Below are 52,487 nucleotides of genomic sequence, written 5' to 3'. Positions count from 1 at the left end.
ACCGGTGGACCACCTCTGTGGGGCAGAGCACTTTGGCATCCGCAGTTCTGGCAATTCAGATTGAACCACTCGCTCGCATCTTGCACTTGTCTCCCCTGCAGCCTGATGATTGGTTAATTATAACACTAAGTGGCATATTGACTGGTGCAGGCGCCGCCTTCGTAAGACCAAGATGATCTGTAACCTCCACATTTCATGGTGAGTTCGGAAATGTGTTGTGGTTCTGATTGTCCGATTTGGACCAGGACGCGTCACTCGAAACGTAGCCGCACGATGGCCAGTTCTCGCCGAAAATGGTCACTGAGTTCCGGATCCAGCTTAACAGCTTTCGTCACTTGCTTTTTCGAGTTGAATGCACATTGCTTCAGCGCCTGCGGGATCACCGAAACTGTTGAGCAGATCCGCAAGCCCGCGCACGGCGTCCGGGTTCAGGGGATCAAACGCAAGCACCCGGCGATACCAGAGTTCGGCATCCTCGAACGCACCTGCATCGGTCTTTGCCTGCGCGACCTGAATACCGACATTGCTATGCCAGGGGCGGATCGCAACCGGGTCCTCATCATATTTGCGCTCCATCGCCAGCCAGGCTTGTTCAAGATATGGCACGCTCCGTTCGGGGTGGTCTGACAGATTCGAAAGCTCAGCAAGATTGAGCATCGAGCCCCAATCGTCCGGATCAATGACCAGAGCGCGCTCGTACGCGCGTTCTGCTTTCTGGAACTCGCCCCTTGTCGACAAGGCCAGTCCCAAAGCGCGCCAGGCCCGCGCATGAGAGGGCGCTGCTTCGGTGGCAAGGCGTGCAAGCGAGATCGCGCGGTCTATGTTCGCACGTGCCTGTGGCCTATCCAGCCAGCCGCTCTCCAGTGCCTCTGTGACCGACTTGCGTTCCGCTCCTTCATTGGCGGTCCCCTCGTACCGGATCACTCTCTGGGTCAGGGCGTTGGCATAGCCTGCGAGTGCGGCTGTATTGTCGGGGTCGGCCTCTAGAATGTTTTCGTAGAGCCGTAAGGCTGCTTCATTGTCGGTTCGATTGAACTGGTTGTAGAAGCCATCGGCGCGCGCAATCCGTTCGGCTTGCAGGTCGCGCGAGGATTCAGGACCTGACCACGGCTGACCCCAGAACAATGCTGTGAGACCGACGCACACGATACTGATGGCAGCGGCGAACCAGACGGCCCGCCAATATCCTGCGCGCGGAGCAGCGTTATCTCCCGGAACCGCGACATCTGCGATCAGGCGGTAGCCACGTTTGGGAACGGTAGCGATATAGCGAGCGTCACGCGCGTCGTCGCCCAGCGCTTTGCGCAATTTGAACACGCTGCGGGTCAGGGCATCATCGTTGACGTGAACATCCGCCCATAGGGCAGAAGCGATCTCGTCCTTGGAAAAAACCCGGCCGGGCTGCTTCGCAAACAGCATCAGCAAATCCATGACCCGGGGTTCCAGCTCAACCTCGCCAGCCGGGCCGGCTATGCGGTTCGACGCTGCATCAACTTGCCATTCTCCAACGATCATATGCCTGCCTGATGTCGCATTTCCCTTTTCCGGAAACCCGGAAATAAAAAGGTCAGAACTTGAGGAGCCCTCGGTCATGGCCTCGCCAGAGAGGTTCCTACAGGAGGCAGCGCAATCATGAAACCGTTCCCTGCACGCAAGGAACTGAGACCCCTGAAAGGATACTTTATGCGCGCATTTCTCTGTTCCGCCCTGCTGGCCGGCTCCAGCCTGTTCTCAACCGTCAGCCCCGCTGCGGCCCAACCTGTAGAGGCCCCCAAAACCCTTTCCGCGGAGGAGGCGGCTGCCGATCTGGACCAACTCTATGCCGGGCTGCGCTCCGCCGAAGCAGATCTCTTTAAGTCCACTCCGCGTTCGGTTTTCGATGCCCGGTTCGATGAATTGAAGGATAGTTTTAGCGGCCCTGTATCGCTGACGAGACTGCATGCGGTTTTCCAGAAATTCGCGGCGCTGGCGCGTCACTCCCATACTCGCATCGACTCCCTGAACCCCGGTTGGACAGATCATGTCTCAGCCGGTGGCCTGATTTTCCCACTCACTTTCCTTGTTGAAAACGGAGAAGTGATCGTATCCGGCGCGCCAGAGGGCAGTGGTGTCGAGCCCGGAGACCGCATCCTTTCCATAGACGGAGAGCCCAATCCGATCTGGCTGTCGCGAGTGAAGGCCTTCGTCTCAGCTGAAACGCCCGAATTTGCCTATGCACAAATGGTGGGTGGCGAACCTTACTTCATGTGGCTGGCATATGGTTCGAAAAACCAGTTCTCTGTCGGAATTGAGCGCGGCAGCGCGTCCAGCACGATGGTGCTCGACGCCATTCCGATTGAAGCATTTTCAGATCTTGTGACTCACGTGCCTGGTTTTTCGCTGGAGGGACGCGATGCCCGCATGCTGAACGATTCTGTCGCTTACTTGCGGCCTGGTCCTTCCTTCAATCTGGACGCGGCCACGCCCGAAGATTCCTATGCGCCGGAAGCGCTGGCCATCTACACGGCATTCATTGATGCGGCGTTTGAAGACTTCATCGCCCGCGGCGCAGATCATCTGGTTCTTGACCTGAGAGACAATCCGGGGGGCGACAACTCCTACACCGATCCGGTGATTGCCTGGTTTGCGGATAAGCCGTTTCGCTTTGCGTCGGATTTCCTTATACGCGTCAGCCCGGAGACGATTGCGTCCAATCAGAGCCGGCTCGATGCCCAGCAAGGCGATGCGGACAACTTGTCTGCCAAACTGGCTGAGCTTTATGTTGACTCAGAACCAGGAAGCCTGGTGTCGTTTGACGTGCCCTGTGTACAGCCGCACGCGGAACCTCGCTTTCACGGGCAAGTGCATGTCCTCGTGAACAGGTACTCCTATTCCAATGCGGTCACGACCACAGCCCTGATCCAGGACTATGGGTTTGGGACAATTTATGGCGAAACCACACGGGACATGGCGACGACATTTGGTGCCATGGAGCATTTCACACTGTCTCATTCCGGCTTCTCGGTGGGTTACCCCAAAGCACGGATCATCAGGCCGAATGGCGAGAAACGCCTCCATCCGGTGACTCCCGATGTCACGCTGCAGGCTCCACTCTTTCGCGGTTCACAGGACGTCATGCTGGACGCTCTGCTTGAGCGATTAGAGGCGAGAAAGAAATAGAAGAACTTCTCTAGGGCTATTCTTAATCAGCTGTACGTCTGCAAAGGGCCAATGAACGACATTCCATGGCTTATGCTTGGATCCATCCCATACTACCAATCCTCGAAACAAATCTACCCACCTGCCGCGAGGTGAGACTTTGCGGTCCGTTGCCCGCTGAGCTGAAGCCGCGCAAAGTGGTTTCAGAGATCAAAGGCAATAGAGGAAACGGGCCATGACTGAGCTGAATACCGAGCTTTTCGACCTGACCATGTCGGAAAAGGCGAAGCCGCTCTTCGAGCGGGTGAAGAAGCACCTGCAGGAAAATGTCGCGCCCTGGCAGGAGGAGTTCGAGGCGCTGAACAAGGAGAAGGAAGACCGCTGGACCTGGCATCCGCGCCAGCTGGAGCTGCTGGATGCGGCGAAGGCCAAAGCGCGCGAAGCGGGGCTGTGGAACTTCTTCCTGCCGGACGCGGAGACCGGCGAAGGCCTCAGCAATCTCGACTATGCCTATATCGCGGCGGAGCTCGGCAAGTATCCGCAAGGCTCGGAAACGCTGAACTGTTCGGCGCCGGACACGGGCAATATGGAAGTGCTGGAGCGCGTCGGCACACCGGCGCAGAAGGAAAAATGGCTGGAGCCGCTGCTGAGAGGCGAAATCCGCTCCGCCTATGCGATGACCGAGCCGAATGTCGCCTCATCGGATGCAAAGAACATCTCCACCACCGCTGTTCTGGATGGCGATGAATGGGTCATCAATGGCGAGAAATTCTACATCTCCGGCGCAGGCGATCCGCGCTGCAAGATCATGATCGTGATGGTCAAGACAGACCCGAGTGCTCCGCCGTCGAAGCAGCAGTCCCAGATCCTCGTGCCGATGGACACACCCGGCGTGGAAATACTGGGCGCCATGGAAGTGATGGGCGAGGATCACGCCCCGCGCGGGCATATGCACCTCCGGTTCGACAATGTCCGTGTACCAAAGGACAATGTGTTGCTGGGCGTCGGGCGCGGCTTTGAGATTTCACAGGTACGCCTCGGGCCGGGCCGGATTCACCATTGCATGCGCTCCATCGGCAAGGCCGAGATTGCGCTGGAACTGATGATCAAGCGCGCTGGCACGCGCGAAGCCTTCGGCAAGCCGATCGCCAAACTCGGCAAGAACCTCGAAGTGATCTCGCGCGCGCGGATCGAGATCAACGCCATGCGGCTCGCCGTGCTGCAGGCGGCGAAAGCGATGGACGTGCTCGGCAACAAGGAAGCGCGCGTCTATGTCAGCGCCGTGAAGGCGATGGTGCCGGAGAAAGTCTGCCTGATCATCGACCAGGCCATGCAGATGCATGGCGCGGCGGGCATGTCGCAATGGTTCCCGCTGGCTGGCATGTATGCCGACATGCGCCACCTGCGTTATGCCGACGGCCCGGACGAAGTGCACCATATGGTGGTCGGCCGCGCCGAAGTGCAGAAGCACGGTCTCTGGTAAGCGGCGGAATTTCCGGTATCGGAGGCGGGCGGTACCTTAGTGGAACCGTTCGTCCTTCGATGTTGGGCTTACCTCGGCCCGGGTGGCTTCGCCGTCCGGGCCGATGATCCAGCCGGGATAAACCTCGGCGAATGTCCGGAACATGTCCGTCAACGGAAGGTCCAGATGGGACCCGCGTTCGCGGACATATTCCATGTGCCGCCGGCCGGACTGGTCGAAGGGGTGCATCAGGGCTCCATCGACTGGATCGAATTCCAGCGTCTTGACGCCGAACCGGTCGCAGAGCTCCTTGTTGAACGCGGTCGACAGTTTCACCCAGCAGCCGTTCAGCCAAAGCTCGCTATAGCCATGCCAGGCGAAGAGGTCGGTGCCCATCGTCTCGGTCAGTTTCTCGCTGGTCAGGTGATTACGCACGTCCGCAAAGCCGAGGCGGGCCGGGATGCCCGAAGCACGGGCCAGCGCCGTCAGGACGATGGATTTCGGCACGCACCAGGTCGCCGTTTCATTGAGGATATTGCTTGCCTTGAACGCCTCGCGCTCGGTGGCGAGATTGTAGGGGTCATAGCGGAAGCCATCGCGGACAGCGTAAAACAGGCGCTCGGCAATCTGCACGTCATCATTGGCGCCATCGGCGAGCGCGCGGGCTCTTGCGATGATCGCTGCGTCATCGCTGTCGACGAAGTAAGTTGCCTTCAGCGCGTCTTCCTGTTCCGACATCATCCTCGCTCCGATCCGTCATGGCTGGTTTCGAAGCAGATGGTAGCGATGCGGGGGCTCGCGTAAATTATGTCCTCGCGTCACCCTTGCGGGTCACTGCGCGCCGGTGATTTCCTTCACCTTTTCCAGCGGCAGGGCCTCGACCCGTCGGGGCGACTGGGTCGAGACATCGAACCCATCGACACTCTTTGCCATGAAGAGGGAGTTGTAGATCGCCTCTTCGGTCGCTTCGATTGTGGCCTGGAACAGGGGGGACATGTTGTCATTGTCTGTCTTTGCGACGGCTGGATCTGTCTGGCGGTAGGTCGAGAAAGCGATGACATAATCGCCGGACCCGTTGGTCATGGAGGCGCCGGTCCTGGCGAGCCCGGCAATGGCACGCTTTGACAGGCGTTCGAGGTTCCGGGAGGAGAGCGGGGCGTCCGTTGCGATCACGATCATGATGGACCCATCGGCCTTGTCCGATGCGATCTCGTCCTTCAGGTAATACTGGCCGAGTCGCTCACCGACCGGCGCGCCATCCACCTGCAGGATGCCGCCGAAATTGCTCTGCACAAGAACACCAATCGTGTAGCTGCCGAGGTTTTCCGGCAGATGCCGGGAACTGGACCCGATGCCGCCTTTCCAGCCGAATGCAATGGTTCCAGCTCCGGCACCGACCGCACCTTCCTCGACCGGGCCGGTCGAGGCGGATGTGATGGCCTGCCCGATCAGGTCCGGTGTGAGGATGCGCTTGCGGATATTGTTCAGCCCACTGTCATTGGTTTCCCCGACAACCGCATTCACCGAGCGCACGCGCTCATTTCCGGGCTGGCTCAACGTCCAGTCGATGACGGCTGACATTGCCCGGTCGACGGAGAGTGTGTTCGTCAGCACGATCGGCGTTTCGATCTCGCCCAGTTCGGCAATCTGCGAGATCCCAGCCAGCTTGCCATATCCGTTGCCGACGAAGATGGCCGCAGGGACGGGGCTTTGATACAGATTGCCGTCATGCGGCAGGATAGCCGTGGCACCGGTGCGGATGTCATCGCCTTCAATCAGGGTGACGTGGCCGACGCGCACGCCGGCGACATCGGTGATGTCATTCTTCTCTCCAGTCGGCAGGACGCCGGGCGTAATGCCCAGCTCCCTCGCGCGAACGCGTTCGGTGTCTGGCTCTGCCTGCATGGGCGTAAAGGTTCCCTGTGCGATGAGAAGCAGGACCAATGCCGAAATCGGTTTCACACCCGTTGCAAACTTCACCTGCGTCTCCGTTGTTTCATGGACGCCGGTCCGGCGCCGGGACCGCCTGTTGCAGACGGTCTGTGAAAGCTCAGAGTATCGGGCGTGCGTCCGGTTCGTCCAGTGTCTGGCGATTTGCTGCAAACTGCAGCCGTTGCTGGCTAGTAAGCGCGGCTGACGCAGAAATCGGCGAGGTCGATCAGGGCGTCGCGGTATGGCGAGTCCGGCAACTGGCGCAGCGCACCCTTGGCCATGGCCGCGTAGGCTTCGGCTTCCTGCACGGTCGCTTCGGCGGCGCCGGTCGCCCGGATAAGGTGCACGGCATGGGCGAGGTCTGCGTCTTCCTGCGTATCCGGGTTCATGGCCCGGTCCCAGAAGGCGCGGTCTTCGTCAGAGCCGCGTCGCTTCGCGATGATCACCGGCAGGGTGATCTTGCACTCGCGGAAATCGTCGCCGACCGACTTGCCGATGACGGAGGTCGTACCGCCATAGTCCAGAACATCGTCGATGATCTGGAAGGCGAGGCCGAGATTCTTGCCATAGGTCGCGAAGGCGTGGGCGTGCTCGTCACCGCCGGCGGACATGGCACCGGATTCGGCAGCTGCCTCGAACAGGGCGCCGGTCTTGGCCTCAACGATGGCCAGGTATTCCTCGGTCGGCAGGTCGCGCGCATTCATGGCGGCCAGTTGGCGGACTTCGCCTTCGGCAATCGTGGTGGAAGCCGTGGCCAGCTTATCCAGAATGTCCAGGCTGCGGGTTTCGACCAACAGGTTGAAGGCCCGGGCGAACAGGAAATCACCTACAAGAATGGAGGCGCTGTTGCCCCAGATCGCCTTGGCGGCAGGCTTGCCGCGGCGCAAATCGCTCTCGTCCACCACATCGTCGTGCAGCAGGGTGGCGGTGTGAATGAATTCCACAGCCGCGGCCAGGACGTGGGTCGCATTGTTCGGCTTGCCCACCGCGTGGGCGGCCATCAGGGTCAGCATCGGGCGCAGGCGCTTGCCGCCGGCCGAAACAATGTAACCCGAAAGGTCCGGAATGACGGCGACAGGGCTGGCCGCGCGGGAGGCGAGAATCTTCTCGACTTCGGCAAGGTCGTCAGCCACCAGCGCCTGCATGCGGTCCACCACCGAGCCGGAGGCAGCCTTGCCTTTCGGTTTGGGGGACAGGGTCAAGCGGAGCACTCCGGTTTAGTCGCAGACAGGTGCAATTAGGCTTAAGCGAGCGGAGAGGCAAGAACGACGTGGCACCGGGCCGCAGCAGCACCTGCACAATTTGCCGTGATCACGGAAACGCTGGCCGACCGGCAGGGTTGCAGGTTAGATTGTCGGCATGAAGCGCCTTCTGATGTGTTCCGCGTTCGTGTTGGTGGCAGCCTGCGCCAGCACGTCCGCCTACGGGCCCGCCGCCAAATCCGGCGCCATGGGCTATGAATCCCTGCAGATCGAGAATGACCGGTTCCAGGTCTCCTACACCGATACGGATGCCGCCCGGGCCCGCGACCGGGCCTTGCTGCGCGCGGCGGAAGTCACGCTGGAGCAGGGCAAGGAGTGGTTTGAAGTGACCAGTTCCTACTCGTCTGACGAATCGACACGGGACAGCGGCAGCCGGACCTCTGTCAGCATTGGCGGATCGACCGGTTCCTACGGCCGGTCCAGCGTCGGCGTGGGCGTCGGGATCGGATTTCCGATCGGCAGCTCCAGCAGCAGCGGCAAGGTCACCGAAGTTCTGGAAATCAAGGTCGGCTCCGGCGAAAAACCTGACCGCCCGAACGTCTATGACGCCCGCTCCGTGGACATAAATCTCCGGGGTTCGGCGACTTCCTGATGGAAGAGGTTTTCAGGACCAATGACCTCATCAAGCTGAGCTATGTGGAGCATCTGCTTCAGGAAGCGGGCATCGACTATTTCGTGGCCGACAAGCATATTTCTGCCGTTGAGGGCAATATCGGGGCCTTTCCGCGCCGGGTCATGGTGCAGGAAGCGGTGAAAGAGCATGCGCTGGCGGCGCTCGCCGGGGTCGAGAAGGGATGACGACCGAGGACACGGTCTATCAGGGTCGGGTACATCTGGTTCAGCCGGAGCAGGGCTTCCGGGCGGGCACGGATTCCCTGCTGTTGGCGGCGGCGCTGTCCTGCCGGCCGGGTGGGGAGGCGCTGGAAATCGGCTGCGGCTGCGGCGGGGCGCTGCTGCCTGCGGCGTATCGTATGGACGACGTTCGCCTGACCGGGCTGGACGTCGACATGACTATGACGGACTTAGCCCGGACTGGCGCGGACCGGAACGGATTTGCCGGACGGGTCACAATTGAGACGGGCGAAGCCTCCGAATGGGTCCGCGATCATGAGAACCGGTTCGACCTCGTTTTCGCCAATCCGCCCTTTTTTGAGCCGGGGCGAATCTCTGCGCCGGGTGAGGGCAAGGCGGACGCCTATATCGAGACGCTGGACCTTGCCGGCTGGATCAAGGCAATGGCTTTCGCTGCCAAGCCCCGCGCGCCGCTGGTAATGATCCACCGCGCGGCGGAGCTCGCCCGCATCCTTGCGACGTTCGACCGGCAGACCGGGGAGATCACCGTCCTGCCCATCGCGTCGAAACCTGGCGAGGAAGTGCGCCGGGTGCTGGTGCGCGGCCGCAAGGGGCTGAAACGCGGACCGGTGCGGCTGCTGGCACCAATGGTGACCCACCAGCCGGACGGGTCGGCCAGCCCGGCGCTGGAGGCCATCCGCCGGGGTGAACCAATCGACTGGTAGGGCCTCGTTGCGACTTGTGCTAACGTCCCCGGACCCCATCTCAGTTTGAAGGGGGCAGGAAGGAGCCCAGAAGTGTTCGGCGTCTTGTTCTGGATTTTCATGATCGGCGGCCTGATCGTTGCGGCGCTGGGTTTCACCAGCACGTACCGCCAGCGGGATGACCGTGACGGGCCCAACTGAGGAGACGCGAATTGTTTGCTGCGCTGTTCTGGCTGTTCCTTCTGACTGGCCTATTCGTCGCCATAATGGGCCATTCTGGTTTCTACCACCTCGTCACCGGCCGCGACGGCGGAAACATGGACCATCCGGACTCGCGGGGCAGTTTCTGAACGCACGCCCGCGCTTGCACCGCGGCGCCGGCAAGGCTAGTCCGGCAGGGAAATTCTCCAATGGAACAGAGCCATGTCCGCACCCAAGGCTGAAGCCAAGCCGAAATCCTTTCAGGATCTGATCCTGACGCTCCAGAATTACTGGGCGGAGCAGGGCTGTGCTGTCCTGCAGCCATATGACATGGAAGTCGGCGCCGGGACGCTGCACCCGGCCACCGTGCTGCGCGCGCTCGGTCCGAAGAACTGGCGGGCCGCTTATGTCCAGCCCTCGCGCCGCCCGAAGGATGCGCGCTATGGCGAGAACCCGAACCGGCTCGGCCACTATTACCAGTTCCAGGTGATCCTGAAGCCGAACCCGGAAAACCTTCAGGATCTGTACCTGACCAGCCTCTACAAGATCGGTATTGACCCGACGGTGCACGACATCCGCTTCGTCGAGGACGATTGGGAAAACCCCACCGTCGGCGCCTGGGGCCTTGGCTGGGAAGTCTGGTGCGACGGGATGGAAGTCAGCCAGTACACGTATTTCCAACAGGTCGGCGGCCTTGATGTGCGCCCGGTTTCGGGCGAGCTGACCTATGGGCTCGAACGTCTCGCCATGTATGTGTTCGGCGTCGATAATGTCTACGACTTGCCGTACAATGATCCGGACTCGGACGTTCCGCTGACCTATGGCGACGTGTTCCTCGAAAACGAGAAGCAGCAGTCTGCCTTCAATTTCGAATTCTCCGATGTCGAGATGCTGAAGCGCTGGTTTGCCGATTGCGAGAACCAGTCGAACGCCCTGCGCGCGGCGGGCAAGCCGCTGCCGGCCTATGACTACGCGCTGAAAGCGTCGCACACATTCAACCTGATCGACGCCCGCGGTGCGATCAGCCCAACCGAGCGGCAGGCCTATATTGGCCGCGTCCGCGACCTTGCCCGCGGCGCCGCCGAACAATGGGCGGAGCAGGAAGACGCGCGGGCCGGGGGATGAAGGCGCAGGCGCTCTTCGCGGCACTGGCCCTGATCGCTGCCTGCGGCGGGGAACGTGTTGCAGAAGACGGCCCGCCGCCGCTCTACAAATACAATGCGATGAAAGAGGCGGTTACGGACGCTCGCGACACGCTGCCTGTGTTCTGGGAAGCGCTCGAGTCCGGCAATGCCGCCTATTCGGATTTCGCGCTGAACGTCGCCACAAAGTCTGACCGGTACACGGAAGAACATGTCTGGCTGGTCGATATCCGGCATGTGGACGGCGAGCATTTTGCCGGCGCCGTTCCGAAGGATCATGAGATCCGGGACGGCCTTGCCCCCGGCGACAGGATCGCCTTTCTGCCTGAACAGATTTCAGACTGGCGGTTCCGGGAGGATGGCAAATTCCGCGGCGCCTATACGACCCGTGCCATGATGAATTTGGCGCCGGACGCCAAAATCGATAACATCCGGGCCATGTTCCACGACTCGCCGGTGCCGTGAACTCGCGTCCGGAAACGGTCTTCACCCTCTGGTCATGATTTTCTCCCAGGATTGTAATATCTGCAATCAAAGGAAGTCTCCGATGCGCCGCATTTTCGTCGCCGGACTAGCGCTGATCCCGATGGGTATGATCTTCCCGGCTGAGGCCCGGCAAGCGGTCGGGCCAGCGTTTCCATCCTATCTGGGCACGGTCGAACAGGTGCAGGATGTGATTGCGGCGCCCGGCAGGAAGATCGTCCGCCTTGATGCGGATGACATGTCAGCCGGAATCCTCACCCAGCTGATGAATGCCACACCCGGAACGCAGCTCGCCCAGGCCGTCATCGTCAGACTCGACTCCGGAGGCCGGAAGGAGATCATTGTTCCTCCGGGCACTCTGCTGGCTGTGGACGACCGCGTGAATTGCCTCGCAAGGCCGGGTGGCTGGGGCGTCGAACGGGTTGAACAAGCCGGTTAAATCGGGAACCATGAACGTTGGCGCGTAAGTCTGGGCCCATCCTGGACAGAACAGGAGGTGGATATGGCAGACCAACCTGAAATCGGCGGGCGCGAGCCCATCGCGGTCGAGGTCGAAGAAGGCAAGATGTACTGGTGGTGCGCGTGCGGGCGGTCGAAGAACCAGCCTTTCTGCGACGGCAGCCACAAGGGCAGCGAATTCGTGCCGCAGGGGTGGGAAGCGCCGAAAACCGGAAAGGTCTTCTTCTGTGCCTGCAAGCGCACCGGCAAGAGCCCGCTTTGCGACGGCAGCCATAACAAGCTTTGACTTGGTCTGATCCGGGCATCGGGGTAACCTCTCTTTCGTGGGAGGAATTCAGATGTTCCGGACGATCAGCCTGCTGTTGTTCCCGGTCTGCCTGTCTCTGGCGGCTGCTGCTGAAACCAACCGCGCCTTTATCGTCGGGGTGGGCGAATATGCCGAGCTGACAGACCTGCAGAAGACGGTTGGCGATGCGAACGGCTATGCTGGCGTTTTTGCCGAAGACCTGAATTTTGAAGTCACCCCCCTGATCAACCCGGACACGGATACGTTCCTGGAACAGTTCGATGCGTTCCTGCAGACGATCGAGCCGGGTGATCGGGTGGCTTTCATCTTCTCCGGCCATGGCTGGTCGGATGGTGGGCAGAATTATCTCGCCTTGTCGGATGCGCCGTATCACAGCTCCCTGCTGGGTTTGCGGAAGCGGACAATCTCGCTGAGCGAAGAAATCCTGGACGAAATCCGGGCCCGGCAGCCGGAAATGGTGTTCGCAGTGGTCGATGCCTGCCGGGATAATCCCTTCGACACTGGCACGCGCAGCATGACCAAGGGCATGGCCCGCACAGGGATCACGAGCGACACGCTGGTCGTGTATGCCGCCGGCGCAAACCAGATGGCGCTCGACCGGCTCGGTCCGGAAGATGAGGCGCCGTATTCCGTCTTTACCCGCAGCCTGTTGCCGAAACTGCGCGATCCGAATTTCCCGCTGTCTTTCGCCGTTGGCGAAGCCAGCGAGGAAGTTGCCGAACTCGCCGCCAGTGTCGAGCACTCCCAGAAGCCGGCGGTTTATTCCGATGTTGATCCCCGCTTCTGCTTCTCCGGCCAGTGCCAGTTCGGGGAGATGGACCAGGAAGAGAAAGACTGGATCTACATTTCCAGCGCCGGCTATGTGCAGATGGACGTCTGTTCCAAGTACAGCGAGCATCTGAAGAAATATCCGGACGGCAAGTTTGCCGCCGTGGCGAAGCGCTACCTGTCCAATCCGCCCTGCGCTGTGGAGCGTCTGAAGCTCAAATCGGCCTCCTGGTATGCCGACCTGCAGGGCCATACCGACGAGATATATGGCCTCGACTACAGCCCCAGCGGCCGGTTCCTGGCCAGCGCTTCGGCCGACAACACGGCGCGGATCTGGGTAGTGGGCATGTCGCCTTCCGAATTCGGGGGGCTGACCGTTCTGGAAGGTCATACCGAACCCCTCCTGTCGGTGCAGTTCAGCCCGGACGAGGAATATGTGGTCACGGCCTCTCAGGACGATACCGCCCGTATCTGGCGCGCGGTCGGCGGCTCGCCGGTGCAGGTACTGACCGGTCATACGGGCGATGTGTCTTTCGCGGATTTCAGTCCGGATGGCGAACGCGTGGTCACCGCCTCCTATGATGGCACTGTGCGGGTGTGGGAGGTGGCGACCGGCGAGGAAGCCTTCCGGATCGACACGCATTCCTCAGCCGTACGGTCCGTTCACTACAGCCCGCTGGGCAACCGCCTGCTGACCGCTTCGAACGACGGCACGGTGCGCCTCTTCAATTCCAGCAACGGATCGCTGGTGCGCACGATTGAGTCCGGCCCGGTGCCGGCGACCTATGCGGAATCCGATGATACGGCGGATCGGGTGCTGGTCGCCTCCGCCGATGGGTCGGCGCGCATCTGGAGCGATACGGGCGAGCCGATTGAGCTCGAAGGTCATGACGGCCCCTTGTGGAATGCCGCGTTCAGCCCGGATGGCGAAATGGTCGTCACCAGCGCGGATGACCTGTCGGCCCGGCTGTGGGACGCAAGGAACGGGGCCATGCTGGCCAAACTCCAGGACCTCGGCGCCTTCGGGGCGAACTGGGCGGTGTTCTCGCCGGACGGCAAGATGGTCGCCGCGGCGATGAAAGGCGCGCACCTCCAACTGTGGCAGCTGACCTTCGAGACGGAGTTCGCGCCGGAGGAAACCGGCGAGCCGGCGCCCTAGAAACCTCTCCTTATCCGGGCCCAACTACAGACCTGCCGCTTGACCCGTGTGCGGGCGCCTGTAAGCCGTGGCGGTCTTATCTTTCCTGAACACTGCAGGGCATTATGGCTGAGCTGCTTCTAGAACTCTTTTCCGAGGAAATTCCTGCGCGCATGCAGGCAAAGGCGGAGGCCGACCTGCGCGATGCCATGGAGAAGGCCCTGAAAGAGGCCGGTCTCAAATGGAAGCTGCTGGCCGCCTGTTCCGGCCCGCGCCGCCTGACCGTGTCGATCAACGGCCTCAGCGAGCGATCGGCCGATGTGAAGGAAGAGCGCAAGGGCCCGAAGGTCGGCGCGCCGGACAAGGCGGTCGAAGGCTTCCTACGCGGCGCCGGGCTCAGCGATATCAGCCAGGCCGAAGTGCACTCCGATCCGAAGAAAGGCGAATTCTATGTCGCCGTGATCGAGACGCCCGGCCGCGACGCGAAGGACATCATCGCCGAGACGGTGCCTGCGATCATCCGCGGCTTCCATTGGCCGAAGTCGATGCGCTGGGGCACCGGAGACCTGCGCTGGGTGCGCCCGCTGCAGCGGACCACCTGCGTGCTGGATGGCGAAGTCGTGCCGTTTGATGTGGACGGTATTACCAGCGGCAATGAAGTCGAGGGCCACCGAGTGCATGGCCGCGGGCCGTATAAGGTGACGGGCTGGGAGGATTATTCCAAGCAGCTGGAAGGCGCCGGCCATGTGAAGCTGACGCGGGCCGACCGCCGCGAAGTGATCCTCAAGGGGATCGAAGCCGTCTGCAAAAAGGCCGGACTCGAATGGATCGAGGACCAGGGCCTGCTGGAAGAAGTGACGGGCCTCGCCGAATGGCCGGTGGTCGTGCTGGGCGACATGGATCCGGATTTCCTGAGCCTGCCGCCGGAAGTGATCCAGCTCTCCATGCGCACGCACCAGAAATACTTCGCCGTTAACGATGCAAAGACCGGCAAGCTCGCGCCGTACTTCATAGTGGTGGCGAACATCGAGGCGACCGATGGCGGTAAGAAGCTGGCCGAGGGCAATTCCCGCGTCCTTGCCGCCCGCCTCGACGATGCCCGCTTCTTCTGGGACCTCGACAAGGCCAAGCCGCTGGAAGAGATGGCGAAGAAGCTGTCGACGATTGCGTTCAAGGCAGAGCTTGGCTCGCTGGGCGACAAGGTTGAGCGCGTCGCGGCGCTCGCCCGCGAACTCGCCCCGAAAGTGGGCGCCGATCCGGACCTCGCCGAGCGCGCCGCGCGCCTCGCTAAGGCGGACCTCGTATCAGAAATGGTCGGCGAGTTCCCGGAACTGCAGGGCGTGATGGGCCGCTACTATGCGATGGAAGCGGGTGAGCCTGCTGCTGTGGCTGACGCCATCCGCGACCATTACAAGCCGCAGGGCCCAAGTGATATCGTACCGACCGACCCGGTGGGCATCGCCGTCGCCCTCGCCGACAAGCTCGACACGCTGGTCGGCTTCTGGGCCATCGACGAGAAACCGACCGGCTCGAAAGACCCGTTTGCTCTCCGCCGTGCGGCGCTGGGCGTGGTTCGGATTGTTTTGGAAAACGGGACGCGGTTGAATCTTGCTGACATTTTGTTCTCGGCAAGAATGGCGTTCCCGAAGGGTTCGAAGAGCCCGGGGCCGTCAAAATCGGTTCGAGAGGCCGTCGAAGGTGCATTCAGAACTGAAGAAACGAATGACCTCCTCTCCTTTTTTGCTGACCGCCTGAAGCAATACCTCCGGGATCAGGGCCAGAGGCATGACCTGATCGATGCTGTTTTTGCGCTCGGCGAGGACGATCTGGTGCTCATCACCCGCAGGGTCGAGGCGCTCGGCGCCTTCCTCGGAACCGAAGACGGCGCGAACCTGCTGGCGGGCTACAAGCGCGCTGCGAACATCCTGAAGGCCGAGGAGAAGAAAGGCGCGCTGCCTGACAATCTCGTCGTCGACGGGGCGCTGATCGATGCCGGGGCGGATCAGGAGATCCACCTGCACCAGACGCTGGGCCAGGTACGCCACGACATCGAAGAGCCCCTCAAGAACGAGGATTTCGAGGCCGTCATGACCGAACTCGCCAAGCTGCGCGGGCCGGTCGATGCCTTCTTTGAGCATGTCATGGTCAATGATCAGGACGACGCCGTGCGGGCGAATCGCCTGGCGCTGCTGGCCGATATCCGTGACACGCTGCATCGCGTGGCCGATTTTTCCCAGATCGAAGGCTGAGCCGACGGGGCTGCCGTCCCGCATCGGAACAGATTTTCCCTGTCTGGTGCGGGCCAGAGCGATTTGATACAGCTATGTGACGAAAAACAACGTTGTCAGGGCATAAGCGACCTTTCGGCCGCTGGCAATTGGCGCTGCGATGCAGCATAGGGTTTGCAATCCCCTCGCGCGCGAGCGGGCATGCAGAGACGCGCGCAGATAATTGAAGAGGACACCATGGGTGAAGCAGCACTGAAGCACGCGGAAGAGACCTGGGTTTACGCATTCGGCGGGGGCACCGCCGATGGCGACGCTTCCATGAAGAATTTGCTGGGCGGCAAGGGTGCAAACCTTGCCGAAATGGCCAAGCTGGGCCTGCCGGTGCCGCCGGGCTTTACGATCTCCACCGCTGTCTGCACGGCCTATTACGAGCTTGAGCGGGAATATCCCTCCACGCTCGCCCCGCAGGTCGACCAGGCGCTGGCCGATCTGGAGAAGAAATCCGGCAAGGGCTTCGGCGATCCGGAAAATCCGCTACTCGTGTCTGTGCGCTCAGGCGCCCGCGCTTCGATGCCGGGCATGATGGACACGGTTCTGAACCTGGGCCTCAATGAAGCCTCGGCCGCCGGCCTCGCCAAGAAGGCCGGTGAACGCTTCGCTTATGACAGCTATCGCCGCTTCATCCAGATGTATTCCAACGTCGTGCTGGGCATCAGCCATGACGAGTTCGAGCACCTGCTCGACGAGTACAAGGACCGTCAGGGCATCGACCTCGATACCGACATGACCGCCGATGACTGGAAGAAGATCATCGTGCACTACAAGGAAGCCGTCGAGAAAGAGCTGGGCAAGCCTTTCCCGGAAGATCCGAAGGAACAGCTGTGGGGCGCCATCTCGGCCGTGTTCGGCTCGTGGATGAACGACCGCGCGATCACCTATCGCAAGCTGAACGACATCCCGGCCGAATGGGGCACGGCGGTGAACGTGCAGGCCATGGTGTTCGGCAATCTCGGCGAAACCTCCGCCACGGGCGTGGCCTTTACGCGCGACCCGTCGAACGGCGATCCGATCTTCTATGGCGAATACCTGATCAACGCACAGGGCGAGGACGTGGTGGCGGGCATCCGCACCCCGGCCCCGATCTCGCGCGAGCGGGCTGACACGCTGGGCTCCGAAGACGCCCCGCTGGAAGAGGCCATGCCGGAAGTCTATGCCCAGCTGCGCGATGTCGCGAACACGCTGGAGCGCCACTACAAAGACATGCAGGACCTCGAATTCACGGTCGAGGACGGCAATCTCTACATGCTGCAGACGCGGAGCGGAAAACGCACCGCCGCGGCTGCTCTCAAGATTGCTGTGGACATGGCCCGCGAAGGCCTGATCAGCGAAAATGACGCCGTGCTGCGCCTGCTGCCATCGCAGCTGGACCAGCTACTGCACCCGACGATCTCTGAAGACGCCGAGCGCGATGTGCTCGTGGTCGGCCTGCCGGCCAGCCCCGGCGCGGCTGTCGGCAAGGTCGTGTTCGATTCCGATGAAGCCTTCCAGTGGGCCGAGAAGGGCGAAGATGTCATTCTCGTCCGTATCGAGACGAGCCCGGAAGACATCAAGGGCATGCACGCTGCGCGCGGCATCGTCACCGCACGTGGCGGCATGACCAGCCACGCCGCTGTTGTGGCGCGCGGCATGGGACGTCCCTGCGTTTGTGGTGCCGGCGGCCTGCAGGTTGATGGCAAGGCGGGCGTGTTCCGCGTCATGGGGCGCGAAGTGAAGAAGGGCGATGTCATCACTGTGGACGGTGCAACCGGCCAGGTGATGCTGGGCGCTGTGGACATGGTGCAGCCGGACCTCTCGGGTGACTTCGGCACACTGATGGCTTGGGCCGATGCGGCCCGCCGCCTGAAAGTGCGGGCCAATGCCGAAACACCGCTCGATACCCGCACAGCGGTTGAGTTCGGCGCGGAAGGCATTGGCCTTTGCCGCACGGAGCACATGTTCTTCGAAGAAGACCGCATCCCCGAAGTGCGTGCGATGATCCTGTCGAACGATGTGGCCGGACGGCGCGCCTCGCTGGACAAGCTTCTGCCAATGCAGCGCGGCGACTTCGAGGAGATCTTCCGTATCCTGGAAGACCGCCCGGCGACTATCCGCCTGCTCGATCCGCCGCTGCACGAATTCCTTCCGCACACCGATGAGGACATGGAAGACGTTGCCAAGGCGTCCGGCGTCAGCGTTGAAGAGCTGAAGCGCCGTGCCTCCGATCTGCATGAAAGCAACCCGATGCTCGGCCACCGGGGGTGCCGCCTGGGTATTACATACCCGGAGATCTACGAAATGCAGGCCCGCGCCATCTTCGAGGCGGCTGTGAACATCGCCAATGAAACGGGCCGCAAGCCGGTGCCGGAAGTGATGATCCCGCTGGTCGCGACACACCGCGAACTGCAGATCCTGAAAGCCGTGGTCGATGAGCAGGCCAAGGCCGTGTTCGCGGAAACCGGTGTGACGCTGGACTACCTCGTCGGCACGATGATCGAGCTGCCGCGTGCAGCCCTGCGCGCCGGCGATATCGCCCAGTCGGCCGCCTTCTTCTCATTCGGTACGAATGACCTGACCCAAACCACGCTAGGCATCTCTCGCGACGATGCCGGCCGCTTCCTGAAAATCTATGAAGACAAGGGAATCTACGAAAAAGACCCCTTCGTCACGCTGGACCAGGAAGGCGTGGGCGAATTGGTGAAAACGGCCGCTGAACGGGGCCGGAACACCCGTCCAGGCATCAAACTGGGCATCTGCGGTGAGCATGGCGGCGATCCGGCTTCCGTGGCCTTCTGCCACCGTACGGGCCTCGATTATGTGTCCTGTTCGCCTTACCGGGTGCCGATTGCGCGTCTCGCAGCGGCACACGCTGCCCTCTCGGAATCAGACAGCTGACAGTTACGGTCCCGAATCGATTGCGAGCGGCTGTGGTAATCGTGCCACAGCCGCTTTTTCGCACCGCAACATGCCTCTTGTCACAAACGTAGAAATTTTACGAAAAATCAACAAGTTGAGGGTCCGGCGTAAATTACACCGAATTAATTCGCTTGTGAGGCGAATTTCACCTGACGGAATTGTCACTCCAAACTCTGGCGAGCTTCTTGCTAGGTAGCTGTTCGGCAGCATATTCCGCTTGTGAAAGGGCGGTAAAAGCCGCCGGAAACAGTCAAACCAAGCAGTCCCGGAACTGCACAACAGGGCGGAATTATATCGCCCACCGGGACCTGGGGAGAGCGGTGATGTTAAGGAATCTTCAACCACGTCAGGCGACCCTGTCGTCAATGCGTGGGCTCCAAGGGAAGCTCAAGCGTTGGTGGATGGCTATGACGAACGAAGAACAGCGCGATATTGTCATTCGCGGCGCGACCGTAGCGGTCTGCGCGGTGGCAGCGACTGTGACCCTGCCTGTGATCGGCTCGGTTCAGTCCGATATTCGCGCTCAAGCAGATTTCAGCGAGCAGGCTCAGCGGTTTGCGCAGATCGAAGATGGCGGCGCCAGCGTCCGCCTGGCCGACCATGCACCGTCGCTGCTGGACACGCCGTGGATTCGCACAGTCGAATATACTCTGGAGCGCGACACAGCCTCCTCGATGAGCCGTTACGCCAAGCGTGACCGGGATGGTGCGGCAATCGCCTCGCTCGTCTCGTTCAAGCCGGAGCACCTGAAGCGCGCTGAAGCGCTCGACTCCGAAGCGCACTGCATGGCGCAGGCGATCTATTACGAATCCCGCAACGAGCCGCTGGCTGGTCAGCTCGCTGTTGCTGAAGTGATTTCCAACCGGATGCGCGACCATCGCTATCCGGACACCGCGTGCGGCGTGGTCTTCCAGGGTGCGACCCGGACGACCGGCTGCCAGTTCACCTTCACCTGTGATGGCGCCCTTGGCCGCAAGCCGAAAGGCACAGCCTGGGAACAGGCACAGGAGATTGCGGCCCACGTCCTGATGAACCTCGCCGAGGATCGTACGGGCGGCGCAACCCATTATCACGCGACCTATGTCGATCCGGTGTGGAGCGCGGGCCTGATCAAGACCGACAAGATCGGCCTGCATGTGTTCTACCGTTTCCCGCGCGGCTCCGAGTGGGCGAAGGTCCGCAGTGCGAGCGCGTCGCGGTCCGCCCCGGCGCCTGTGGTCGCTACGGCGGAAACCAAGGACCTGAATGCGGAATCACTGTCCGTCCTGCGCGAAGCCACCGCGGATGAGATGAGAGTGGCTGCCAAGGTCGAAGCTTCTGCAGCTCCGGCCACGGTGACCACATCGACCCGCACCATCACCAATGGTGCCCCGCGCCTTACGACGGCCACCGAAGGATCGTTCGAGGTCGCCTCGAACGACATGGGCGTTGATTCCTACGCCGCTGCGCAGGCTGCGAAAGCTGTGGCCGCATCAGGCGGCATGCGCTGATCTGAAATCCAGACAATGAAAAAGCCGCCGGCATATCACTGGCGGCTTTTTTTGTTTGCCTTACAGGCCTGGAGGGATCAGTCGCGCGGTGGGACGGACTTTTTCACCTGATTGCGGATCAGGCCCGGCGCCCAGCGGCTGATGAACTTCGCCCGTTGTGCCGCTTTGCCCGCCATATAGTGGATGTCGTCACCATGCGCTGCGTCCCATGCCCGCTGAGCAGCCAGGGAGACCGGATAAACGTCTTGTCCATTCTCGCGGATCTCGTCTGCCATCTTCACATTGGCGCCTTCAGCGGTGCCCATGTCCAGGATCGGTGTATCGATAAACCAGGGCATCAGGCTGGTGACGCGGATGTCGAGATCCCGGAATTCCGCGTCGAGCGCTTCGGTCAATCCGCGGACGGCGAATTTCGTGGCTGAATATACGGCAAGGCGCGGCGAGCCGACTATCCCGGCTGTGGAGGCCGTGTTGACGATGCGCGCGCCTTCCGTTTCCTTCAGTAGCGGCAGGCAGGCCTGCACGCCATTGATGACGCCTTTGACGTTCACGTCGACAACGAGGTCGTTGTCTTCGCCCGAGATTTCCTCGAACCAGCCGTGCCGGCCGATACCGGCATTGTTAAACAGGACATGCATCTTGCCGCCGGTGGCTTCCGAGAAGCTCTTCACGCCCAGAGCCCAGTCATTGCGATCTCGCACATCCAGCTTCGCATAGACGGAATTGCCGGGGCCGAGTTCGCTGGCCACGTCTGCGAGGCCGGCGGTGTTCACGTCATAGAGACCGCAGAACCAACCCTTTTCGGAAAAGAAGCGCGCCGTTTCCGCGCCGATCCCGGAGGCGGCGCCGGTGATAAAAATGCTCTTGCGGCCGTTTGCGCTGGCCATGTCTGAAATCCCTCCTGCGCGGGCAGTTGCCCAATAAGCGCAGTGTCAGACCACATCCATTCCAAGGTCAAGGTTCGGCGCCGAATGGGTGAGCGCGCCAACCGAGATGAAATCAACGCCCGTCTCTGCAATTGCGGCGACTGTATCGAGGTTCACCCCGCCTGATGCTTCCAGCACGGTCTTGCCGCCGGCCATGGCGACGGCCTCGCGCAGCGTGTCGGGGCTCATATTGTCCAGCAGGACAGCATGTGGGCCGTGCGGAAGTGCTTCTTTTAGCTGGTCTAGCGAATCGACCTCGACTTCGATCATCCGCAAATGTCCGGCATAGGCTTTTGCGCGTTCCAGCGCAGTGGAGACCGAGCCGCAGGCCGCGATGTGATTGTCCTTGATGAGGACGGCGTCGTCGAGGCCATAGCGGTGAGCTGTGCCGCCGCCACAACGTACGGCGCGCTTTTCGAGAGCGCGGTGGCCTGGCGTAGTTTTCCGTGTACAGACAATTATCGCTTTTGTGTGCGCGATCTTGTCGGCGAAGGTGCGTGTCATGGTGGCCACGGCGGAGAGGCGGCCAAGGAAGTTCAGCATGGTCCGTTCAGCGATCAGGATGGACCGGGCAGAGCCTTCCAGGCGCGCGACCACGTCGCCCTTTTCCAGTACGGAGCCATCCGGCTTTTCAATGGTCAGCTTTACGGACGGGTCGATCAGCTTCAGCGCGTAGGCTGCTGCATCCAGTCCCGCGATCACGCCTTGCTGGCGCGCGGCGATGACGACTTTCAGCTGGGTGTCAGGCGCGATGGTCGCGTCGGTTGTCAGGTCACCTGCGCGGCCAAGGTCTTCCGCGAGCGCCAGGCGCACGATCGGATCAAGGATAATGTCGGGAAGAGGAGGCGGAACTGGAGTCATGAGGGAACGCTCTCTTTGAAGGGGCGTTGGAGGAACTGGCGATGCGGTTCGCCGGTTTCGGGAAAATCGGAACGGTAGTGGCCGCCGCGGCTTTCGTGCCGAGCCTGTGCGCTTTTTACGATCAGGCCTGCGGACGTGATTGCGCGGGCCGGACCATGTTGCTCACGCAGCTGGTCAATCAGCTCTGCCACTTCGGCGAGCCCGCTCGCATCACGGACCACACCGCAGTTTTGCGACATTGCTGAACGCAAGGCCTGCAGGGCTTCATGCGGCAGCGCGTCAGGCACATGCCCCTTGCTGGCTTTGATGTCCGGCAGTTTTGCCTCTCGCAGGCGCTCGGCAATGCGATGTGAGAAGACGACGGCTTCGAGCAGTGAATTCGAGGCGAGCCGGTTGGCGCCGTGTACGCCGGTGGACGTACATTCTCCGCAGACGGAGAGACCATCCAGGGAGGACTTGCCCCAGAAGTCCGGCACGATACCTCCCATGTGATAATGCGCTGCCGGGGCGATAGGGATCATGTCCACGCGCGGGTCTATGCCAGCCGATTTGCAGGCAGCAAAAACGGTTGGGAAGTGTTCGGGGAAATGTTCCCCGACGGCTTCTCGGCAATCGAGGAAAGCGCCGCGGCCGGATGTGCGCTCGGTATGGACCGCGCGTGCCACTTCATCGCGCGGGGCGAGTTCAGCCAGTTCATGATAGGATTCCATGAAGCGCTTGCCATCGCGGTTGCGCAGGATGGCGCCTTCGCCGCGCAGCGCCTCGGTGGCGAGCGGTGCCGGATCGCGGCCGATATCGATGGCTGTCGGGTGGAACTGAACGAACTCCAGATCTGCGACCAAAGCGCCGGCCTCCCAGGCCATGGCGATGGCATCGCCGCGCGCGGCAGGCGGATTGGTGGTGACCTGGAACAGGCCGCCTGAGCCGCCGGTGCACAGCACGGTTTCGCGGGCTGTCTGCGTCGACAGCCGCCCAGCGGCGTCGCGCAGGATGACGCCCGCAACATTCAGCTGATCGTCCTGCATCAAGCCGACAGCGCGCACGCCTTCAACAATACGGATGTGAGAGGCGGAATGAACGGCCGCGACGAGCGCGTCCATGATGGCCTTGCCTGCAAGATCTCCGGCCACGCGGGCAACGCGCGGATGGGAGTGGGCAGCTTCCAGTGACAGGGCGAGGGCGCCATCGGGCGTACGATCGAAAGGCACGCCAAGCGCGATCAGGTCGCGAACGCGGGCCGGGCCTTCCTCGGCGATCAGGCGGGCGATGATCGGATCCACAAGCCCGGCGCCCGCCGCGATCGTGTCGGCCGCGTGCTGTTCCGGGCTATCGTTCGGGTGAAGGGCTGCGGCAAGGCCGCCCTGTGCCCAGGCTGATGAAGCAGCCTGGCCGAGAGGTGCCGGCGAGATCACGATACAGGGACGCGGAGCGAGCTTCAGTGCCAGGAACAGGCCGGCGAGGCCCGCTCCCACGATCAGGACATCACTGCCGGCGTGTGCATCTGCCGTCAGGGTCTGAACATGCTGCCCGTCCGCCAAGTCAGGAAATACCGTTCGTTGCGCGCCGGAATTCCGCCGGAGCGGTCACCGCCGAGACAAGCGCGCCGAACATGCGGTCGGCCGACTCGATGGTGAGGGTGAAATTGTCGGGCACATAGATCAGACCCTCGACTTTGGATTCCAGCATTTCCTCGATCTCGGAACGAATGGAGAGCTGGTCCCCGAAGCGGCGTGCCTTGCAGGACTGGCGTACGACGGAGCGGCCCCAGACGGAGCACACTTCCACCGCTGTCAGCTCGCAGGTGAACTGGTCCGGTTCCGGGTGAGGGGTGAGATACATTGTGCCGGTCATCAGGCATTCACCACCGCGATAGGGTTTTGTACGGAAACTCCACGTGCCGAGCACGTCGGTCGCATCGTCTTCAGTTCCGGCATGAACCGGCGTTGTTGCCAGCAGGGTACCCGCCAGCGCGAGCGCGGTCATGCGTGCCAGGCGGAAGGTCATGCTGCCACTCCTATTTGTCCTCACACGCATAACCTAGACCCGGCGGCGGGATACGCCAACGCCCCAGCCGCTTAAACCACCATCTCGATTTCGAGGGGTGCAAGTCCAGTCACGAAGTCGAGCGGCTTCTCCATGCGCGGCAGGGCCATCATGGCATCGAGCGCTTCCTTGGCACGCAAGCGCACGTCTTCCGGAATGGTCACCTCATGCTCGCCCGTCACGAGGCAATCATAGATGTTTTCCAGCGTGATGCGCTTCATGTGCGGGCACAGATTGCACGGGCGAATGAAGTTCGTGCCCGGGTTCTCGGCGGCGACATTGTCGCTCATCGAGCATTCCGTCAGCAGCACGACCTTCGGCGGGTGTTTCTCAGCCACATAATTGGCGAGAGCTGCCGTGGAACCGGCATAGTCAGCGGCTTCCAGGACGTCTGGCGGGCATTCCGGGTGGGCCAGAATGACGACGCCCGGATGGGCATCGCGCAGCTGGTGAACGTCTTCGGCGCTGAACATCTCGTGCACTTCGCACGCACCCGGCCAGGTCATGATACGGATATCAGTCTGGGCGGCGACGTTCTTGGCGAGATACTGGTCCGGCACCAGGATGACGGTGTCGGTATTCCATTCCTTTGCAACGGCTTCCACAACCTGCGCTGCGTTGGAGCTGGTGCAGGTGATGTGGCATTCGGCTTTCACGTCGGCCGTCGTGTTTACATAGGTGACGACCGGATAGTTCGGGTATTTTTCCTTGATCAGCCGGACGTCCGCGCCCGTGATCGAGGCGGCAAGCGAGCAGCCTGCGCGTGTATCCGGGATCAGGACGGTCTTTTCAGGGGCGAGGATCTTGGAGGTCTCGGCCATGAAGTGCACGCCGGCTTGGACGATGATGTCGGCATCGACCTTGGACGCTTCGCGGGCGAGCTGGAGGCTGTCGCCCCGGAAGTCGCCGACCAGACGGAAAATGTCCGGCGTCATGTAATTGTGCGCCAGGATGACGGCGTTCTTCTGAACTTTCAGTCGGTTGATCGCAGCGACGAGCGGGGCAATGGCCGGCCACTCCATCGGCGTCACGAAATCTTTGACCAGCGGATAGAGATGGTCTGTTTCTGCGCGCACGGCATCATCATAGCTGAGGCCACGAGCCTCAGCCGCATTCGGGCCGCGCAGCGGCGTGGGGGTAGGGCAGCCAGGTCCAGAATCGATCAGACGAGCCATGTCACGTCCTCCTTTGACCAACCGAGCACTTTTGCTCGATTTGAGTATAATGTGGCCCCGAAAGTGTGCGTTTCAAGGGGAATACCTTCAAACGTCCGGGATCAGGGCGCTCGTGCGACAAGCAATTGAAGCTTTTGCGCACTCTGAGCAAAAGGGGTGTAGCGTAGCCGGCGCGAAAACGCAATCGCAGAAAGTTGAGGGTGGCGCGGCGTCAGTCTTTGAAAAGTTCCAATGCTGCGGCCGTCATGGCATCCGATCCGGTCTGGATGGTGCGGGCATAGTCTGGGGCGAACAGCGAAGAGTGCAGGGATGGCAGCGGCATGCCATCCGCCTTGGCCTTGGCGTACTTCGACGGTTCCACCGCGCCGACCCAGAACAGCACGCTCGGGATCTTGTCAGCCGTCCGACCGTATTGGGAGAAATCTTCTCCGCCCATAACCGGCTTCACCTGGGTCACATACTCCGCGCCCAGCTTCTTGCTGACCGCCTTCATCGCCCGTCCGGTTGTGCCGGGATCGTTGTACGTGGAGGGCGTATAGTCGGACTCGATGGTGATTTCCGGTTCCGGTGCGTCGAAGGCGGCGGCCTGAGCCTTGGCGATGCGTTGGATGCCGTCGAGCAGCATCTGGCGGGTTTCATCATCGTAGGAGCGGACCGTCAGCAGCAGCGTCGCCTCGTCCGGAATGATGTTGTGCTTCGCGCCGGCCTTGAAAGAGCCGACCGTCACAACGGCGCTGTCCAGCGGATCAACGTTGCGGGCGACAAGACTCTGCAGGGCGGTCACGATGTGGGAGCCGATCAGGATCGGATCGCGGGTCGCCTGGGGATAGGCACCGTGCCCGCCAATGCCCTTCACATGGATGTCCACGCTGTCGACATTCGCCATGGCATAGCCCGTGGAATAGACCACCGTGCCGGAAGGCGCATCGGCCGAGACATGCAGGGCCAGGTTGTAGTCAGGCTTCGGAAAGCGCTCGAACAGGCCGTCGGCCAGCATGGCTTCGGCGCCCAGGCCGATTTCTTCGGCAGGCTGGGCGATCATGACCAGTGTGCCTTTCCATTTGGACTTCTGGGCGACGAGCGCACGGGCCGTTGCGAGCCAGGATGTCATGTGCACGTCGTGACCACAGGCGTGCATCACCTTGCTTTCCACGCCGGTCCAGGTTTGGGCCTCGACTGTAGAGGCGTAAGGCACACCGGTCTGTTCAGGCACGGGCAGAGCGTCCATGTCCGTCCGGATCAGGACCGTCGGGCCATTGCCATTCCTGAGGACACCAACGATGCCATAGCCGCCCACGCCAGGTTTGACTTCGCCTATGTCGCGTGTCGCCTTGTCGACGACCCAATCCTGTCCAACGCCGGTCGTGACCTCAAATCCGAGGGTTTCCAGTTCGCTCGCAAGAATGGATGAAGTCTTGGCCTCCTTGAATGAGAGTTCCGGAGCCTGGTGAAGTTGAAGGTAGAGATCGAGGATAGATTGTTCCGGCGTGCCAACCTCGCGGACCGACATGGCGGCTGGCTGGACAATGGCCGTTTCTGACGCCGTGGATTCTGTCGCCGGGCTCGTGGATTCAGCATTGGCTGGCGCAGTAGCCGCAGGCGCTTGGCTCCTGGAGCATCCGGAAATGGCAAGGCCGAGGGCGAGTGTGGATACGAGAGCAGGGCGCAACATGGCAGATCTCCGGAAAACAGATTGGAAGACCCTAGCAAGGTTTCCTTGAGTGCCAAGTGTGGCCGCTGAGCGCGGATGTGGATCGCTTAGTCGTCTTCGTCGAGCGCCGGGGCATCCGGCTGGTCTCGCCGCGGCCGGGCGATCATTTCGGCGATGTCTTCCAGTTCGATAAAGGCGTCTGCCTCCCGGCGCAGGTCATCCGCCACCATCGGTGGGCTGGATGTGTTCGTTGAAACGACCGAGACCCGTACACCTTTGGCCTTTACCGCCTCAATCAGACGCCGGAAATCGCCGTTCCCGCTGAACAGGACGATATGATCCACATGAGCTGCCGCTTCGAGCATATCGACGGCCAGTTCGACGTCCATATTGCCCCGATGGCGCTTTCTGCCTTCGCGGTCGGTGTATTCGCGCGCGGCCTTCTTCACCACGCTGAACCCGTTATAGGCCAACCAGTCGACCAGCGGGCGGATCGGGCTGTATTCATCGCTCTCGACCAGCGCGGTATAGTAGCTGGCCCGCAAGAGGCGGCCACGACCTTGAAATTCCTTCAGAAGTTTTCGGAAATCAATTTCGAGCCCAAGTGCACGGGCCGAGGAATAAAGGTTTGCCCCATCGATGAAGAGCGCCAGGCGCTCATCCTTGTAAAACGCCATGATAAGCCTCGAAATCTCCGCTGCTGCGGGAACGGCCATTAATTGTGCAAAGTAATAGCCGGACAGCTTAGTTTCCGCTGCAATCGGGCGCAAGGGACGGGTTGCGCGGCCTTGTTGCGCTGCATATAAGGGGCGGTTCAAAGGAGACTCTGAATCCATGGCCCGAGTGACTGTCGAAGACTGCATCGAGCAGGTGCCGAACCGTTTTGACCTTGTGCTGCTTGCCGCGCACCGTTCCCGCATGATCCGCGAAGGCTCGCCCATCACTGTGGACCGCGACAATGACAAGGATCCGGTCGTCTCCCTGCGCGAGATCGCTGATCAGTCGGTTGACCTGAAAGTGGTGAAAGAAGCGCTGATCTCCGGCCTGCAGGACATTCGTCCGGGCGAAGAGAACGAGCGCGAAGCAGACCGTATGGCCCTCGAAGCTGCTCCGGCGGCAACCGAAGAAGACGTCATGCGCGCTTACCAGGCCGAGCTCGAATCCGGGCGCGACGACCGGCTCTAGGAGGTTCGATGGACGGCAGCACCCTTTCCGCCAAGGACAAAGGGGCTGGCGAAGCACCACCGGCCACTGAGGCCGTGGGTGAACACCATGTCCTCACCCGCGAAGAACTCATCGCCAAGGTCCGCGCGTATCATCCGCGCGTGAAGTCCGAGCTGCTGGGCGCAGCTTACGATTTTGCGAAAACCCATCATGGCGAGCAGAAGCGCGACTCTGGCGACGCGTACTATTCCCATCCCGTGGAAGTAGCAAGCCTGCTGGCCGATGTGCATCTCGACGAGATCACCATCGTGGCAGGCCTGCTGCACGACGTCGTCGAGGACGTTGAAGAAATCGACATCGGCGAAATCGAAGTGCGTTTCGGTGCCGATGTGGCCGAACTGGTTGATGGCGTTACGAAGCTCGACAAGATCGAATTCTCTTCGAAAGAAGCGGCGCAGGCCGAGAACTTTCAGAAATTCATCCTCGCGACAACCAGCGACATCCGCGTTCTTCTGGTGAAGCTGGCAGACCGGCTCCACAATATGCGTACACTGCATTTCCGCAAGAAGCCGGAAAGCCGTTACCGGACTGCGCGCGAGACGATGGACATCTACGCGCCTCTTGCTCGCCGTGTCGGTCTTTACCAACTGGCTGCCGAGATGGAGGATCTGGCTTTCCAGGAACTGAACGCGGAAGCGCGTCGGGCCATCCTGTATCGTCAGGAAGAGCTGGCGCTGGAAAATGCAGACGATCTCGAACGCATCCGGGCTGACCTGACGCAATTGATGGAAATGGCCGGCATCCAGTGCCGTATCAAAGGGCGCCGGAAAGCGCCTTACTCGCTGTGGCGGAAACTTGAGCGCAAATCCATTTCCTTCCGCGACGTGGCCGATCTCTTCGCGTTCCGCATCATCGTTCGGTCTACGGAGGAATGCTATCGCGTACTTGGTGAAGTCCATACTCTGTGGGCCTGCATTCCGGACCGGTTCCGTGATTTCATTTCCGTACCTAAGCCGAACGGCTATCAGAGCCTGCATACGACGGTGCGCGCCTCGGGCAATCGCCGCGTGGAGCTGCAGATCCGGACGGAGGCGATGGACCAGACCGCCGAGTTCGGTGTCGCCGCGCACTGGGGCTACAAGAACAAGCAGTATGGCTTCGATGCGGAGTCTGCGAAGGCGGCTGGCCTCGACCCCGCTGCCAGCCTCGAGACAATCTCCAGCCTCCTGCACGACGGCGCAGATGCGCGGGAATTCCTTGAGCATGCCAAGCTCGAAATGTACCGCGAGCATGTCTTCACGTTCACGCCAAAGGGCAAGCTGATCATCCTGCCGGCAGGGGCAATGCCGCTGGACTTTGCCTATGCCGTCCACTCGGCCGTTGGCGACACCTGCGTGGGTGTGAAGATCAATGGCGAGGTCAAAGCGCTGCGGCGGCCGCTCAAGAATGGTGATGTTGTCGAGATCATCCGGGGCAAGATTCCGGCGGCCGTCCATGGCTGGGAAGGTTTGGCGATCACGGGCCGCGCGCGGTCCGCGCTTCGCCGGCTGGTCCGTGAACGGGATACCGCAGATTTCCGGCGCCTCGGTGAAGGCCTGATCAATCAGGCCCTGCGCCGCGCCGGCATCGACCCGGTCGATGTGAAGATGACCCACACGGCTCAGCTTGCCGGGTTTGAAACGCGCGAAGAAATGGCCGAAGCGGTCGGGCGCGGCCGGATCAGTTCCGCCGATGTGATCCAGGCAGCCTTCCCGGGCTACAAGGCCGAGCCGATGGGCGACCCGTCGAAGACGAAGGTCGATTCCCAGCACGCCCCTCTGCTGGTGTCGGGCCACGACCTGACCCCCGGCGTGACGCTGCATCTCGGCCATTGTTGCTGTCCGTTGCCGGGCGACCGGATCATGGGGGTTCAGGTGCCGGACCAAGGCATCGTGGTGCACGTGGCGAGCTGTCCCAAACTGGCCGAATACGATGACAAGCCAGAGCTCTGGGTCGACCTCAGATGGACTGAGCTCGCCCGGACAGATGCCATGGCTGTGGGGCGGATTCGCATCAATGCCGCGAACACACGCGGCGTGTTGGCCAAACTCTGTGCGGCCGTGGCTCAGTCCAACGGGAACATCGTGAATATTGCCACGGTGGACCGCCAGAAGGACTTCACAGAGCTGGTCATGGAAATTGAGGTTGAAGACCTGAAACGCCTGACGCAGATACTGGCCGCGCTTCGGTCGCTCGCAGTGGTCGACCGGGCAGTGCGTGACCAGGAGGGTGATGATGACCAATGAAGAAGTGCTCGCGGTGTTTCGCGAGGCAGGGGCGTTGCTGGAAGGGCATTTCATCCTTTCGTCCGGGCGCCGCAGCCCGGTGTTCCTGCAGAAGGCGCTGGTCTTCTCCCAGCCGGACAAATCCGAGAAACTCTGTGCGGCGCTCGCGAAGAAGCTGACCGAGAAGTTCGGCAAGATCGACGTAGTCGCTGGCCCGGCCGTGGGCGGCATCATTCCGGGCTATGAACTCGCCCGTCAGCTTGGATGCCGTTCCATTTTTGCTGAACGCGTGGACGGACAGCTTCAGTTCCGCCGCGGCTTCTCCATCGCCGAAGGCGAGCGCGTGCTGATCGCTGAAGATATTGTCACGACCGGCCTGTCATTCCGTGAGACCGTCGAGGCGCTTGAAAAGCTGCCGGGCGAAGTGGTTGGCGGCGCTTGCATCATCGATCGCTCCGGCGGACGTGCCGATGTTGGCTGTGAACTGGTCTCACTCGCTTCGGTCAATTTCCCTGACTATGACGCGGACGACCTGCCTCCCGAACTGGCGCTGATGCCGGCTGTGAAGCCAGGCTCGCGAGGGCTTGCCTGATGAGCGGGCGGCTGCGCCTTGGGGTGAACATCGATCATGTGGCGACCATCCGGAATGCCCGCGGCGGTGCGCATCCCGATCCGGCGCGGGCCGCCGAGATTGCAGCGGCCGCTGGGGCGGACGGCATCACGATCCATTTGCGCGAAGATCGCCGCCACATCCGTGATGGCGACCTGGAAGCCATTCGGACCGCCTCCAGTCTGCCAATCAATCTGGAGATGGCGGCCACCCAAGAAATGACCGCGATCGCCTGCGGGTTCCGTCCGCATGCAGCCTGTATCGTGCCCGAGAAGCGCGAGGAGCGCACCACGGAGGGCGGCCTCGACGTCGCCGGTCTTCACAACCAGATTTCCCCCATCGTTCGCCAGCTGCGCGATGCCGGGGCCCGCGTGTCGCTGTTCATTGAGCCGGATCCTGTCCAGATCGCAGTGGCCGAAGTGCTCGGCGCGCCGGTCGTCGAGCTGCATACAGGGCGCTATGCGGAGCTGTGGATCGATGGCGGCGCCGAAGCGGCTGCGCCTGAACTCGCCCGCCTTCAGGCCGCGGCGGACGAAGCTCGCAAGCGCGGGATCGAACCCCATGCCGGTCACGGCCTGACCTTTGATAATGTTGGCCCGGTAGCGGCCATCCCTGAGATCGCCGAATTGAATATCGGGCATTTCATTATTGGTGAGGCGATCTTCATTGGCCTCGAAGAGGCGATTCGTGAAATGCGCCGTCTCATGGATGATGCCAGAAATCAGGTGAGCGCATGATCATCGGTATCGGGAATGATCTCTGCAATATCGAGCGCATCGAGAAGGCGCTGGAACGTTTCGGCGAGCGATTTGAAATGCGCGTCTTCACGGAGACGGAGATTGCGCTGGCGCGCCGCCGCCGCCGCACAGCAGAGACCTATGCCAAGCGCTTCGCCGCCAAGGAGGCTTGCGCCAAGGCACTCGGCACGGGCGTGCCGCGCCGAGGGGTGCACTGGAAACACCTGGGCGTTGTAAACCTGCCGACCGGCAAGCCAACGCTCGCGCTGACAGGTGGCGCAGCCAAGCGCCTCGAAGCGATGATGCCTGAAGGCCATAAGGCCATCATTCATCTGACGATCACGGACGATCATCCATGGGCCGAAGCGCACGTGATCATCGAAGCGATCCCGGTGAATGGCAAATGAAGCCCGCTCGTCCGAAACGCACCCGCTTGCGCAGCAAGGGAAAGAATGGTGTCCCCACGCTGTCCGATGACCGCCTGAAGACGGCACAGGACGCGGTTGGCTACAAGTTCAAGGACGCGAAACTTCTGGTTCGCGCACTGACGCATCCAAGCGCGGTAGGCGGCGGTGACCCCGTTCGGGAATCCAACCAGCGTCTCGAATTTCTTGGCGACCGGGTGCTGAACCTTGTTATCGCTGAACGTCTCATGGAGCGTCGCAAGATGGAGAGCGAGGGCGAGCTTGCCCCGCGTCTCAATCGTCTGGTCAAGAAGGGCGCCTGTGCGGATGCCATGCGTCACCTGGAACTTCAGGAATTTATCTTGCTGTCCGATGGTGAAGAAGCTGCCGGCGGCCGCTCGCGCGAATCCACACTGGGGGATGCCTGCGAGGCGGTGATTGGCGCGATCTTCAAGGATGGTGGCCTGTCGCCAGCGCGCAAATTCATCGAGAAGGCCTGGGCCCCGCAATTCGCATCGGCTCCGGCGGAAACAAAGGATCCGAAAACCCTGCTGCAGGAGTGGGCGCAGGGGCAAGGCCTTCCGTTGCCGGACTATGACGTGTTGAGCCGGTCAGGCCCGGATCATGAGCCCATTTATGAAATTGAAGCGAAGGTCGAAGGACGCGGCAGTGCCGTGGCGACCGGGCCTTCCAAACGCGAAGCCGAGCGCAGCGCCGCTGCCCTGCTGCTCCAATCTCTGGCAGGATAGACATGAACGAAACAGACATCACCCATGCTGGCTTCTGCGCCATTATCGGCGCGCCGAATGCTGGCAAGTCCACGCTGACCAATCTTCTGGTCGGTGCGAAAGTGGCCATCGTCACGCACAAGGTTCAGACGACACGCTTCCCTGTGCGGGGCGTGGCGCAAACTGATCACACGCAGATCGTGCTCGTCGATACTCCCGGAATTTTCGCCGCCAAGCGCCGGCTGGACCGGGCCATGGTCAAGGCGGCCTGGAGCGGAGCCGAAGATGCCGATGCCATCGTGCACCTGGTGGATGCCTCCGCCTGGGTAGCGGACCGGGCCGGCAAGGAGACTGCCGCGCAAAAGCACTCCATCGAAGATGACCGCCGCGTTGTGGAGCAGTTGAAGGCCAGCGGTCGGAAAGCCATTCTGGCACTGAACAAGATTGATCTGTTCCCGCATGACCAGGTGTTGCCGATCATCGCGGAACTGAACCAGACCGGCGCCTATGAGGAGGTCCACATGATCTCCGCCGAGAATGGCGACGGTGTCGAAAAGCTGGAAGAAGCGATTGCCGCCCGTATGCCGGAAGGGCCTGCGCTCTACCCGCCGGATCAGGTGGCGGACCTGCCGATGCGACTGCTGGCGGCAGAAGTGACGCGCGAGAAGCTGATGCTGCGTCTGCACCAGGAGCTGCCCTACCAGCTGATGGTGGAGACCGAGAGCTGGGAAGAGCGCAAGGATGGATCCGTCCGCGTGCAGCAAGTCATCGTGGTTGGCCGTGAAAACCACAAATCCATGGTGCTGGGCAAAGGCGGCCAGACGATCAAGGATATCGGCCGTATGGCGAGGGAAGAGCTCTCCGAAATGCTCGGCCGCAAGGTGCACCTCTTCCTGTTCGTGAAGGTCGATGAGCGCTGGCAGGAGCGCCGCGAAAGCTATCAGGGGCTCGGCCTGGAGTTCGATGTCTGAGGCACGATGAACTGGTCCGATGACGGCATTATCCTCGGTGGGCGCCGCTTCGGTGAAGGCGGCCTCATTCTGGATGTTCTGACGCGGAACCGCGGACGCCGGTCTGGACTTGTCTATGGTGGCAATTCCCGGCGGCGGCGCGCGCAGTACGAAGCCGGAAACTCTGTATCTCTCTCCTGGACCGGGCGTCTGGAAGACCAGCTCGGCCGCTTCGAAGTCGCAGAAGCCAGCAAGGAACGCGCATCGCACGTGCTGGACGACGCCAAAGCCCTCGCGGCGGTTTCGGCCGTCACCGCCATTCTTCGCATGTCACTGGATGAGGGCGACGTCGCAGGTTCGGCCATGTTCGAGGCGACAGAAGTCCTTCTGGACCAGATTGAAGCGCGAGAGATCTGGCCAGTACTCTATGTGCGCTGGGAACTGGGCCTGCTCTCCGCGCTGGGCTTTGGACTGGATCTTGAAGAATGCGCCATCAGCGGCGCGAATGACGGGCTGACGCACGTCTCGCCGCGCACCGGCCGGGCCGTGCGCGGGTCGGAAGCGGAAGACTATGTCTCGCGCTTGCTCCGGTTGCCTTCGTTCCTTTTGTCCTCGTCAGCACCGGTCGGCGACGAGGATGTCGCCGACGGGCTGAAGCTGACAGGATATTTCCTGGAATCGCGGGTCTTCCACGCGATGAACCGTGCCATGCCGCCAGAGCGCGACAGGCTGGTCAGGCGATTGGTGGGCTGACGATCAGGCTTTGGCGCTCGGGCGTTCGCCGACCTTTGCAAACCAGGCTGCATAGTTCTTGAACTCGGGATTCAAAGGTTGGCCGATAACATTGCCGAATGCCTGGAAGCAGTAGAGCAGAATGTCTGCAAGGCTGAATTCGTTCCCAGCCACATAGGGCTGGTCCGCCAGGCGTGCATCGAGGAATTCGATCTTGTCCTGTGCGCAGGCCTTCAGGCCGTCTGCTGCTTCCGGGATGCAGCGCATGCGGTCCTTGAACATCGGCAGGCCTTCGGAAAAGCGGAATCCGTTGCCAAGCGGCTCGACGATGTTGAGGTCCACCCAGCGGGTCCAGCGTCGGTTCTGGGCGCGCTCTTCTGGTGTGTCACCCATCAGCTTCTTGCCGGGAAACTTTTCGTCCAGGTATTCGCAGATCGCGGTGATTTCGGTCACGACGGAACCGTCGTCCAGCACCAGACACGGCGTCTGGCCGGCCGGATTGGTTTTCAGATAGGGTTCCTGACGGTTCAGGCCCTTCTGGATGTCGAGTTCCTCCATCGGAATATCGATGCCGCGTTCGGCCATGAACATGCGCACGACGTGCGGATTTGGGCCTACCGAGTTGATGAGTTTCATATGCTTCCTCCCAGAAACTGCTGCCCGTTGCCTGCGAGCCTGCTGTATTCATAATCCGTTCAGGCGGCGCCGTCATAGGTGACGTCGGGGTAGATGGGCGTTTGCTTCCAGGAGGCTGATGCCAATGAAAAATTCGATGATCCTCGCCGGCGCGCTGCTGGCGGCGAGCCTGACCGGCTGTATTGCCGTCACCGGTGTGCATGACGAGGATGCCGTGCGGACCAATACCGATCTCGCAGTCCGCGTTTGCGGCGGCGAGGCGAATGTCAAAGAGGTGACCGAAGACGGTTACCGCTGCCAGTCGAACCCGTAATCATCACTTACAGGCGCTGCCGGGGCCCATATCCATGTGGAAGTGGTCCCGGTGCGCCGCATTGTATTCCGGCCCCAGCGTGACCGAGAACAGGTCGCAGGCGCCGGAATGCACTCTCTTCAGGAATTTCGCTTCCTTCCCGCCTTTTCCCCAGAATGTTTTCACGTCGATCAGGCGGCCGTCTTCCAGCCGGAAGCCGGAAATGTCGACTGCATTGCCGCGCGCATGTTCTGAGCGGCGCCCGGACCCGGCGATATTCCGGCAGGAAAAGCTGCCATACGTCTCGATCCTCGCCAGCGGCGAGCCGAGGATATCCACAGCTGCTGGCCGGGCGACATGGCGCTCCCAGACGTAAAGCGCGGCGGCTTCACCACAGGTCATGCGCAGCGTCGCGGAATAGGGTGTCAGCGTCCGGTCCAGCGTCAAGGCATTGTAAAGACCGCATTTTTCGCCTTTCGGTGCATCGTCCAGCGGCGTGTAGAGCACGCCGACCTTGTCCAGTGCCGGGAAACAGACCTGCGGATGCCTGGCCGCGCGGGCCAGTTGGTGGCCAGTGCCAAGTCCCGGCCGGTCTGTCAGATCCACCGGCGCGAAAGGGTTGTGCCGGGGCGGTGCCGACAACAGGAACAGCGCCACGCACAAGGTGGGCACGGTGAGGAGGAGAAGCCAAGCGCGTAAGTGGGGCATCTGCAGTCAGTACTTAGAGATTTCCTTAACCAAACGGCGGTTTCTGTTAACTCTAGACGCGTTCGCGACTCGCAGGCGATTCTGCCCGCGGACCTGCACCAGAATGTGGCACGAACCGAGAAGGGGCCAGAATGTCCGACCTCAAGGATGGCGAGCCGGAAAACCGGATTATCAATGAACCCATGAGTGAGGCGCTCTCGAAGCGCTATCTCGCTTATGCGCTCTCGACGATCACGGCGCGGGCCCTGCCGGATGTCCGCGATGGCCTGAAGCCCGTACAGCGCCGCATCCTGTACGGCATGCGCGTTCTGCGGCTGGATCCGGAAGGCGGCTATCGCAAGTGCGCCAAGATTGTCGGCGACGTGATGGGTAACTTCCACCCGCACGGCGACAGCTCGATCTACGACACGCTGGTCCGTCTGGCGCAGGATTTCACCGTCCGCTACCCGCTGGTCGACGGTCAGGGCAATTTCGGCAATATCGACGGCGATAGCGCCGCTGCCTATCGTTACACGGAGGCGCGGATGACCGTGGCAGCAGAACTGCTGCTGGATGGCCTCAACGAAGACGCCGTCGACTTCCGCGCAAACTATGCCGAGAATGATGAAGAGCCAGTGGTGCTTCCGGCGGGTTTCCCGAACCTGCTGGCCAATGGAGCAAGCGGCATCGCCGTTGGCATGGCCACCTCGATCCCGCCGCACAATGCGGCCGAAGTGATCGATGCGGCGCGCCTGCTGATCGAGAAGCCGAAGGCGACGACCGCCGAACTGATGGACTTCGTGAAGGGGCCGGACTTCCCGACCGGCGGCATCATCGTCGAACCTTATGAGTCGATGCTGGACGCCTACGAGACCGGCCGCGGCAGCTTCCGCATGCGCGCGCGCTGGGAAACAGAGGATACCGGCCGGGGTACTTACCAGATTGTCGTCACCGAAATTCCCTATCAGGTGCAGAAATCGCGCCTGCTGGAAAAACTCGGCGAACTGATCGAAGCCAAGAGAGTCCCGCTGCTGGACGATGTCCGCGACGAGTCTGCTGAGGATGTGCGCCTTGTCCTGGTGCCGCGTTCCAAGACGATCGAGCCGGACGTGTTGATGGAAAGCCTGTTCAAGGTCTGCGATCTCGAAACGCGCTTTAGCCTCAACATGAACGTGCTGCACAAGGGCGCGCCGCAGGTCATGGGCCTGAAGGAAGTGCTGCAGGCCTATCTGGACCACCGCCGCGAAGTGGTCGTGCGCCGGGCCCAGCACCGCCTCGACAAGATCGAGAAGCGTCTGCACCTGCTCGACGGATATTTGACCGCCTTCCTCAATATTGATGAGGTAATCCGCATCATCCGGAACGAGGATGAGCCGAAGCCTGTCCTGATGGAGACGTTCAGCCTCACCGATGTTCAGGCTGAAGCGATCCTCAATCTCCGCCTGCGCGCCCTGCGCAAGCTGGAGGAAATGGAAATCCGCGGCGAGCACCAGAAGCTCACCGAAGAACGCGAAGATTTGATCAAGTTGCTGAGCTCGGATCGCCGCCAGTGGACGAAAGTGTCCAAGGAACTCAAAGCCGCCCGCGATGCCTTTGATCCGGACTCTGAGCTTGGCCGCCGCCGCGCCAGCTTCTCCGACGTCAAGGAAGTCGACCTTGCTGCGGCCCTCGAAGCATCCAAGCCGAAGGAGCCGATCACGGTCGTCCTGTCACAGCAGGGCTGGATCCGCGGTATGAAGGGCCATGGTCTGGATACGAGCTCGGTCAAGTTCAAGGACGGGGACGATCTCTACCTCGTCGAGGAAGTGATGAGCACCGACAAGCTCATCCTGATGTCGTCCGACGGCCGGTCGTTCACCATGGCGGCGGACAAGCTGCCGGGCGGGCGCGGCCATGGCGAACCAATCCGCCTGACGATCGATCTGGAAGACAGCGTCGATATCGTCGCCATGTTCCGGTTCGAACCGGCGCGCAAACGCGTGATGGCGTCTTCCACAGGCTATGGCTTCGTTGTCGATGAGAAAGAGCTGGAGTCCAACCGCAAGGCCGGTAAATCCGCCGTGAACACGGGCAGTGGTCATCTCGTTTGCTGCCCTGTAGTCGAAGGCGACATGATCGCGGTTGTCGGCACGAACAAGAAGATGCTGATCTTCCCGCTGTCCGACCTGCCGGAAATGGCACGCGGCAAGGGCAACAAGCTGCAATCCTATAGCGGCAAAGCCGAGTTGAAAGACCTTATCACCTTCGACAAGCGCGACGGCCTGATCGTCATGACCGGGGACCGCCACCGTGCCTTCCCGGAATGGAAAGACTGGAAAGGCCAGCGCGCCCAGGCCGGAAAGGTCGTCCCGAAAGGCTTCCCGAGAAGTGGGACGTTTACAGGGTAATAGAAAGCGCCCGGCCAGCCAGCCGGGCGTATTTTATTCCGGTTAGTAAACCCGCGCGACGACCTGCTTCATCAGCGGACCGATCTCCGTGTGCAGAACAAGGTCGGCATAGGAGTCGTGATCGGTTTCCTCGCGGTTGACGATGACCACGGTGGCACCGGTCCGCTTGGCGATCACCGGAAGTTCGGCTGCCGGATAGACAACAAGCGAGGAGCCGAGCACGATGAACAAGTCGCTTAGCGCGGCTTCTTCCATGGCGCGGTTCATTTCATCTTCCGGCATGGCCTGGCCGAAGGAAATGACGGCGGTCTTCACGAGGCCCGTGCAGAAGACGCAGGTGATGTCTGCGCCGGCTTCCCAGCGCGGTTTCAGGTCTTCCAGTTCGTAGCGCTTGCCGCACTGCAGGCAGCGGGCATAGCTGGCATTGCCGTGCACTTCGATCACCCGGTCATCTGCCACACCGGAAGCCTGGTGGAGATTGTCCACATTTTGGGTGATGACGCTGGAAACCTTGCCCATCTTCACCAGGTCCGAAACGGCGAAGTGGCCGTCATTCGGTTTCGCCCCAGTCCAGCCGGCGGGATTATTGAACACCCGGTTCCAGGCTTCGTTGCGTTGCTCGCGCGAGCTGACAAAATCCTGGAAATAGATCGGCTTCATCTTGCTCCACACGCCACCGGGGCTGCGGAAGTCGGGAATGCCGCTTTCAGTGGAGATGCCCGCGCCGGTAAAAACCACGGCGCGGCGGCATTGCGAGATCAGGCTGGCGAGAGCTTCGGGTGCGTCAGTCATTACCTTAATGCTACACGATTTTTCGGCGTGCGCTACTTGTACATGCCGTCGCGCAAATTGATACCGTGCTCGATCCAGGCTTTCATCGCGCTAAGCATCTGCGACCAGCCCATGCAGTTGCCATACGACTTGCCGAAGCCCTGCTCGGTCGACGGCCAGCCTTCTTCGGCGATCGAGACGATTGTGCGCCCATCGCCAGTCGGCTCGAAACGGAAGGTGACGGTGGTCTCGCCGCCGTCGCCATCATCCCATTTGAAGACTACCCGTTTGTCTTTCTCGACTTCAACGACCTTGACCGGGAAAGCACCGGGGAAGTCATTGAAATCCCACATGACCGTGGCGCCTTCCTCAATGCGGCCCTTCGCGCCGCCGGTCGTGAAATACCGGGACAGGATGTCCGGGTTCACGAAGGCTTCGAAGACTTCGGGGACCGGTCGGCCGATGCGGCCGCTCACCTCGAATTTCGGTTTGATGTCCATCGTCATGTCTCCTTGCCTTCCAGCTAACAATGTTATAAATATATAACATGTCAAGCGAAGCTAACGACGACCTCATTTTCAGGGCGCTGGCTGCGCCGGTAAGGCGGCAGATCCTTGACGCGCTGCGGGACAAGCCACAGACGACAGGCGAATTGTGCGCCCGGTTTGCGGACCTGAACCGGTGCACGGTGATGCAGCATCTGGGCGTGTTGGAAGAGGCTGATCTCGTGCTGGTCCGCCGGGTTGGTCGGGTGCGGTGGAACTACCTGAACGCCATTCCGATTAAGCGTATAAACGACCGCTGGATCGGCCCCCACGCAGCCCGGGCGGTGGGCATGCTCGACGAACTGAAATGTCAGCTTGAGACGGACGACGCGCCCGCCGCTTAGCCTGCGCCTTCCACTGGCTGACCAAAAAACAATACAGCCAGCGCAAGAATGCCGAAGGCGCCGAAGGCTGTGCCCCGTATCGGCGCTTTCGCCTCCCGGAAGGCGCCGACCGATGCGATCCCGCACTGCAGGGCATAATAATAGGCGAAGGCTTTTGAGGCGAAGCTGATAATCTGGAAGACATTGGAAAACCAGGTCAGGCTCAGCCCGATCAGCACGAGCATAAGATAGGCCATCCGCGGCGAGATCCGGCTGCCCGACAATTCCTCCACCAGCCCGCCAGCACCACTCGTGTCCGCAATGGCGGCGCTGAACTGCGCGGAAAGGGCCGCGACGATCAGCATGGCGGGCAGGACGGCCGAGACAATCTTCATCATGTCGACAATCGCGGTTTCGGTGAGCGGTATGGTTTCGGCATCGAATGCGTAAGTCAGCAGCACGACATAGGCCATGTAGATGGCCGTCGCGAGCCATTGGGAATAGCGCATTGAGCGGACCCGCATGTCCGGCTTGTATTCGCTGCCGAGATAGCGGGACGTTTCGAAGCCTTGCACGGTGATGATCAGGCCGAAGGCCAGGGCGACTCCGGTCCAGCCGGTTTCATCTGGCGCCATGACCACCAAACTACCCTGACCGGCCTTGCCTGCGAAATAGAAACAGAGCCCTGCCAGCAGGCCCGCGATGATCGCGAGCTTCAGGCTGACGGCAGCCTGTTCCATCCGCTCCATCGCGGAGAAGCCGCGCAGCCAGCCAACCGCGAGGATCAGGATCATCGCAGCGCTGGTGACCAGCTTTGCATTCACAGGAGAATTGAACGGCGTCATCTTCACGGCGAAGGCGCCAAACAGGTTCAGGTAATAGGCGACTGAGATGCAGTAGGCGAAGGACAGCGCCCAGGAGGCGAAATACTCGGCCCGCCGCTCCGAGGCCGATCGGTTGGGATGCCGGTCAATGTTCGCAATATTGAAGCGGATGGCTGCGCCAAAAGCGTAGGCCGCCATGCACAGCAGCAACATCACCATCGGCGCATACTTGCCATAGGAATGGGACAGGATCGGCCCCAGCACGAGGAAGCCGCTGCCGATAATCGAGGCGAGCGGCGTGACGGTCGCGCGCCAGGCCCGGTGATCGCGCACGCGCGGCCTCATCAGCAAGCCGAGAATGCCGAGCGTGATAATGCTGATGAGGATTTCCTGCAGCAAGCCGGCGGGTTCCTTCAATCTCCGGAACAGAATGGATGAGACTGCGCCGGGTTCCGTTTACTGGCCCGTTCCGGCTGCAGTCTATACCACGGTTCCGAACAGGTGACCGATGACGCCGGTGACGACCATCGCCGCAACACCCCAGAAGACGACGCGGGCAGAGGCGCGTAGCTTGCTGGCGCCGCCCGCCCTTGCGGAGAGCGCACCAAGCACGGCGAGACTGACCAGCGAGACGGCTGCCACAACCGGTGTGATCTGGCCAGCTGGCGCGGCAACCGCGGCAAAGATCGGCAGGGCGGCACCGACAGTAAAACTGGCCGCAGAGCTGAATGCCGCCTGCACGGGCCGGGCCGCGACCGCGTCGCTCATGCCGAGTTCGTCGCGCGCATGCGCTTCCAGTGCGTCATGCTCGGTCAGCTGGCGGGCGACTTCGCGGGCCGTTTCCGGGGTTAGGCCGCGCTTCAGATAGATATCGGTCAGCTCCTCCAGTTCCGCCTCCGGATGGCTTTTCAGGGCTGCCCGTTCGACTGCGAGGTCTGCTTTCTCGAGGTCGGCCTGAGAGGAGACGGACACATACTCGCCCGCCGCCATCGACATTGCGCCGGCCACCAGACCTGCCAGACCGGCCGTCAGGATGGCGCCGGTCGACGCCTCTGCTGAAGCAACGCCGATGACGAGGCCTGCGGTCGACAGGATGCCGTCATTCGCCCCGAGCACTGCCGCACGCAGCCAACCAACCCGCTGGAAATAGTGGTGTTCGGTGTGGATGTAGGACTCGTCGGAATGTGGAGGAGATTCTGCCATGTGCCTATCCTGCGCAATAAATCATGCGTGGCCAAGTCGGTGCCGATGGTCAAGCGCGCAAATTGCCCTGCGGTCGGCAAGACTGACCCGCTTTTCCTTGCACGATCCGGCGGCGGCGTTTAGGCGTTGAGACGCAAGGATATCCGGAGGGACACACATGCTCATCACGCTTGGCATTATCGTTGCCGTCATCGGCTTTATCATCCTTATCTATAACGGACTGGTGATGAAGCGGCAGCGGGTCAACCAGGCCTTTGCCGATGTGGATGTCCAGCTGAAGCAGCGCCAGAACCTGATCCCGAACCTCGTGGAAACGGTGAAAGGTTATGCCAAGCATGAGCAGGAAACCTTCCAGCAGGTGATCGAGGCCCGCAATGCCGCGCAGAGCGCCGCGACGCCGGCCGAGATGAGTCAGGCCGAAGGCATGCTGACCGCCTCGCTCGGCAAGCTGTTCGCCCTCGCCGAAGCCTATCCGGACCTGAAGGCCAATCAGAACTTCATCCAGTTGCAGAACGAACTCTCCGCCATCGAGGACAAGCTGGCCGCGGCGCGCCGCTTCTACAATTCGGCTGTTCAGGACTACAACACGTCCCGCGAACAGTTCCCAGGCTCCATCATCGCCGGCATGTTCAACTTCGAATCCCGCGATTTCTTCGATGTCGGCGTCGAAGGCCGCGAAGCCCTCAGCACTCCGCCAGAAGTAAAGTTCTAGCCGGTACGTAGATGTGTTAGCTTCCCGGTGAAACGGGAGGTGACCATGAACAGATTTCTCAAAGCGGCGGCAGTCCTGACTGTCGCCGCCTTTGCATCCGGCTGCGCCGCCGGCCCCAGCAGCGGCAGCTGGAGCGCGTCGAGCTGGAACGGGCTGGCACCGCAGAATGTCTATGGCGGCAATTACCAGTTCTATGCTGCGCCGGCCGAAGGCCAGGGCTTCAAGCTGAAATTCACGGTGAAGACTGACGGGAATTTCAACATCGCCAGCGCCGGCCCGCCCGCCGAGGCGGATCTTGAAGCCGCCGCCAAGGCCGCCGCGCCGGAAGGCTGTACGCTAGCCTCCATCGAGCGCACCGCGGATGGCGGCGCGGTTGCGGACTATGATTGCGGCGAGGCGGCGCAATGATCGTCAAAGTCTCGACCTATCTGATGTTCACGGGACAGGCCGCCGAGGCGCTCGCACTCTACACGGAGGTTTTTCCGGAGAGCGAGTCCAGCGTGCGTGACGGCCCGGTCTATATGGCCGACTGGCGGCTGGCCGGGCATGATGTCATGCTGGTGGACAGCCCGCCGGTCCATGATTTTACGTTCACGCCATCGACCTCCCTGTTCGTGGATTTCGACGATGCCGCAGCGCTGGACGCGACCTTCGCCAAACTCTCAGACGGAGGATCGGTGATGATGCCAGTCGATAATTACGGCTTCAGCCAGCGTTTCGGCTGGGTCGCAGACCGTTTCGGTGTCAACTGGCAGCTGAACCAGCCCTGAGACAAGCACGCGCGACGCCCGTGAAGGCGCTTTGTAGGGGGACTGAGTTTTCAGGCGATGGCTGCGTGTCAGGTTTCCGGCAATGGGAAATTGATGGCACAGGCTGGCGCGATGCGGCGGATGGCAGGCGCAACGCCGGCATCGCGGGGCTCGCTGAACTGGGTGGTGTAGCCGGGCGCAGCTGCGCGGCCATCGCAGGCTGCAGCGAGGCGGTCATTGAGATGCTTTCGCGGTATCAGCCACTCACGCGCTGCCTTGTCCTCCGGCCTGAAGTGAATGCAAGTCAGGAACACGCGTCCGTTCGGGGTGATGCTCCAGCGATAGGTCGTGTCCTTCCCATAGGCGGCCCGCACCGCTGCGCCGAGCAGCCGGAGCTGGAACCAGACGAGCGGCCAGAAGATGACAAGGTGCGGCGGGAAGCCTTCGGGTGGATGAAAGAGCGACATGGCGCACAATATACATCCGAATACGGAGGTGTCGGATGGGTTTGTTTTCGCGGCAATGATTGTTGCAGGTTTGGGCGCGTCAGGTGGTGGATAGCTTTCCACATGCATCATCCCCGGCTGCGCAGCGGTCTGGGGACCCATCTCCTGACGATGCCTCGGGTACGTCATGGAATGACGCACATGCCGCGTCTTTCAGAGATGGGCGCCCAGATGGCTTTCAACCATCGGGCGTGACGTGGGTGGGGAATGATCAACAGAGGGCAAAATCCGGCTGCGCCATGACCACGCATGATCAATCATGATCATAACAGACTATAGGTGACTATGCCGGACTACAGCGCGCCGAACCACGGCACCAGCCGATCGATCGCTTCCTCGATCTGTGGCGTCGAGAGGGCGAAGGAAAAGCGCATGAAATGCTTGCCGTCGACGGGGTCGAAGTCGACGCCGGGCGCGGTGGCCACGCCAGTGTCTTCCAGCAGCTTAAGGCAGAAGGCGAGGCTGTCGTCGGTGAAGCGGGACACATCCGCATAGATGTAGAAGGCACCGTCCGGCGGGGCGATCTTTTCGAGGCCGAGCTTCGGCAGCGCCTCCAGCATCAGTTCGCGGTTGCGGCGGTAGACTTCGACATGGCCTTCCAGTTCCTCGCGCGCGTCCATGGCGGCGAGGCCAGCATGCTGCGACAGGGACGGGGCGGTGAGGAAGAGGTTGCCGATATAGGCGCCGGTACGCCGCGCCATGTCCGGCGGGGAAACCAGCCAGCCAAGCCGCCACGGCGCCATGGAGAAGTATTTCGAGAAACTGTTCACAATGTAGGTGTCCGACGCATATTCCAGCATGGAATGGATCTCCGGTCCGAAGGACAGGCCGTGATAGATCTCGTCGGAAATGATGCGGATGCCCTTGGCCTTTGCCACTTCTGCGATGGCGGCCAGTTCGGAGGCCGGAATGATCGTGCCGGTGGGATTGGCGGGGCTGGCGATGATGACGCCTTGCGGCGCCGGGTCCAGCGTATCGAGCGCGGCCGCGGAGATCTGGTAGCGCGTGTCTTCCCCGCAAGGGATCTCAATGCCTTCAAAATTCAGGGCACGGACCGTGTTGCGGTAGGCCACATAACCGGGCCGGGCAAAGGCGATTCGGTCGCCAGGCGAGAAGGCCGTGGCGAGCGCCAGCACCAGCGCAGGCGAGGCGCCGCAGGTAATGGCGAGGCGCCCGGGCGTGATGTCGACGCCATACATATCCTTGTAATGCTGGCAGATGCGGGCCTTCAGCGGCTGGCTTTCCCAATAGCCCATTGGGTCTGTGTCCAGCACTTCATGGCTGCGCGCGATGGCAGCCTTCGGCGCGGGCGTTGAGGGTTGGCCGAACTCCATATGCAGGATGCTGCGGCCTTCTTCCTTCAGCTCATGCGCGCGTTTGGAAATCGTGATCGCGCGGAACGGATCGATGTCTTGTCCCATGGGAGACCTGTTTCGTGTTGGATTACTTGGCGATGAGAGACGGAAGCCAGGTGGCGAGGCCGGGCACGGTGGCGACCAGTGCGATCAGGAGCAGCTGCAGCATGATGAACGGCACGGCGCCGCGCCAGATCTGCATTGTGCTGACTTCCGGCGGCGCCGCGCCGCGCAGGTAGAAGAGGGCGAAGCCGAAAGGCGGCGTCAGGAAGCTGGTCTGCAGGTTCAGCGCCATCAGGATGGCCAGCCAGACCGGGTCGAAGCCCAGCAGGATCAGCGGCGGGGCGACCAGCGGCACGACGACGAACACGATCTCGATGAAGTCGAGGAAGAAACCGAGCACGAACATGACGATCATGGTCATCAAGAGGGCGCCCCAGCGGCCGCCCGGCATGGCGTGCAGCACGTCCTTGACGATGTCGTCGCCGCCGAAGCCGCGGAAGACGAGGCTGAACAGCGAGGCGCCGATCAGGATCAGGAACACCATCGACGTAATGTGCGTGGCGCTCTTCAGCGCTGGCATCAGCTGCCGCACGCGGCGCAGCACCAGCAGGCCCGAACCGATGGCGGCGAAGAAGATCAGGCTGGCGATGAGCGTGACGATGATGCCGGCCAGGCTCGCGGTGCTCATGTCCTCCACGCCGAGGCGAAGGTCCATCGTGTTGCGCACGATGAGGACGAGGATCAGGCTGATGAGGCCGGCCATGATGACTGGGGTGAGGCGGCTGCTGGTCTCACGCGAGAGGCGCAGGCCTGCCAGGAGGATGGCGCCGGCCGCGCCGATGGCGGCGGCTTCCGTCGGCGGCGCGACACCGCCGAGAATGGCGCCGAGCACCGCGAAGATGAGCGCCAGCGGGGCGCCGAAGCCGAAGGCGACTTCCTTGAGGGTGAGCGGCGCGGTGTCCTCGTCCACCGTCACCGCCGGACAGCGCGCGGGGCGCATCACGGCGTTGAAAGCGATCCAGGCAAGGTAGAGCCCGACCAGCATGAGGCCGGGGATCAGCGCGCCGGCGAAGAGGTCTCCCACCGAGACGACGAGCGACTTGCCGCCGCTCGACAGGCTGGCCTGGCTGGCCGCGTTGGAGACTGCGTCAGCCAGCAGGATCAGCACAATGGACGGTGGGATGATCTGGCCCAGCGTGCCAGAGGCCGCGATGGTGCCGGAGGCGAGGCGCGGATCATAGCCCTGTTTCAGCATGGACGGCAGGGCGATCAGCGTCATGGTGATGACGGTCGCGCCGACAATGCCTGTGGAAGCCGCCAGCAGCGCGCCAACCAGCACGACCGCATAGCCGAGGCCGCCATTCAGCTTGCCTAGCAGGCGGCTGGCGATGTGCAGCAGGTCTTCGGCCACGCGCGAGCGTTCGAGGATCACGCCCATCAGCACGAACAGGGGCACGGCAATCAGCGTCGTGTTCTGCATGATCGAGCCGCCTTGTATGCGGCTGGGCAGGGAGCGTAGCATGGGTTCCGGGAAGACGCCGAGGCCGATGCCGATCAGCGCATAGATCAGCGCGACGCCGCCAAGCGTCAGCGCCACGGAATAGCCCATCAGCAGCGCGCCGATGGCACTGGCGAACATGAGCAGGGCGAGGATGATCTCAAGCTCCATGAGCGCTCTCCGTCTCGGAGGTGGCCGGAACTTCGTTCTCCAGCTTGCCGGTCAGGCGCAGCGCTGCCTTCAGCGCTTCCGACAGGCCCTGGCCCAGCATCAGCACGGCGAAGGCCGGGACCAGCGTCTTGAAGAGATAAAGGAAGGGCAGGCCATCGGACTCAGTGGAGCCTTCAAACAGCGACCATGCGCGGGCGAGGCCCTGCTCGCCGGTCGTCAGGATACGGATACAGATCGGGAAGAGGAAGAAATAGATGCCGGCCAGTTCGATCCAGTTGCGGCCATCGGCGCCGAAGCGCGGGCGCAGGATGTCGACGCGCACATGCCCGTCATCGCGCAGGGTTGCGGCAGAGCCCAGCATGAACATCGCGGCGAAGGCGTAGATCACCAGCTCGTTCAGCCAGGTGAAGCTGATGCCATAGGTGTATCTCAGCACGACCACAGACAGCTGGAACAGGACCAGCAGCAAGGCGCTGGCAATTGCCCCGCCGAGGGCCACACCGCTGATCGCATCAATCAGGCCGCTGACGCGTTTCGAAATGCCTTCGACCAGGTTGGGCAGGACGAGGGTGATGAGCGGCAGCAGGAAGAGGGGCAGCAGCGCAATGCCCGCCCATTTCAGGATTGTGCCGATATGAAGGAAGAAAGCCGGATCCATGACGGGGCGACCCGCTATTTGTTCGCGTCGCGGGCGGCGTAATAGGCGCCGTCCGAAATGGTGGACCAGCCGCGCATCAGCTTCAGCGATTTCTCGAAGCTGTCATAGATGCGCTTCTCGATCCCGTCCTTGCCGGAGTCTGCCCGCACGTCCCACGCCGCTTCGGCCATGGCGGAAACAACTTCCGGCGGGAAGCTGCGCAGCTGCACGTTATGTTCGCGCAGCAGCAGGTCGAGATGGACGGCATTCTGATAGGTGAACTCGCCGACCGCTGTGTGGTTCACGCTTTCACAGGCCGCTTTGACGACAGCCTGTTCCCCAGGGGAGAAACTGTCCCAGACGCGGCGGTTGATGCCGCAGGCGAGGCTGGAGCCTGGCTCGTGGAAGCCAGGGCCGTAATAATAGGGCGCCTCGCGGTGGAAGCCGAGATAATAGTCGTTCCACGGGCCGACCCATTCGGTCGCGTCGATCGCGCCGGTCTGCAGCGACTGGTAGATCTCCCCGCCCGGAATGGCGATGGACGAGCCGCCGAGCGCACGCAGCACGTCGCCGCCCTGACCCGGAATGCGCATCTTGAGGCCGACGAGATCGTCGAGGCTGTTGATCTCCTTGCGGAACCAGCCGCCCATCTGGTGGCCGGAGTTTGCCGCCTGGAAGGCTTTCACACCGAACTGGCCGGACAGCTCGTCCCAGAGCTCCTGTCCGCCGCCGAAATCGATCCAGCCCATGATCTCCTGCGCCGTCATGCCGAAGGGCACTGCGGTGAAGAAAGGATAGGCTGTGGATTTGGCCGTCCAGTAATATTCCGCGCCGTGATACATGTCGGCCGAGCCGTTTGCGACTGCGTCGAAACATTCGAAGGCAGGCACGAGTTCGCCTGCGGCAAAGACCTTCACCTCAATCACGCCATCTGTCTCGGCCATGATGCGGCGGGCGACGCGCTCTGCGGCTTCGCCAAGGCCCGGCAGGCCCTTCGGCCAGGTGGTGACCATGTTCAGCTTGCGCCGGTTGCGGCTGATGGCCGGGGTGCCGGCGAGCGGCGTTGTGCTGGGATTGGCAAAGGCGGCTGCTGCGCCGCCAAGACCGAGTACGCCCGCGCCAACGAGGTTACGTCTGTTGATCATGCGTTTCCTTCCCCATTACCCGTTAGGGTGCCCCGGACCCGGTCTCTCACGGACCTCATTCGTCGTCGCGGAGCAGCCTCCAGCGGTCTCCGTCGAGCACCTCGAGCGGTTTGTAACGGCGCTTGTAATCCATTTTCGGGCTGCCCTTGACCCAATAGCCCAGATACACGTGCGGCAGGCCGAGGTCCTGCGCGAGCCGGATATGGTCAAGGATCATGAAGTGGCCGAGTCCGCGGCCCTCCTGATCCGGGTCGAAGAAGGTGTAGACCATCGAGAAGCCGTCGCGCAGCACATCGGTGATCGAACAGGCGACCAGCAAGGCGTCTTCCTCTGGCCCGTCGCGATATTCGAAGATATGGCTTTTCACCGGACTGCCGCCGACCATGGCCGCATAGTCGCGATAGGACATTTCCGACATGCCGCCGCCCTCATGACGGGTCTGCACATAGGATTTCAGCAGGGCGTATTGCTCCCGCGTCGGTTCAGCGGGGACTTCGCGGCGCACGAGGCCACCATTGCGCTGCATGGCGCGCCGGTCATTGCGGGACGGGATGAAATCCCGCGTCGGTACCCGCACACTGCGGCAGGCATTGCAGCGCGGGCAGGCCGGCCGGTAAGCGATGGACTGGCTGCGCCGGAAACCCGACTGGCTGAGCAGATTGTGGACCAGATCTGATTCGGTGATCGAGAGATTCGTGAACGCCTTGCGCTCTTTGCGGCCCGGCAGATACGGACAAGGGCTGGGATTCGTTACGTAAAAACGCAACGAACGCTCCAGACCGGGGGGCAGGATCTTCGAGTCCGTAAATTTCATGCTTTAGACACTACACTTACAGATCGAACCGCCAAGGGGCGAAGAGCGTAAACACGCACCAAAGCACAAAAACGAGCGGTCCGCCGAAGCGTACGAAGTCCCCGAAGCGGTAATGACCGGGACCCATGACCAGCATGTTCGTCTGATAGGCGATCGGCGTCGCGAAACTGCAATTGGCACCGTAAATGACCGCCAGCAGGAAAGGTAGCGGGTCGGAGACGTTCAACTCATGCGCCGCGGAGAGGGCAATTGGCGAGAACAGAATGGCCGTGGCGGCGTTCGAGAGCAAATTGGTCAGGATCGCGACGGCCAGGAACAGGGCCGACAGAACGGCCAGCGTGCCGAAGGGTGACGCGACATTGACCACGGCATGGGCAATGAAGGAGGCCGCGCCGGTTTTCTCCAGCGCCATGCCCATGGCGAGCGCAGCGCCGATAACGAGGAAGATGCGCAGGTCCAGCGACCGGCTGGCCTGCCGGTAGTTCAGGCAGCCTGTGACCAGCATGGCCACGGCGCTGAGCACTGATGCATGCAGGATCGAGAGGATGCCGGAGGCAGCAGAAATGACAAGCGCGAGCGAGATCACCCGCGCGGCAAGGGCCTTGGTGGTCAGCGGGATTTCGGTCTGTGACCATTCCAGCAGGATCAGGTCACGGCTCTGGCGCAGTTCCAGGAAGGCATCCGGCGGGCCGCACAGCAGCAGCGTGTCACCCGATTCCAAGCGGATCTCGCCTAGCTTGGTGCGGATCATGCGGCTGCGGCGCTGGATGCCCAGCGTCACGGCGCGGGTCAGGCGGCGGAAGCCCAGCATCTCGACCGTCCGGCCGACCATGCGCGAGCCGGGGGCGATGACCGCCTCGGTCAGCGACAGGCGGCGCGGGCGGCCGCTTTCGTCCATGTCGCCGCCGGCAGACTGCCAGACCTGTTGCAGGAAGTCCGGCTGGCGGGCGAGGACATTCTGAAGTGCCGCGCGCGTTGCGGCCACGATGACAAGGTCGCCGGGGCGCAGCTTGATGTCCTCGTAGGGTGGCAGAAAAGCACGCTCGCCGCGCTGGATCATGCGTACGGTCATGTCGGGCAGGTCGGTGAACATGCCGGCGACGGGCTTCTTGCCTTCCAGGAAGTGGCCCTGCGTGACTTCGATCTGGGTCAGGAACTGCTTTGACGAGGTCGGTGCGATGTCTTCCGTCAGGCCCTCGCGGACCGGCAGCAGGAAGCGCGAGAAGACCAGGAGATAGATCATGCCCGCGACGGCCAGGACGAGGCCCATCGGTGACTGTTCGAAAAAGCCAAGCTGGCGGCCCTCGATCCGGTCAAAGGCTTCGGCGGCCAGCAGGTTGGTCGAGGTGCCGATCAGCGTTGTCATTCCGGCGAAGATCGAAATGAAGCTGAGCGGCATCATCAGTTTCGAGGCCGAGGACTTCATCCGGTGGGCGATGGCGCTCATCACCGGCAGGAACATGATCACGATCGGCGTATTGTTGACGAAGGCGCTGATCCCGAACACGGCGAGAAAGGCGAGCAGAAGCGTCATCCGCGGGCGCCGGTCATAGCCGGACAGCAGCGCCTTGGTCGGGCCTTCAAGGGCGCCGGTCTGGAACAGGCCCTGGCCGACGACCAGCAGGGCCATGATGGTGATCAGGGCCGGATTGCCGAACCCGGAGAGCAGGTCCTGCGCGCTGATCGGGGTGCCGTCTTCGCCATGCGCACCGGGCAGGGTGAACAGGACCAGCAGCGCCGCAATCACGCAGACGGAGACCAGCTCCATCGACCAGCGGTCCAGCATGTAGAAACAAATGGCAGCCAGGACGACGCCAAGGCTCGCCCACATGGTCCAATGTGTCAGGAATTCTGCGAGCATCAGGGCTCCGGGACTTTCTGGTATGGCCCCCGGAAACCGGAGGGCGTTAACCCTCTACTTGGACCAGTATGCTGACCCGCCGGTTAACGGGCAAGTGGGGCTGAGCCGGGATGAGTGGCCGAGTATCGGCCAGACCGGCCACACCGCGAATACGTTCCGCCGCGACACCTGCGGCCTCGAAGATGCGCCGGGCCTCGTTCGCCCGGTCCGAAGACAGCTCCCAGTTGGAGTATCCGGGGGTCAGGCTCGGGAAGGCGTCGGTATGGCCTTCAAGGACAAGTGTACCCGTCGTACCGGCCAGTGCGGCCGCCGCATCGCGGGCAAGGGTTAGGCCGGATTCGGTGAAGCGGCCATCGGCGCGGTCGAACAGCGGACGCTCTGCCGTGTCGACGAGGTCAATGCGGATGCCGTCTGCCTCTTTTGCCAGCACCACGCTGGCGCCTGCCGCAACAAGCGCCGGATTTTCGCTGAGCGCGCTGAACACGCGATCCGCTGCCGAGGGGCCGGATTGTACTGAGACGGCGGTGGCGGCGTCCGGTGTACGATTATGGAAATAGTCGGCAATCTCGGCGCGGTCGTCGGCGGACACGCCGCTGACCAGCCACATGAGAAGGAAAAACGCCATGAGCGCGGTCAGGAAGTCGGCATAGGCCATCTTCCAGGTG

Annotated in this window: 53 protein-coding genes (1 of these 53 running past the window's edge); 28 read left to right on the top strand and 25 right to left on the bottom strand. The window is 61.9% G+C overall.

The annotated features are described in order from the left end of the window. Positions 1 to 318: 318 nt before the first annotated feature. On the bottom strand, positions 319 to 1,515 hold the full coding sequence (locus tag HY26_RS04110) for a winged helix-turn-helix domain-containing protein (protein ID WP_158531412.1): 1,197 nt from the start codon (positions 1,513 to 1,515) through the stop codon (positions 319 to 321). 117 nt (positions 1,516 to 1,632) lie between these two features. On the opposite strand from HY26_RS04110, the gene HY26_RS04105 reads away from it, so the two are divergent. Together HY26_RS04105 and HY26_RS04100 are read left to right on the top strand one after the other, a co-directional pair. Then, entirely contained in the window at positions 1,633 to 3,159 is a 1,527-nt protein-coding gene (locus HY26_RS04105) for a S41 family peptidase (RefSeq protein WP_112072974.1), read from the top strand. A gap of 214 nt (positions 3,160 to 3,373) precedes the next feature. Then, positions 3,374 to 4,621: an acyl-CoA dehydrogenase family protein gene (locus tag HY26_RS04100; RefSeq protein WP_034766227.1), complete on the top strand. Its 1,248-nt coding sequence runs from the start codon at positions 3,374 to 3,376 to the stop codon at positions 4,619 to 4,621. Between the two features lie 36 nt (positions 4,622 to 4,657). Here the strand turns inward: HY26_RS04100 and HY26_RS04095 are convergent, their stop codons facing one another. The 3 genes from HY26_RS04095 to HY26_RS04085 all read right to left on the bottom strand — a co-directional run bounded on the left by HY26_RS04095 (position 4,658) and on the right by HY26_RS04085 (position 7,677). After that, positions 4,658 to 5,338, bottom strand: coding sequence for a transglutaminase family protein (locus HY26_RS04095; protein WP_034766390.1), 681 nt, complete (start codon positions 5,336 to 5,338; stop codon positions 4,658 to 4,660). A 93-nt stretch (positions 5,339 to 5,431) separates the two neighbouring features. Further along, a complete protein-coding gene (locus HY26_RS04090) occupies positions 5,432 to 6,505 on the bottom strand; it encodes a P1 family peptidase (RefSeq protein WP_112072981.1) in 1,074 nt (357 codons plus the stop codon). A 215-nt stretch (positions 6,506 to 6,720) separates the two neighbouring features. After that, positions 6,721 to 7,677 (bottom strand): polyprenyl synthetase family protein, encoded by a 957-nt coding sequence (locus HY26_RS04085; protein WP_051599936.1) that lies wholly within the window; start codon positions 7,675 to 7,677, stop codon positions 6,721 to 6,723. Positions 7,678 to 7,891: 214 nt separating this feature from the next. Here HY26_RS04085 and HY26_RS04080 point away from each other — a divergent pair, with 214 nt between their 5' ends. The 12 genes from HY26_RS04080 (at position 7,892) to HY26_RS04030 (ending at position 20,458) form a co-directional block, all read left to right on the top strand. Continuing rightward, positions 7,892 to 8,386: a hypothetical protein gene (locus HY26_RS04080; RefSeq protein WP_034766229.1), complete on the top strand. Its 495-nt coding sequence runs from the start codon at positions 7,892 to 7,894 to the stop codon at positions 8,384 to 8,386. Further along, positions 8,386 to 8,592, top strand: coding sequence for a DUF2007 domain-containing protein (locus tag HY26_RS04075; RefSeq protein ID WP_034766230.1), 207 nt, complete (start codon positions 8,386 to 8,388; stop codon positions 8,590 to 8,592). The genes HY26_RS04080 and HY26_RS04075 overlap by 1 nt, the downstream gene beginning before the upstream one ends. Further along, positions 8,589 to 9,311 carry a tRNA1(Val) (adenine(37)-N6)-methyltransferase gene (locus HY26_RS04070; protein ID WP_112072972.1) on the top strand — a complete coding sequence of 241 codons (723 nt, stop codon included), beginning with the start codon at positions 8,589 to 8,591 and terminating at the stop codon, positions 9,309 to 9,311. Before HY26_RS04075 ends, HY26_RS04070 begins: the two co-directional genes overlap by 4 nt. Positions 9,312 to 9,502: 191 nt before the next feature. Continuing rightward, on the top strand, positions 9,503 to 9,640 hold the full coding sequence (locus HY26_RS18970; protein ID WP_155843589.1) for a hypothetical protein: 138 nt from the start codon (positions 9,503 to 9,505) through the stop codon (positions 9,638 to 9,640). A gap of 73 nt (positions 9,641 to 9,713) precedes the next feature. Then, positions 9,714 to 10,616, top strand: coding sequence for a glycine--tRNA ligase subunit alpha (locus tag HY26_RS04065; protein WP_034766232.1), 903 nt, complete (start codon positions 9,714 to 9,716; stop codon positions 10,614 to 10,616). Continuing rightward, positions 10,613 to 11,098 (top strand): DUF2314 domain-containing protein, encoded by a 486-nt coding sequence (locus HY26_RS04060; protein ID WP_034766233.1) that lies wholly within the window; start codon positions 10,613 to 10,615, stop codon positions 11,096 to 11,098. The genes HY26_RS04065 and HY26_RS04060 overlap by 4 nt, the downstream gene beginning before the upstream one ends. An 82-nt stretch (positions 11,099 to 11,180) precedes the next feature. After that, positions 11,181 to 11,555 (top strand): hypothetical protein, encoded by a 375-nt coding sequence (locus HY26_RS04055; RefSeq protein WP_112072971.1) that lies wholly within the window; start codon positions 11,181 to 11,183, stop codon positions 11,553 to 11,555. Positions 11,556 to 11,618: 63 nt separating this feature from the next. Continuing rightward, positions 11,619 to 11,861, top strand: coding sequence for a CDGSH iron-sulfur domain-containing protein (locus HY26_RS04050; RefSeq protein ID WP_034766236.1), 243 nt, complete (start codon positions 11,619 to 11,621; stop codon positions 11,859 to 11,861). A gap of 52 nt (positions 11,862 to 11,913) precedes the next feature. After that, the gene (locus HY26_RS04045) at positions 11,914 to 13,809 is read left to right on the top strand and encodes a caspase family protein (RefSeq protein ID WP_112072970.1); all 1,896 of its coding nucleotides are present in this window, start codon (positions 11,914 to 11,916) and stop codon (positions 13,807 to 13,809) included. A gap of 104 nt (positions 13,810 to 13,913) precedes the next feature. Further along, entirely contained in the window at positions 13,914 to 16,037 is a 2,124-nt protein-coding gene (gene glyS / locus HY26_RS04040) for a glycine--tRNA ligase subunit beta (RefSeq protein ID WP_112072969.1), read from the top strand. A gap of 216 nt (positions 16,038 to 16,253) precedes the next feature. Next, on the top strand, positions 16,254 to 18,947 hold the full coding sequence (gene ppdK, locus HY26_RS04035; protein WP_051599904.1) for a pyruvate, phosphate dikinase: 2,694 nt from the start codon (positions 16,254 to 16,256) through the stop codon (positions 18,945 to 18,947). Positions 18,948 to 19,375: 428 nt separating this feature from the next. Then, on the top strand, positions 19,376 to 20,458 hold the full coding sequence (locus tag HY26_RS04030) for a cell wall hydrolase (protein WP_233351527.1): 1,083 nt from the start codon (positions 19,376 to 19,378) through the stop codon (positions 20,456 to 20,458). Between the two features lie 77 nt (positions 20,459 to 20,535). Here HY26_RS04030 and HY26_RS04025 read toward each other — a convergent pair whose 3' ends face one another. From HY26_RS04025 to HY26_RS03995, 7 genes are all read right to left on the bottom strand, one after another. Beyond that, positions 20,536 to 21,345, bottom strand: coding sequence for an SDR family oxidoreductase (locus HY26_RS04025; RefSeq protein WP_034766238.1), 810 nt, complete (start codon positions 21,343 to 21,345; stop codon positions 20,536 to 20,538). A 45-nt stretch (positions 21,346 to 21,390) separates the two neighbouring features. Then, positions 21,391 to 22,245, bottom strand: coding sequence for a carboxylating nicotinate-nucleotide diphosphorylase (gene nadC, locus HY26_RS04020; protein ID WP_112072967.1), 855 nt, complete (start codon positions 22,243 to 22,245; stop codon positions 21,391 to 21,393). Then, a complete protein-coding gene (locus HY26_RS04015; protein ID WP_051599905.1) occupies positions 22,242 to 23,783 on the bottom strand; it encodes an L-aspartate oxidase in 1,542 nt (513 codons plus the stop codon). The genes nadC and HY26_RS04015 overlap by 4 nt, the downstream gene beginning before the upstream one ends. Position 23,784: 1 nt before the next feature. Beyond that, complete coding sequence (locus tag HY26_RS04010; RefSeq protein ID WP_112072966.1) at positions 23,785 to 24,249, bottom strand: hypothetical protein; 465 nt, start codon at positions 24,247 to 24,249, stop codon at positions 23,785 to 23,787. A gap of 71 nt (positions 24,250 to 24,320) precedes the next feature. Then, on the bottom strand, positions 24,321 to 25,463 hold the full coding sequence (gene nadA / locus HY26_RS04005; RefSeq protein WP_034766241.1) for a quinolinate synthase NadA: 1,143 nt from the start codon (positions 25,461 to 25,463) through the stop codon (positions 24,321 to 24,323). A gap of 211 nt (positions 25,464 to 25,674) precedes the next feature. Further along, positions 25,675 to 27,132, bottom strand: coding sequence for an amidohydrolase (locus HY26_RS04000; protein WP_081813091.1), 1,458 nt, complete (start codon positions 27,130 to 27,132; stop codon positions 25,675 to 25,677). Positions 27,133 to 27,221: 89 nt separating this feature from the next. Beyond that, a complete protein-coding gene (locus HY26_RS03995; RefSeq protein ID WP_034766397.1) occupies positions 27,222 to 27,791 on the bottom strand; it encodes an NYN domain-containing protein in 570 nt (189 codons plus the stop codon). A 157-nt stretch (positions 27,792 to 27,948) separates the two neighbouring features. Between HY26_RS03995 and rpoZ the strand changes: the two genes are divergently transcribed. Genes rpoZ through recO form a run of 8 tightly spaced genes read left to right on the top strand, consistent with a single transcriptional unit; the run spans position 27,949 to position 34,724 of the window. Then, positions 27,949 to 28,299 (top strand): DNA-directed RNA polymerase subunit omega, encoded by a 351-nt coding sequence (gene rpoZ / locus HY26_RS03990; protein ID WP_034766242.1) that lies wholly within the window; start codon positions 27,949 to 27,951, stop codon positions 28,297 to 28,299. Between the two features lie 8 nt (positions 28,300 to 28,307). Further along, entirely contained in the window at positions 28,308 to 30,563 is a 2,256-nt protein-coding gene (locus HY26_RS03985) for a bifunctional (p)ppGpp synthetase/guanosine-3',5'-bis(diphosphate) 3'-pyrophosphohydrolase (RefSeq protein WP_081813079.1), read from the top strand. Then, the gene (gene pyrE / locus HY26_RS03980; protein WP_112072965.1) at positions 30,553 to 31,134 is read left to right on the top strand and encodes an orotate phosphoribosyltransferase; all 582 of its coding nucleotides are present in this window, start codon (positions 30,553 to 30,555) and stop codon (positions 31,132 to 31,134) included. The genes HY26_RS03985 and pyrE overlap by 11 nt, the downstream gene beginning before the upstream one ends. Next, complete coding sequence (locus HY26_RS03975; protein ID WP_034766244.1) at positions 31,134 to 31,889, top strand: pyridoxine 5'-phosphate synthase; 756 nt, start codon at positions 31,134 to 31,136, stop codon at positions 31,887 to 31,889. The genes pyrE and HY26_RS03975 overlap by 1 nt, the downstream gene beginning before the upstream one ends. Then, positions 31,886 to 32,296, top strand: a complete 411-nt coding sequence (gene acpS / locus HY26_RS03970; RefSeq protein ID WP_112072964.1) for a holo-ACP synthase — start codon at positions 31,886 to 31,888, stop codon at positions 32,294 to 32,296. The genes HY26_RS03975 and acpS overlap by 4 nt, the downstream gene beginning before the upstream one ends. Then, positions 32,293 to 33,042 (top strand): ribonuclease III, encoded by a 750-nt coding sequence (rnc, locus tag HY26_RS03965; protein WP_112072963.1) that lies wholly within the window; start codon positions 32,293 to 32,295, stop codon positions 33,040 to 33,042. The genes acpS and rnc overlap by 4 nt, the downstream gene beginning before the upstream one ends. Before the next feature lie 2 nt (positions 33,043 to 33,044). Continuing rightward, positions 33,045 to 33,992, top strand: a complete 948-nt coding sequence (gene era, locus HY26_RS03960; protein ID WP_034766246.1) for a GTPase Era — start codon at positions 33,045 to 33,047, stop codon at positions 33,990 to 33,992. 6 nt (positions 33,993 to 33,998) lie between these two features. Continuing rightward, entirely contained in the window at positions 33,999 to 34,724 is a 726-nt protein-coding gene (gene recO, locus HY26_RS03955) for a DNA repair protein RecO (RefSeq protein WP_112072962.1), read from the top strand. A gap of 3 nt (positions 34,725 to 34,727) precedes the next feature. Here the strand turns inward: recO and HY26_RS03950 are convergent, their stop codons facing one another. Then, positions 34,728 to 35,339 carry a glutathione S-transferase family protein gene (locus HY26_RS03950; protein ID WP_034766248.1) on the bottom strand — a complete coding sequence of 204 codons (612 nt, stop codon included), beginning with the start codon at positions 35,337 to 35,339 and terminating at the stop codon, positions 34,728 to 34,730. Positions 35,340 to 35,463: 124 nt separating this feature from the next. On the opposite strand from HY26_RS03950, the gene HY26_RS03945 reads away from it, so the two are divergent. Further along, positions 35,464 to 35,652: a hypothetical protein gene (locus HY26_RS03945; RefSeq protein ID WP_034766250.1), complete on the top strand. Its 189-nt coding sequence runs from the start codon at positions 35,464 to 35,466 to the stop codon at positions 35,650 to 35,652. A 3-nt stretch (positions 35,653 to 35,655) separates the two neighbouring features. On the opposite strand, the gene HY26_RS03940 is transcribed toward HY26_RS03945, so the two are convergent. Then, a complete protein-coding gene (locus HY26_RS03940; protein ID WP_158531411.1) occupies positions 35,656 to 36,303 on the bottom strand; it encodes an extensin family protein in 648 nt (215 codons plus the stop codon). A 167-nt stretch (positions 36,304 to 36,470) separates the two neighbouring features. Here HY26_RS03940 and parC point away from each other — a divergent pair, with 167 nt between their 5' ends. Beyond that, the gene (gene parC, locus HY26_RS03935; protein WP_034766252.1) at positions 36,471 to 38,705 is read left to right on the top strand and encodes a DNA topoisomerase IV subunit A; all 2,235 of its coding nucleotides are present in this window, start codon (positions 36,471 to 36,473) and stop codon (positions 38,703 to 38,705) included. A gap of 42 nt (positions 38,706 to 38,747) precedes the next feature. Here the strand turns inward: parC and HY26_RS03930 are convergent, their stop codons facing one another. Both HY26_RS03930 and HY26_RS03925 read right to left on the bottom strand, forming a co-directional pair. Continuing rightward, positions 38,748 to 39,497 carry a Sir2 family NAD-dependent protein deacetylase gene (locus HY26_RS03930; RefSeq protein WP_034766253.1) on the bottom strand — a complete coding sequence of 250 codons (750 nt, stop codon included), beginning with the start codon at positions 39,495 to 39,497 and terminating at the stop codon, positions 38,748 to 38,750. 32 nt (positions 39,498 to 39,529) lie between these two features. After that, positions 39,530 to 39,976 carry an SRPBCC family protein gene (locus HY26_RS03925; protein WP_034766400.1) on the bottom strand — a complete coding sequence of 149 codons (447 nt, stop codon included), beginning with the start codon at positions 39,974 to 39,976 and terminating at the stop codon, positions 39,530 to 39,532. A gap of 47 nt (positions 39,977 to 40,023) precedes the next feature. On the opposite strand from HY26_RS03925, the gene HY26_RS03920 reads away from it, so the two are divergent. Then, complete coding sequence (locus HY26_RS03920; RefSeq protein WP_034766254.1) at positions 40,024 to 40,365, top strand: helix-turn-helix domain-containing protein; 342 nt, start codon at positions 40,024 to 40,026, stop codon at positions 40,363 to 40,365. On the opposite strand, the gene HY26_RS03915 is transcribed toward HY26_RS03920, so the two are convergent. Then, positions 40,362 to 41,585, bottom strand: a complete 1,224-nt coding sequence (locus HY26_RS03915) for a hypothetical protein (protein ID WP_233351526.1) — start codon at positions 41,583 to 41,585, stop codon at positions 40,362 to 40,364. The genes HY26_RS03920 and HY26_RS03915 overlap by 4 nt on opposite strands. 63 nt (positions 41,586 to 41,648) lie before the next feature. Next, the gene (locus HY26_RS03910; protein WP_081813081.1) at positions 41,649 to 42,371 is read right to left on the bottom strand and encodes a VIT family protein; all 723 of its coding nucleotides are present in this window, start codon (positions 42,369 to 42,371) and stop codon (positions 41,649 to 41,651) included. Between the two features lie 157 nt (positions 42,372 to 42,528). Here HY26_RS03910 and HY26_RS03905 point away from each other — a divergent pair, with 157 nt between their 5' ends. From HY26_RS03905 to HY26_RS03895, 3 genes are read left to right on the top strand one after another with little or no spacing between them, the layout of a single operon-like run. Beyond that, a complete protein-coding gene (locus tag HY26_RS03905; protein ID WP_112072961.1) occupies positions 42,529 to 43,083 on the top strand; it encodes a LemA family protein in 555 nt (184 codons plus the stop codon). A 45-nt stretch (positions 43,084 to 43,128) separates the two neighbouring features. Further along, positions 43,129 to 43,491 carry a hypothetical protein gene (locus HY26_RS03900; protein ID WP_112072960.1) on the top strand — a complete coding sequence of 121 codons (363 nt, stop codon included), beginning with the start codon at positions 43,129 to 43,131 and terminating at the stop codon, positions 43,489 to 43,491. After that, a complete protein-coding gene (locus HY26_RS03895; protein ID WP_034766257.1) occupies positions 43,488 to 43,853 on the top strand; it encodes a VOC family protein in 366 nt (121 codons plus the stop codon). Before HY26_RS03900 ends, HY26_RS03895 begins: the two co-directional genes overlap by 4 nt. 68 nt (positions 43,854 to 43,921) lie before the next feature. On the opposite strand, the gene HY26_RS03890 is transcribed toward HY26_RS03895, so the two are convergent. From HY26_RS03890 to HY26_RS03855, 8 genes are all read right to left on the bottom strand, one after another. Beyond that, positions 43,922 to 44,299 carry a hypothetical protein gene (locus HY26_RS03890; RefSeq protein ID WP_146740172.1) on the bottom strand — a complete coding sequence of 126 codons (378 nt, stop codon included), beginning with the start codon at positions 44,297 to 44,299 and terminating at the stop codon, positions 43,922 to 43,924. Between the two features lie 332 nt (positions 44,300 to 44,631). Continuing rightward, positions 44,632 to 45,759: a pyridoxal phosphate-dependent aminotransferase gene (locus HY26_RS03885; protein WP_112072958.1), complete on the bottom strand. Its 1,128-nt coding sequence runs from the start codon at positions 45,757 to 45,759 to the stop codon at positions 44,632 to 44,634. A gap of 22 nt (positions 45,760 to 45,781) precedes the next feature. Next, a complete protein-coding gene (locus HY26_RS03880; protein WP_034766260.1) occupies positions 45,782 to 47,365 on the bottom strand; it encodes a TRAP transporter large permease subunit in 1,584 nt (527 codons plus the stop codon). Then, positions 47,355 to 48,023, bottom strand: coding sequence for a TRAP transporter small permease subunit (locus HY26_RS03875; protein WP_051599906.1), 669 nt, complete (start codon positions 48,021 to 48,023; stop codon positions 47,355 to 47,357). Before HY26_RS03875 ends, HY26_RS03880 begins: the two co-directional genes overlap by 11 nt. A 14-nt stretch (positions 48,024 to 48,037) precedes the next feature. After that, positions 48,038 to 49,147 (bottom strand): TRAP transporter substrate-binding protein, encoded by a 1,110-nt coding sequence (locus HY26_RS03870; protein ID WP_112072957.1) that lies wholly within the window; start codon positions 49,145 to 49,147, stop codon positions 48,038 to 48,040. A gap of 55 nt (positions 49,148 to 49,202) precedes the next feature. Then, on the bottom strand, positions 49,203 to 49,961 hold the full coding sequence (locus HY26_RS03865; protein WP_051599907.1) for an arginyltransferase: 759 nt from the start codon (positions 49,959 to 49,961) through the stop codon (positions 49,203 to 49,205). 16 nt (positions 49,962 to 49,977) lie between these two features. Further along, positions 49,978 to 51,822, bottom strand: coding sequence for an SLC13 family permease (locus tag HY26_RS03860; protein WP_034766262.1), 1,845 nt, complete (start codon positions 51,820 to 51,822; stop codon positions 49,978 to 49,980). Positions 51,823 to 51,868: 46 nt separating this feature from the next. After that, a protein-coding gene (locus HY26_RS03855; RefSeq protein ID WP_034766263.1) for a flagellar motor protein MotB crosses the window boundary here: on the bottom strand, positions 51,869 to 52,487 show its 3' portion. It continues 29 nt past the right edge of the window; 619 of the gene's 648 nt are visible here — the last part of the coding sequence; its start codon lies beyond the right edge, outside the window; it ends in the stop codon at positions 51,869 to 51,871.

This window comes from Hyphomonas sp. GM-8P, from assembly GCF_003263315.1.
In the GTDB taxonomy this organism is placed as follows: Bacteria; Pseudomonadota; Alphaproteobacteria; order Caulobacterales; family Hyphomonadaceae; genus Hyphomonas.
Note: the sequence above shows the minus strand (reverse complement) of the source record. Positions and strands in the feature narration are given on the sequence as shown.

Bases quoted from the DNA above. Each gene is read 5' to 3' on its own strand.
- HY26_RS04055 (WP_112072971.1), top strand. From the start codon at position 11,181: ATGCGCCGCATTTTCGTCGCCGGACTAGCGCTGATCCCGATGGGTATG.
- HY26_RS03945 (WP_034766250.1), top strand. From the start codon at position 35,464: ATGAAAAATTCGATGATCCTCGCCGGCGCGCTGCTGGCGGCGAGCCTG.
- HY26_RS03895 (WP_034766257.1), top strand. From the start codon at position 43,488: ATGATCGTCAAAGTCTCGACCTATCTGATGTTCACGGGACAGGCCGCC.
- HY26_RS04100 (WP_034766227.1), top strand. From the start codon at position 3,374: ATGACTGAGCTGAATACCGAGCTTTTCGACCTGACCATGTCGGAAAAG.
- HY26_RS04030 (WP_233351527.1), top strand. From the start codon at position 19,376: ATGACGAACGAAGAACAGCGCGATATTGTCATTCGCGGCGCGACCGTA.
- HY26_RS04070 (WP_112072972.1), top strand. From the start codon at position 8,589: ATGACGACCGAGGACACGGTCTATCAGGGTCGGGTACATCTGGTTCAG.
- HY26_RS03975 (WP_034766244.1), top strand. From the start codon at position 31,134: ATGAGCGGGCGGCTGCGCCTTGGGGTGAACATCGATCATGTGGCGACC.
- HY26_RS04065 (WP_034766232.1), top strand. From the start codon at position 9,714: ATGTCCGCACCCAAGGCTGAAGCCAAGCCGAAATCCTTTCAGGATCTG.
- nadA (WP_034766241.1), bottom strand. From the start codon at position 25,463: ATGGCTCGTCTGATCGATTCTGGACCTGGCTGCCCTACCCCCACGCCG.
- HY26_RS04045 (WP_112072970.1), top strand. From the start codon at position 11,914: ATGTTCCGGACGATCAGCCTGCTGTTGTTCCCGGTCTGCCTGTCTCTG.
- HY26_RS03930 (WP_034766253.1), bottom strand. From the start codon at position 39,497: ATGACTGACGCACCCGAAGCTCTCGCCAGCCTGATCTCGCAATGCCGC.
- HY26_RS03925 (WP_034766400.1), bottom strand. From the start codon at position 39,976: ATGGACATCAAACCGAAATTCGAGGTGAGCGGCCGCATCGGCCGACCG.
- era (WP_034766246.1), top strand. From the start codon at position 33,045: ATGAACGAAACAGACATCACCCATGCTGGCTTCTGCGCCATTATCGGC.
- HY26_RS04105 (WP_112072974.1), top strand. From the start codon at position 1,633: ATGAAACCGTTCCCTGCACGCAAGGAACTGAGACCCCTGAAAGGATAC.
- pyrE (WP_112072965.1), top strand. From the start codon at position 30,553: ATGACCAATGAAGAAGTGCTCGCGGTGTTTCGCGAGGCAGGGGCGTTG.
- HY26_RS03875 (WP_051599906.1), bottom strand. From the start codon at position 48,023: ATGGATCCGGCTTTCTTCCTTCATATCGGCACAATCCTGAAATGGGCG.
- rpoZ (WP_034766242.1), top strand. From the start codon at position 27,949: ATGGCCCGAGTGACTGTCGAAGACTGCATCGAGCAGGTGCCGAACCGT.
- HY26_RS03920 (WP_034766254.1), top strand. From the start codon at position 40,024: ATGTCAAGCGAAGCTAACGACGACCTCATTTTCAGGGCGCTGGCTGCG.
- ppdK (WP_051599904.1), top strand. From the start codon at position 16,254: ATGGGTGAAGCAGCACTGAAGCACGCGGAAGAGACCTGGGTTTACGCA.
- HY26_RS03870 (WP_112072957.1), bottom strand. From the start codon at position 49,147: ATGATCAACAGACGTAACCTCGTTGGCGCGGGCGTACTCGGTCTTGGC.
- HY26_RS04085 (WP_051599936.1), bottom strand. From the start codon at position 7,677: ATGCAGGCGCTGGTGGCTGACGACCTTGCCGAAGTCGAGAAGATTCTC.
- HY26_RS04050 (WP_034766236.1), top strand. From the start codon at position 11,619: ATGGCAGACCAACCTGAAATCGGCGGGCGCGAGCCCATCGCGGTCGAG.
- HY26_RS04075 (WP_034766230.1), top strand. From the start codon at position 8,386: ATGGAAGAGGTTTTCAGGACCAATGACCTCATCAAGCTGAGCTATGTG.
- HY26_RS03865 (WP_051599907.1), bottom strand. From the start codon at position 49,961: ATGAAATTTACGGACTCGAAGATCCTGCCCCCCGGTCTGGAGCGTTCG.
- rnc (WP_112072963.1), top strand. From the start codon at position 32,293: ATGAAGCCCGCTCGTCCGAAACGCACCCGCTTGCGCAGCAAGGGAAAG.
- nadC (WP_112072967.1), bottom strand. From the start codon at position 22,245: ATGACTCCAGTTCCGCCTCCTCTTCCCGACATTATCCTTGATCCGATC.
- HY26_RS04095 (WP_034766390.1), bottom strand. From the start codon at position 5,338: ATGTCGGAACAGGAAGACGCGCTGAAGGCAACTTACTTCGTCGACAGC.
- HY26_RS03985 (WP_081813079.1), top strand. From the start codon at position 28,308: ATGGACGGCAGCACCCTTTCCGCCAAGGACAAAGGGGCTGGCGAAGCA.
- HY26_RS03885 (WP_112072958.1), bottom strand. From the start codon at position 45,759: ATGGGACAAGACATCGATCCGTTCCGCGCGATCACGATTTCCAAACGC.
- glyS (WP_112072969.1), top strand. From the start codon at position 13,914: ATGGCTGAGCTGCTTCTAGAACTCTTTTCCGAGGAAATTCCTGCGCGC.
- HY26_RS03880 (WP_034766260.1), bottom strand. From the start codon at position 47,365: ATGGAGCTTGAGATCATCCTCGCCCTGCTCATGTTCGCCAGTGCCATC.
- HY26_RS03890 (WP_146740172.1), bottom strand. From the start codon at position 44,299: ATGTCGCTCTTTCATCCACCCGAAGGCTTCCCGCCGCACCTTGTCATC.
- HY26_RS03910 (WP_081813081.1), bottom strand. From the start codon at position 42,371: ATGGCAGAATCTCCTCCACATTCCGACGAGTCCTACATCCACACCGAA.
- HY26_RS03860 (WP_034766262.1), bottom strand. From the start codon at position 51,822: ATGCTCGCAGAATTCCTGACACATTGGACCATGTGGGCGAGCCTTGGC.
- HY26_RS03950 (WP_034766248.1), bottom strand. From the start codon at position 35,339: ATGAAACTCATCAACTCGGTAGGCCCAAATCCGCACGTCGTGCGCATG.
- HY26_RS03900 (WP_112072960.1), top strand. From the start codon at position 43,129: ATGAACAGATTTCTCAAAGCGGCGGCAGTCCTGACTGTCGCCGCCTTT.
- HY26_RS03995 (WP_034766397.1), bottom strand. From the start codon at position 27,791: ATGGCGTTTTACAAGGATGAGCGCCTGGCGCTCTTCATCGATGGGGCA.
- parC (WP_034766252.1), top strand. From the start codon at position 36,471: ATGTCCGACCTCAAGGATGGCGAGCCGGAAAACCGGATTATCAATGAA.
- acpS (WP_112072964.1), top strand. From the start codon at position 31,886: ATGATCATCGGTATCGGGAATGATCTCTGCAATATCGAGCGCATCGAG.
- HY26_RS04110 (WP_158531412.1), bottom strand. From the start codon at position 1,515: ATGATCGTTGGAGAATGGCAAGTTGATGCAGCGTCGAACCGCATAGCC.
- HY26_RS04010 (WP_112072966.1), bottom strand. From the start codon at position 24,249: ATGACCTTCCGCCTGGCACGCATGACCGCGCTCGCGCTGGCGGGTACC.
- recO (WP_112072962.1), top strand. From the start codon at position 33,999: ATGAACTGGTCCGATGACGGCATTATCCTCGGTGGGCGCCGCTTCGGT.
- HY26_RS04025 (WP_034766238.1), bottom strand. From the start codon at position 21,345: ATGGCCAGCGCAAACGGCCGCAAGAGCATTTTTATCACCGGCGCCGCC.
- HY26_RS04060 (WP_034766233.1), top strand. From the start codon at position 10,613: ATGAAGGCGCAGGCGCTCTTCGCGGCACTGGCCCTGATCGCTGCCTGC.
- HY26_RS04080 (WP_034766229.1), top strand. From the start codon at position 7,892: ATGAAGCGCCTTCTGATGTGTTCCGCGTTCGTGTTGGTGGCAGCCTGC.
- HY26_RS03905 (WP_112072961.1), top strand. From the start codon at position 42,529: ATGCTCATCACGCTTGGCATTATCGTTGCCGTCATCGGCTTTATCATC.
- HY26_RS04090 (WP_112072981.1), bottom strand. From the start codon at position 6,505: ATGCAGGCAGAGCCAGACACCGAACGCGTTCGCGCGAGGGAGCTGGGC.